This is a genomic window from Pseudomonas synxantha, assembly GCF_900105675.1.
Lineage (GTDB): Bacteria > Pseudomonadota > Gammaproteobacteria > Pseudomonadales > Pseudomonadaceae > Aquipseudomonas > Aquipseudomonas synxantha.
Map to the genome: position 1 here is coordinate 5,251,411 of NZ_LT629786.1, position 55,195 is coordinate 5,306,605.

Sequence of the window (55,195 nt, forward strand, 5' to 3'; positions counted from 1 at the left end):
CGGCGCATCACCGGGCAGGCGGTGGAAGTCGGCAAACTCGATGACTCGCGCACCGCCGCGCCCCTCGACATGTACCCGCGCCTCCAGCGCCGCCAGCGCCACGCACATGTCCGAAGGATGGGTGGCCACGCAGTGCTCGCTGGCGCCGAGGATCGCATGGATGCGATTCAAACCGCTGCGTGCCGGGCAGCCGCTGCCGGGCTCGCGCTTGTTGCACGGCACCGTCGCGTCATAGAAGTAGTAGCAACGGGTGCGCTGCAACAGGTTGCCGCCGGTACTGGCCATGTTGCGCAGCTGCGGCGAAGCTCCGGCCAGGATCGCCTGGGACAGCAACGGGTAGCGCTGTTCGATCAGCGGATGCCAGGCCAGGTCGGCATTGCTCACCAGCGCGCCGATACGCACACCGCCCTCGGCAGTTTCTTCAATCCCATGCAGTGGCAGGCCAGTGATATCGATCAGGTGCTCGGGGCGGCTGATGTTTTCTTTCATCAAGTCCAACAGGTTGGTGCCGCCGGCAATGAAGCGCGATACCGCACTGCTCAACTGCACGGCTTCGTGCACATCTGCAGGTTTGCTGTACTGGAAAGGGTTCATTGCTCACCTCCCGTGGTGCGGCACGCTGGCAGCGCCTCTTCGATGGCATCACGGATATTGGTGTAGGCGCCGCAACGGCACAGGTTGCCGCTCATCAGCTCCTGGATCTGGGCACTGTCGTGTGCGCGGCCTTCATTGGCCAGGCCCACGGCGGAACAGATCTGGCCGGGGGTGCAATAGCCGCACTGGAAGGCATCGTGCTTGATAAAGGCTTGCTGCATGGGGTGCAGCTGGTCGCCTTCGGCCAAGCCTTCGATGGTGGTCAGCTCGGCGCCATCGCACATCACGGCGAGGGTCAGGCAGGCGTTCACGCGCTTGCCATCACGCAATACCGTGCAGGCGCCACATTGGCCGTGGTCGCAGCCCTTTTTGCTGCCGACCAGGTCCAGTTGTTCGCGCAACAGGTCCAGCAAGGTGGTCCAGGGCAGCACGTCCAATTGGCGATCCTGGCCATTGAGGGTCAATCGAATCGAGTGGGCGACGAACGGTTGGGCCGCCGCGCCATTAGGGGTCGCGCTCATAAAACACCTCACGGGTTGGTGTACATCCGCGGCGTTCAGGAAAGTCGCCGTCTTAGGGGTACGACTTCCCGGGGTTTTGAGCGTTCAAGATGATTGATCAGCGGATATTGAGCTGGGCTTTCAAGGTGTTTTGCGGCGGGTTGATCGAGGTGTTGGTGAACTCGAACCAGCCCTGGGCCTGCACGTTCAGGTCGAATACATAGATGTAGCCCATCAACGTGCCCACGCCGTTGCACGCCTCACTGATGTTGCCGACCTGGCATACCGCCGTGCGTTGCCCGTTCAACTCTGCGCCGTTGAAGCGCCCTATCGGGCTGTTGCCCAGGCCGACTTCCATCACCGAGACCTTGGTGGGCCCGCGGTGCTCGCACATCTGGGTGGTGTTGACCCGTTCCGGGATCGCTTCGCTGCACTTGGCCGATTCCACCTTGAACACCCGCACCTCGCTCAAGGCCGGTGCAGCCGCGCCCCACGCCGGTGCTGCACCCAGCCACAGGCTGATACTGGCGATCAGAGCTAGACTCCACGCGTTGGCTTTTTTCATGCTGGCAATGACCCGGTATTGAACGTCGGCGCAGTATGCCTCAAGGCCATGCGCCACACAGCCTCGGCTGCTGGTATGATGCGCCGCTTTTTCCGATCCTCTCTGAAACCACAGGCGCTTGGCGCAGTTTGTGCTTTGACTTAGAGGTCAACAAATAACGACGCAAGATAGCGTCACAGGGAGCCGGCATGCTGGAAAAGCTGTTTCAACTCAAAGCACACAACACCAATGTGCGCACCGAGATTCTCGCGGGTATCACTACGTTCCTGGCCATGGCCTACATCCTGTTCGTGAACCCGAGCATCCTCGGCGAGACCGGCATGGACAAGGGCGCGGTGTTTGTCGCCACCTGCCTGGCCGCCGCCATCGGCTCCACCGTGATGGGCCTGATCGCCAACTACCCGATTGCCCTCGCACCGGGCATGGGCCTCAACGCCTTCTTTACCTACACCGTAGTCCTGCACATGGGCCATACCTGGCAGGTGGCGTTGGGTGCGGTATTCATTTCGGCGGTGCTGTTCTTCCTGCTGTCGATCTTCCGTATCCGCGAGTGGATCATCAACAGCATCCCCCTGCCCCTGCGTTCGGCAATTGCCGCCGGTATTGGCCTGTTCCTGGCGCTGATCGCCCTGCACAACGCCGGTATCGTAGTCGCCAACCCGGCCACCCTGGTGGGCCTGGGCGACCTGAAGCAACCCGCGCCGATCCTCGCCACCCTCGGTTTCGTGCTGATCGTCGCGCTGGAAGCCCTTGCGGTACGTGGCGCCGTGTTGATCGGCATCCTGGCGGTGACGATTGTCTCGATCCTGTTGGGCGTCACCCCGTTCGGCGGCGTAACTTCGATGCCACCGTCCCTGGCCCCGACCTTCCTGCAGCTGGATATCAAGGGCGCCCTGGATATCGGCCTGGTCAGCGTGATCTTCGCCTTCCTGTTCGTCGACCTGTTCGATAACTCCGGCACCCTTATCGGCGTCGCCAAGCGGGCCGGCCTGATGGGCAAGGACGGCCATATGCCGAAAATGGGCCGTGCGCTGATCGCCGACAGCACCGCCGCCATGGCCGGCTCCTTGCTCGGCACCTCGACCACCACCAGCTATATCGAATCCGCTGCGGGCGTGAGCGCTGGTGGTCGCACCGGCTTGACCGCCATCGTGGTTGCGATCCTGTTCCTGCTGGCGCTGTTCTTCTCACCTCTGGCGGCCAGCGTACCGGCCTTCGCCACCGCGCCAGCGCTGCTGTTCGTTGCAGTATTGATGACCTCTGGCCTGGCCGAAATCGACTGGGATGACATTACTGTTGCAGCGCCGGTGGTGATCACAGCCCTGGCGATGCCCTTCACTTACTCCATCGCCAACGGCATCGCCTTCGGTTTCATCGCCTGGACCGCCATCAAGCTGCTTTCGGGCCGCTACCGTGAGCTGAATCCGGCACTGGTGATCCTGTCGATTCTGTTTGTGATCAAGCTGGGCTGGTTCAACGCATGATTTTTGACGCCGCAACCTACACCGTTCAACTGCAAGACAAGGTCACGCGCCTGCGTGACCTGCTGGCACCCTTCGACGCGCCGGAGCCTCAGGTTTTCGACTCGCCCTTGCAGAACTTCCGCCTGCGCGCGGAGTTCCGCCTGTGGCGCGAAGGAGGCGAGCGCCACTACGCGATGTTTTCCCAGGACGACAAGCGCACGCCGATCCTGATCGAAGCGTTTCCTATCGCCAGCCAGCGTATCAACCAACTGATGCCGCAACTCAAGGCTGCCTGGCAAGCCAGCGCTGCCCTGAGCCACAAGCTGTTCCAGGTGGAGTTCCTTACCACCCTGGCCGGCGACGCGATGATCACCCTGTGTTATCACCGCCCCCTGGACGAACATTGGCACACCGCCGCGAACAAGCTGGCGGCGGAGCTGAACGTGAGCATCATCGGCCGCTCCAAGGGCAAGCGCGATGTGATCGGCCAGGACTACGTGGTGGAAAAACTCGATGTCGGTGGCCGCACCTTCAGCTACCGCCAACCCGAAGGCGCCTTCACCCAGCCCAACGGCACGGTGAACCAGAAGATGCTCAACTGGGCCTATGAAGCCCTGGGCGATCGCCCGGACGATCTGCTGGAGCTGTATTGCGGCAACGGCAACTTCACCCTGCCGTTGGCCACCCGCGTGCGTAACGTGCTGGCCACCGAGATCAGCAAGACCTCGGTGAATGCAGCCTTGAGCAACCTTGATGAAAACGCGGTAGGGAATGTCACGCTGGTGCGCCTCTCCGCCGAGGAACTCACCCAAGCCCTGAATGAAGTGCGTCCGTTCCGCCGCCTGCACGGCATCGACCTGAAAAGCTATGAGTTCGGTAGCGTCTTCGTCGACCCGCCCCGCGCCGGCATGGACCCGGACACCTGCGAACTGACCCGGCGCTTCGACAACATCCTGTACATCTCATGCAACCCGGAGACGTTGGCGGCGAACATCGCGCAACTGCACGACACGCACCGGATTACCCAATGTGCGATGTTTGACCAGTTCCCGTGGACGCACCATATGGAGTCGGGTGTGTTGCTGACCCGCCGATAATTGCTCAAGACACTGAGATCCAACTGTGGGAGGGGGCTTGCTCCCTCCCACATGGGTTATTCATGTGTCTGAGGTATCCGGTGTTTGCTTGCGCGGCCGCCCGCCCTTCTTGCCATTGGCGCGGGCGGCGGCGGATTTGGCCGCGCTGCTTTTGCGACCATTGCGCGATGCCACCAGGCTGGTTGCCAGTTCCATCAGCGGTTGGCTTGTGGCGATCAGGCCGGTGATCGAAACATCCAGGTCCTGAGCCTCACAGCTGATCGCTTTGCCACCGAAAGTCACCTCCAACTGCTGGAAATCTTTCTCTGAAAAGCCTTCGAACTCCGGCAGGCCAGCCACCGGCAACATGATGCGGCTGCCGTCGCTGAAGCCAATGGAGAGACAGTCGTTTTCATAACGTACGTTGCTGGCGTTGGCGTACAGGCGTTTCAACCTGCGCCCTCGGGCGATTGCCTTATCAACGTCAGCTTCAGTGAGAGGTACATAAGGTTTGACCTTAGCTTTTACGATCTTCATAAATTAATCCCCACGCAATCTGGCGCTCTTACCAGATTCAAAATTGTCCGTTGCTCGACAACGTCGTGCCGTGCGCTTGCGATGACGTAGACACCCGGTCGAATGACCAACCCTGGAACCAATTCACCTGCGTCCCAATTCCAGGAATGATTCTCCAGGCAAACCGTTTGCAGTTTTTCCCACCAGATCCTGCGTGCCCGCGCCAGGTAGTGCCGCTGCATGATCGCCCCGCGTATGTCATTCAGAACCGCTATGGGTGGCCGCCTCCGTTCAGGCTCTACATCCCACAACTCAACGTCTCCATCCAAAAAACTGAAACGAAACCGCGCATCCCACTCCTTGCCCCTGACATGTACATGGGGTGGACAATGCTCATCCCTGACAAACACCGAAATCACGTAGCCTTTGTAGGCACCTACTCTCATCGTAACCCATCCGTTAGGTTATTTTCCGCCAGGTAACAATTTCCCTCTGCCACCCGACAACCGGCTCCCTATTCCCGAAGCTGTTTCAAAGATTAGTAACCACAAAAAACCCGGCGAATGCCGGGTTGTAACCACTCATGCCGACGGCTGGAAATACCCGGCCAGCGCTCGCAAATCCTGCTCGCTCAGCAACCCCGCGTAATACTTCAACTGAATGCGCGCCAGCAGGTAGGCATGCCGCGCATTGGCCAGGTCGCGGCGGGCGGTGAAGAGTTGTTGTTCGGCATCAAGCACGTCGAGGTTGACCCGTTCGCCGCCACTGACGCTTTTCTTCGTGGCGGTCACCAGCGCTGTCGCGGAACTCACCGCCATTTCATAGGCCCGCACCTTCGCCTCGCCGCTGGTATTGAGGTTGAATTGCTTGCGCAATTCCACCAGCGTGGCGGCGGTTTGCGCGTCGAGCTCGTATTGGGCCTGGGACAGCTGGTTGGCCGCCTGGCGCGTGGAAGCCGAGACCGAGCCGCCCGCAAACAGCGGTAGGCTGACCTGGATGCCGACGCTGTTGGTGTCGTACTTCTGGTTGTAGCTGCTTTCTGAGTCGGAGCTGGTCTGGCGGCTGCTGGCGTACAGGCTGACCTTAGGCAAGTGCCCGGCGCGCTTGCGTTCCACTTCATAAGAAGCCACGTCCAGTGCGTGGTGCTGGGACTTGAGTTCAGGGTTGTTGGCCATGGCCAGTTCACGCCAGGTTTCGAAGCGATTCGGTTCCAGCGGTGCAATATCGAATTGGCGGGCCAGGGGCGCCAGCGCTTCGATCTGCAGCGGCTGGCCGACAATGGCCTCCAGCTCGCGCAAGGCGCTGTCCTGGGCATCCAGGGACTCGATTTCCTCGGCCTGGGCCAGGCTCAGGCGCGCCTGGGTTTCGAGCACATCGGTGCGCGTGCCTTCACCGCCTTTGAGCAGGCGATCATTGAGTTGCAGACGTTCGGCATAGGCGCGTTTCTGCGCTCGGCTCAACTCGATGCGCTCCTGGGCCAGCAACGCCTGGCTGTAGGCGCCCAGCACCCGCACCGCCAGTTCCTGGCTCTTGCCGCGAAAGCGCTCATCAGCCATCAGCGCCTGGGCCGTGCCTTGGCGAAAGCGTGCGTAGGCTTCGTAATCCAGCAGCGGTTGCTGCAAGGTCAGGGTCGAGGCGTAGCTGCGATAGTTACGGGCGCTGGTGACATTGCCGAGCGCGGTGCTCTGGGTCACTTCCGATTCATTGCGCGAATTGTTGTAATTCCAAGACAGGTTCGGCAGCAGGGCCGCCCGCCCGATCACGCGGTTTTCTTCACCGGCTTCACGCTCCTGGATCGCGGCCTGAAAAGTTGGATCATTGCGCAGGGCCAAGTCATAAACGTCCAACAAACCCAAGGCCTGCGCGGCCGATGTACAGCTGAAACAGAGGGTGAACAGCAACGCCTTCATTCTTCCACCAGGGCCATATGGGTGCGGTCCAGCAAGGGCTTGAACAGGTAGTTGAGCATCGAGCGCTCGCCCGTCTTGACGAAGGCTTCCACCGGCATGCCCGGGCGGATCTGCACGCCGTCCAGTTGCTGCATGCCGGCCGCACTGACCTGGGCCCGCAACGTGTAGTACGGCTCGTCGGTGCGCTCATCGACCTGACGGTCGGCGGACACCAGCGTGACTTCACCCGCCACCCGTGGCGTAGTGGACTGGTTGAACGCCGAAAACATCAATTCCACCGGCAACCCGGGGTGCACCTTGTCGATCATCTGCACCGGCACCCGTGCTTCCACCAGCAGCGGCTCGCCCTGGGGCACGATGTCCATCAGGGCCTGGCCGGGCTTGATCACGCCGCCCTCGGTGTACACCTCCAGCCCCACCACCACGCCGGATGCCGGTGCGCGTACCAGGCTGTTGGCCAGTTCAAACTCAGCCGAGGCCAGGCGATTGCGCAGGTCGTCGCTGCGAGTGCGGGTCTCGGCCAACTGGCCGCGCAAGTCTTTCTGGAAGTCTTCACCGAGCTGGCGGATGCGCAAACGCAATTCCAGCACCTGGCGCTGCATCTGGCCGATGCGTCCAGCATCCTCGGCGATAGCGCCATCGATTTGCGCGTACAACCGCTCGCTGTCAAGCAGGCGATTGCGTGGGATGTAGCCGTCGCGCGCCAACTCACGCAGGCCCTGCAGTTGTTCATTCAACGCCGCCCGCTGTTGCACTTTGCTCGCCTGGGAGTCCCGCGTACCGCGCATTTGCGCCTCAAAGCCGGCGATGGTTTCGCGCAGGCCCGCCTGTTCGGTGGCCAGTGCCTGGGCACGGCTTTCGAACAGCCGGCGTTGCAGACTCAGGGTGGAGGCGGCTTCAGGATCGGCCAGCAGCTCAGGTGCAAACTCGATCGCCGGCAAACCTTCGCTTTCTGCACTCAAGCGCGCTTCGCTGGCCAGGGACGCGAGGTATTGGCTGCGCAGCGACTGCATCTGCCCGCGCAACGGAGTTTCCTTCAAGCGCAACAACACCTGGCCGGCACTGACCCGGTCACCGTCACGCACCTCGATACGCTCGACGATCCCGCCCGCCGGGTGCTGCACCGTCTTGCGATGGCCCGAGACCATGACCTTGCCCGGCACGGCCACGCCCTTGTCCAACGGTGCCAGCGCCGCCCAGCCAAGAAAGCCGGCAAAGCCTCCAAGCACCAGCCACCAACCCAGGCGCGAATATTTTTTGTCATCCAGCGCCAGCACGTTGTGCGGCGGCTCACTGACCCATGCAGCTTTGCTCTGGCTCATGCGGGTTTTCCTTCACCGAAGCGGTAGCTCATGCTCATGCTCGACACCGGCTTGCTGACCACAGGTTTTTGCCGCGCCTCCAACACCCGCGCCGTCGGGCCGAACGCCTGCATCTGGCCGTCCTTGAGGATCAGCAACTGGTCGGTCAGGCTCAGCACGTTGGGTTTGTGGGTGATCAGAATCAGGGTGCGGCGCTGTTGCTTGAGCTGGGCGATGGCTTGCAGCAGCGCCTGCTCGCCCACTTCGTCGAGATTGGCGTTGGGCTCATCCAGCACAATCAGCGCCGGCAGGCCGTACAGCGCACGCGCCAGGGCGACGCGTTGTTTTTGCCCACCGGACAAACCCGCTCCGCCTTCGCCCAGCAGGGTGTCGTAGCCTTGGGGCAGTTGCAGGATCAGCTCATGCACGCCAGCCATTTGCGCCGCAGCGAGGACTTTGTCGGCTTCCACCGTTTCAAAGCGCGCGATGTTTTGCGCGATGCTGCCGGCGAACAACTGGATGTCCTGGGGCAAGTAACCGATATGCGGACCCAGTTGCTGCTTATCCCAGAGAACCAGGTCGGCGCCATCGAGGCGCACCTTGCCGGCCAGGGGTGCCCAGGCACCCACCAGCACCCGGGCCAGTGTCGATTTGCCGCAGCCCGACGGCCCGATAACACCGAGTACGTCACCCGCTGGCAGGCTGAAACCCAGGTTGGCCAGCGCCGGCCGGCGACTGCCAGGGGCACAGGCGCTGATCTGCTCCACGCTCACCAGACCCTTGGGCACGGGCAGGGCCATGCGTACCGGGCGCGCCGGGTTATCCTGGAGCATCAGTGACAAGCGCTCATAGGCCAGACGCGCCGAACTCCACTGCTTCCACACGCCGATCAACTGGTCGATGGGGCTGAGCACCCGGCCCATCAGGATCGACCCGGCAATCATCATCCCCGGGGTGATGTCGCCGTTGACCGCCAACCAGGCGCCCAAACCCAGTACCAGGGATTGCAGGGCCAGGCGTACGCCCTTGGACCAGGCGGTAACCACGGCAGTCTTTTCACTGGCCAGGTTCTGCTGCACCAGAAATGCCTGGTGTTGGCTGAACCAGCGCCCGCGCAAGGTCGCGAGCATGCCCATGGCTTCGATGGTGTCGGCATTGCGCAGGTTGGCCGTGGCCTGCTGGCTGGCGCTGATCGACAGTTGGCTGGCCAGGGCCATCGGCGCCTGGCTGACATGATGGTTGGCCCAGGCCAGGGCAATCAACAGCAGCGCACCGCCCAGCGCCAGCAGGCCCAGCCAGGGGTGGAACAGGAAGATCACCAACAGGTACACCGGAAACCATGGCGCATCGAAAAAGGCGAACAACGCCTGGCCGGTGGCGAACTGGCGCAAGGTGGTCAGATCGTGCAGTGCCTGGCCCGCGGCCTGGGTGCCGCCCTTGAGCTGCGCTTCATAGGCGGCGTCGAAGACACGCTGGTTCAAGCGCATGTCCATCTGCGTGCCGAGGCGAATCACCACCTGACTGCGCACCCACTCCAGCGCCCCCATCAAGCCGAACAGGCCGAGGATCATCAGCGTCAGCATCAGCAGCGTCATCTGGTTGCCCGAGGCCAATACCCGGTCATACACCTGCAACATATACAGCGCCGGAGCCAGCATCAGCAGGTTGATCACCGCCGAGAACAGGCCGATGTTGAAGAAGGCACTTTTATAGGCCGTCAGTGCAGCCAGCATCTCATTCGTGCGCTTGGCACCGGGCCGAGTCATGGTGGTTGTTCCATTGAAGAGTCGAGCAAGGGCCCGCCCGGTGCGTTGACAGCACCTGCGGCGTGCCCACTGGATTCGCAAGGCCGATGAAGGCGTGATCCTCCACCGGCTTTTATGCATCAGGCGGCCATGGCGAAGTCTTGAGGCGCGTCCTGAATGCCGACCAGACCCACATCGGCTGCGGCGAATGCAGCCGAGTCCTGATGTGCCACACCGGCCGCGGCCAGTTGATCGAAGGTGGAATTGACCGACAGGCTTGGGTCGATGCCCTTGAGCAAGGTATCGATGGCCGAAGCCAATGCCGAACTGTCACCGCTCATCAGGCCGTACACGATTTTGTGCACCTGGCCGTCACGGCCTTCGGACTGCAGGCTCGACAGGCCCAGGTTGGTGAAGCTGACTTCCTGGTTGGCGATGCTGTAGCCACCGCTGCTTGCGCCACCGGCCAGGGTGTCGCCCAGGGTCAGAGCGTCGAGCGAACCCCACAGCGTGTGAGTCGGCGGATTGAACAAGGTGTAATGCAGGCTGCCTTCGGCGACCACGGCGGCATCACTGACACTGCTCGAAACGCCGTATTGAGTGCCATCGAACGGTCCAGGATTGAAACCACCGGTGTTCACACCCTCTTTGACCGAACCTTCACGGTGGTTGAGATCACCGAAGTAGGCCGACCAATCGCTCAGATACTGGGCAACGGTGCTAGCGGCGTAGGTCGTGCTGTATGAAATAGAAATGCTCATGCAAAACTCCAAGTCATGGGGTAGTCACTCCGCAGCAAGCCAGTGCCTGCTGTGGTTTTGCCCGTCACTGGGCAAAAGCGGTCAGAACTGATATTCAACGGTGCCCTGCAAGGTGCGCCCACGCCCCAGGGTGAAGGCCAGCACATCGCCCAACGGCACCAGGTAGGCGCGGTCGGTGACGTTTTCCATGGCCAGACGCAGGGTCAACTGGTCGGTGGCGCGATAGCTGCCGTACAGGTCGTAGACGGTGTACGGCTTCCAGTCGGCGGGGTAGACGCCGGTTTGCGAAGTGGTCACCCCGGCGCCGCCTTTGACGTAATAACCGGCGCTGTAGCGGGCGCGGACGCCCACATCCAGCTTGCGTTCGAAGAACCGTGCGCCCAGGGTCGCGGTGCCGCGGTCCATGGGCATGTGTTCGGAGGAGCCCAGGATCGCGCTGCAGCCCACGCCGGCATTGGCCGCGTCGTCCGGCACCATCGCGTCCACCGGCGCACGGTTGCCCGGGCGTTTCTGGGTCTTGGTCACGCCGCCGAGCCAGGCGGTCTTGCTACAGAATTTGTTGCTGCCGAGCATGCGCGTGTAGTTGAACTGGCCGTAGGCAAACCCGGCGTCGTAATCGAGCTGGTATTCGAGACCACGAAAACGTGTGGTCTCCAGGTTGTTCACATACGCTGCACTGCCGATATTGACGTTGCCATAACCGGGCGGCTGTACGCCCAGGGCCATATAGGAAAAATCATCGACCCGGGTGTTGAAGTAGGACACCTTCATGCCCACGCGATCCTCGGCGAACAGCAGGTCTTCCCTGAGCACATTGAAGCCCACTTCCCACGCGATGGATCGCTCCGGCTTGAGGTAGGGGTTGGGCAGAATCGACTCCGAACCACCGCCATGGGGCCGGCCGCTGACCATGGTTTCGGTCACCGCCGGCGGGCGCCAGCCCTTGCCGTAGGTGGCGAACAGTTGCAGCCAATCGACACCTGGCTTGATCGACAGGCCGAAGGTCGGCGAGAAGCGACCTTCCTCGCGATCCACGTCGTAGTTCACCGGCACGCCGATCTGGCGGGTGGTGCCGATGATGAACGTGCGGGTGTTCAAGCCGGTTTCGCCGCGCAGCCGATAGCGGTCATAACGCAAGCCGGCGTTGAGGTTCAGCCAACCGTCGTAGTCGAAATCCAGGCGCCCGAACACACTGCCCATCGCACGATCACCTTTGGGCGTGATGCTTTCGGCTGCCGAGGCCTTCACCGCAGAGCCAGCTTCCACGGCCTGATTGGAATCCGGCCGTACCTTGTCGTAGAAAAACTCCAGCCCATAGTTGGCCTTGAGTGCGGCCAGTTCCGTCAGGGCAAAGGTCGAAATGTTCTGCGCCTGCAAGCCGTAGGTATTGGTTTGATAGGTGACGTCGTAAGCCTTGTTGATACCCCGGGCCAGGGTGGATTGCTCATTGCGGGTGTCTACGTAGTAGAGCTTGGCCTTGAAGTCGATCAGCGGGTTGTCCGGCGCATAGCTGTAATCCAGCGCAACGTTCTGTGCCCTGACGTCGCTGCTGCCGAGCTTTTCCCATAACTGCACCTTTTCGGCGGTCATCATGTTGACGTCGTCGTAGTCGACGTCGGTGGCCAGGTAACTCAGTTGCAAACGCTGCTCAGACGGCAGGTTCAGCCCCAGCTTGAGCAGGCGCGAACGCATCACCGAACCCGAATAGGCCACGGTGGTGTTCTTGATGCGCTCTTCACTGGCCGGCATGAACGCCGCGCCGGTACGCAACTCGCCAATGCTGCCCTTGGTGCCAGGGTTGTAATCGCCCAGGTGACGCTCACTGGCGGCCACCAGCATGTCCCACACATCGGTGCCCACGGCAAACGCCGAGCTGCCGATGAAATGGGTACCGTTGCTGCGCCCGCCCAACCCTGAGGTGAGGCGAATGCGCCCGCCGATTTCCTTGCCGCCCTTGAGCAAGTCAGCGGCCTCCACCGTACGAAAGTTGGCCACCCCGCCAATCACGCCCGCACCGCCCTGGGTGGAGGTCGCGCCCTTTTCGATCACGACTTCGGACAACAATTGCGGGTCGACATACAACGTGCCATTGCGTTGCTGGTGACCGCTCTGCTGGTAATTCTGGCGCATGCCATCGACAGACATATTGACCCGGCCATAGTCCTGGATACCGCGGATATTCACGGACAGCCCTGGGTCTTGCTGGCTGACGGCGGAGTAGACCCCAGGCGCCTCTTCAAGCATCTCGGCGGCATGCCGAGGCGGGTTGCGGTCCAACTGTTCGCGACCGACCACGCTCACCGAGCGCGGGGTTGAATACACCCAGTCCTGCTTATGCAGGCCGGTGACTGTAGTGGTCGCCAAGGCCAGGGCACCGGCCTGTTGCTCAACCCGGTTCAAGGTGACCTGGCGCTCCCCGGTAAAGCGGTATTCAACCGGCGCGGCCCCCAGCAGGCGGCCAAGCCCTTCCTGCACGCCAAAGCTACCCTTGAGCGCGGTGCTGCTCAGGCCTTGCAGGCGTTGACTGTCGAACAGCACTTGCAGCCCGGCCTGGTCGGCGAAAGCCAACACCGCACTGCCGAGCGATTGCGCAGGGATATCGAACCGCAGCACCGCGGATTGGGCGGCACCGGCCGCAGGTTCCACGGCATGGACCGGCGCGGCGACGGCCAACACCCCCAGGTGAATGGCCAGGGCCAACCGACTGCCGGTGATACGCCCCTTGGTGAGTGCTGACATGTGTGTGATCCCTGCGCTGAGCTTTTTTGTTTATGCGAATGCTTCTCACCTAGCAAGACGTGCGAGGCGCGGGAAGTCAGTAATATTTTTTTGCAGGAGCGAGCTTGCTCGCGAAAAACGTCAACGAAAACGCGCTGCCCTCGGGTTTTCGCGAGCAAGCTCGCCCCTACAAGGGCAGCGGTTTTAAAGGGGAAAGATCAGTAGATCAGGCTGAGGCCGGCCAGGTCCAAGCGTTGCACTTGGAGCTCCCGGGTCAAGGTGCCGAGGGCGGTGTCGAGCATGTCGAGGCGGAATACGCCGCTGACTTCACGCTCGCCCAACGCCGGGTTGGTCAATACCACACGCCCGGGGCGGTAACGGTTGAGTTGCTCGATAACCTTGGCCAACGGCTGCCGATCGAAGATCAACATACCGCGCCGCCAACTGGTGGCGCGATCAACATCAAGCTGATCAAGGCTGAGCACACCGTCCTGGGGGTTGTAACGCGCAGCCTGGCCTTGCTCGAGGATACGCTTGGCCGTGCCATTTTCCGGTGAAGCCTGCACTGACACCTCGACGCTGTGCTGCAACACGCCGACCCAGGCTTGACTGTCACCCTCGCGCTCGACCACAAACCGCGTGCCCAATGCCCGGATCTGGCCCGCGGCGCTGTGCACCACGAAGGGCCGGGTCTCTTCGCCCGCCATTGGCGCCACGTCAAATACCGCTGAGCCCTGAAGCAGGCTGATGCCCCGCTGTACCCCATCGTAATCCAGGCGAATAGCACTGGCGGAATCGAGCTCCACGGTACTGCCGTCGGCCAGGTGCACCGTGCGCACTTCACCTTTGCCCGTGACGTAGTCGGCCTGCATGCGCAGCAATACATCCGGCCCGCGCATCCAGCCGGCACCCGCTACCACTGCGACCAGCGCGGCGGCGGCCACACGCTGCCACGGCCTTCGGCGCCTGGAACGGCGTACGGGGGTAGCCACTGCGGCTGGGCGCGGTCGATGCACAGGCTCGCCTATGTGCACGTCTCCCAGCGCCGCCCAGGTCTGCTCGGCAAAGCGCAAGGCCGCTTCGTGACGACTGTCGCGGGCGATCCATTGGCGCAACTCGGCCTGTTCCTGTTCGCTCAAGGCACCGGCGTGCAGGCGCACCGCCCACTCGGCCGCCTCCTCGGTAATGCTGTGCTGTTGCGGACCTTGGCTATTCACGTGTGAATCTCGAATTTTCGTTATATAGACGCTGTGACGCCTGGCCTGGCATTTTTCGGTAATTCATTCGTCGGATGGCTTCACCTCGTCTTCCTGCAGGCGCTGCATCACATACGCCAGGGCCTTGGCCAGATGCTTTTGCACGGAACTGTCGCTGATGTCCAGGTGCTGGGCGACCTGGGCGTGGGTCATGCCTTCGATACGGTTCAAGCGGAAAATCTGCTGGGTGCGCTCCGGCAACTCTGCCAGTGCCTGCTTCAACGCCTGTCGCTGTTGCTGCGCCATTGCCTGAGCCTCCAACCCGGCCACGTCATCTTCAATCTCGGCCAGCGCCTCGTGGGGCACGGTGTCAGTCTTGCGCCGTGCCTCCTGGCGAATATGGTCGATCAGCAGATTGCTCGCCGTTCGATAGAGATAGCCCTGGGAGTTGTCGATGCGCTCGCCGGCCGGCTTTTGCGCCAGGCGCAGGAAACTCTCCTGCACCAGGTCGGCGGCCAATTGCGGGTCCCGTACCTTGCGGGCCAGATACCCGCGCAGCGTATCGGCATGCTTGAGAAACAAGCCCTTGAGATCCACGTCCGACAAACCGACTCCCTGGAATGTTAAGGAAACAGGCGGGCATCTTAAGCGTTGTCGAGAATGATTTTCAATTGATATCTAATCTGATTGCCATGTGCCGTAGCATTGATTAACGGTTCGATAATCGAACGGAACCGCTGCCGACAATTGACCAAATTAACCATCCAGTACATTTTGTCTCCACAACCAATAAGAAACTGTGGAGAACCCTCTATGCCGCCCATCGTGCTGGTGCTCAACGGCCCTAACCTCAATCTGCTTGGCACCCGCGAGCCCGCTACTTATGGCCACGAAACCCTGGCCGACATCGCCGCCCTGTGTGGTCGCAGCGCAGACAAGCTCGGGCTGAAAATCGAGTTTCGTCAGACCAACCATGAGGGCGAACTGCTCGACTGGATCCACGGCGCCCGCGCCCGCTGCGCTGGTATCGTGATCAACCCGGCAGCCTGGACCCACACCTCGGTCGCGATCCGCGATGCACTGGTGGCCAGTGAAGTGCCAGTGATCGAAGTGCATTTATCCAACGTGCATGCCCGCGAGGCTTTTCGTCATCACTCGTTTGTATCCCCTATCGCCCAGGCGGTGCTGGCCGGGTTTGGCAGCCACGGCTACCACCTGGCCCTGGAGCATTTCAGCCATACGCTGAAGGGACGCGCTTGATGAAATCACGCATTCTCGCCGGCCTGATCGGCGCCGGTATCCAGGCCTCCCGCACCCCGGCGCTGCATGAAGAGGAAGGCGACGCGCAGGGCTTGCGCTATCTGTATCGACTGATTGATCTTGAGCCGCTGCACCAGGACCTCAACGCCCTGCCCGATCTGCTGCGGGCCGCCGAGTTGATGCACTTCAACGGGTTGAACATTACTTACCCGTGCAAGCAGGCGATCCTGCCGTTGCTCGATGACTTATCCGACGAAGCCAGAGGCATTGGTGCAGTCAACACGGTGGTGTTCAAGAACGGTAAGCGGATCGGCCATAACACCGACTGCCTGGGGTTCGCTGAAGGGTTTCGCCGCAACTTGCATGACGTCGCCCGCCGGCACGTCGTGCAGATGGGTGCCGGCGGCGCAGGGGCGGCGGTGAGCCATGCGCTGCTGGCAGAAGGTGTTGAGCACTTGAGCATTTTCGATGTGGACGCCTCCCGTGCCCGCGACCTTGTCGATAACCTTGCGCAGCGTTTCGGGCCCGGTCGCGCCCAGGTCGGCACTCATCTGGAAAATGCGATGGCCGAGGCCGATGGGTTAGTGAATACCACGCCGATGGGCATGACCAAGCTGCCCGGCACACCGGTGCCAGCTGCGTTGTTGCGCACAGAACTGTGGGTGGCTGAGATCGTATATTTCCCACTGGAAACCGAGCTGCTGCGCGATGCCCGCGCCTTGGGCTGCCGTACCCTGGATGGCGGCAATATGGCGGTGTTTCAGGCGGTGAAGGCGTTTGAGTTGTTCTGCGGCCAAGTGCCGGACGCCGATCGAATGCTGGCGCACTTCCAGAGCATGAATGGCTGACTGCCGAAACAGAGTTCAAATGTGGGAGGGGCGGTGCGACGATTCGACTTGCTCCCGATTGCGGTGTATCAGTCAGCACATGCTTGGCTGACAGACCGCTATCGGGAGCAAGCCCCCTCCCACATTGGCCCTGCGCTGAACTCAGGCCTGCAGGTAGCGCAACACCGACTCGCAAATCATCTCCCGATGCCGCTGCTTGATCGCCTCGTCCGACAGCTCTATCTGGAAGATCTCACTGAAGGTATGCCGGTTGGATACCCGGTAAAAGCTGAACGAGTTGATCAGCAGGTGCACGTCCAACGGCTCGAGCCCTTCACGAAACAACCCCAATTCGGCGCCACGGCGCAAGGTCTCACCCAGCCCCTCAAGGATCTTGCTGTTCATCGCCTTGATGGTGTCGGTGCGTTTGACGTACTCGGCGTTGTGGATATTTTCAATGCTGACGATGCGTACGAAATCCACGTTCTGGTCGTGGTGATCAAACGTGAACTCCACCAGCCGGCGAATCGCTTCACGCGGTTCCAGGGCGGTGAGGTTCATGCGGGTCTCGGTGTTGCGAATATCGCCGTAGAGCTTCTCCAGCACCTCGACGTACAACTGCTCCTTGCTGCCGAAGTAGTAATAGATCATGCGCTTGGAGGTGTGGATGCGCTCGGCGATGGCATCCACGCGGGCACCGGCCAGGCCCTGCTGAACAAACTCGACAATAGCTTCCTGGAGAATATTCTCGCGGGTCTTTTCCGGGTTGTTCTTACGACTCTTACGCGGTGCGTCTGACACCGCGGGAAGATCGGGACTCGAGGTCATGGGGCGCTCACAGCCATTGTTGTGCAGGCGCTGATTATGGGCTGCGGCGCTCGCCGAAGGAAGCACCCGGCCGGCAGTTATAAACGCGCCTGGCGCACCGCACCGCTGCGCGACTTGGCCATCGCGGCCAAACGCACTGCCACGTTGGCTGCGCCATAGCCGGCATAGCCGTTCTTGCGCTGGATGATCTCGAAGAAAAACCGCCCTTCGAACGGCTCGGTGTACACATGAAACAACTCACCGCCCTGGGAGTCGCGATCGTACAGCACGTTGTAGTACGCCAACTCGCTGAGAAACTCATCGTCAAAATCGAAGCGTGCCGCCAAGTCGTCATAATAGTTGAGCGGAATATCCAGCAACGGCACCCCGGCCTCCTTCGCCCGACGTACTTCGGCGAAAATATCCGCGCAATCGAAGGCAATGTGATGCACCCCCGAACCACGATAGCTGGAAAGTGCGTGGGAAATCGCGGTGTTGCGGTTTTCGGAAATATTCAATGGCAGGCGGATCGAGCTGCAACGGCTGCGCAACGCACGGCTTTTCACCAGGCCGTACGGGTCGGGCAACACCACTTCGTCATCGGCTTCGAAATCCAGCAGGCTCTTGTAGAACAGCACCCAACTGTCGAGGCTGTCGGCCGGCAAGGCCATGGCCATATGGTCGATGCGCAGCAAGCCACCGCTGGCGACAGAGGCCGGTTGCAGGTTGAAGTCAGTATCGTAGAGCCCGCCTTCACTGGGGGCGACCAGGTAAATCAGGCTACCATCCGGCGCACGTACCGCGGCTAATTCCAGCTCGTTGGGGCCGACCAGGCCGCGATACGGCTGCCCTTTGAAGGCCACCGCCCGCTCCAGGGCCTTGGCGCTGTCTTTGACCCGAATCGCCGTGGCACACAAGGAAGGGCCATGGGCCTCGAAAAAGTTGTGGGCGAAGGAATAAGGCTCGCAATTGAGGATCAGGTTGATGTCGCCTTGGCGCAGCAGGCTTACATTCTTGGAGCGATGCTGGCCGGCCTTGGCGAAACCCAGGCGCTGCAGCCAATGGGTGAGCTTGGCGCCAAGGCTTTCATCCACGGCAAACTCCAGGAATTCGATGCCGTCGTATTCACTGGCCGCCGGGGTTTCAAACAGGATATCGACGGGCTGGGTGGGCTGCTCCTCGGCCAGGCGCTGACGGGTTTTCTCTTCCAGGTACAGCAGCGAACGCAAGCCATCCGCCGCATTCGCGCGGGTCGGCGCGGCGCGAAAGCCATCGTTGAAAATCTCCAGGGACAATGGCCCGGTGTAGCCGCTCTGGATAATCGGTGCCAGAAAACCGGCCAGGTCAAATTCGCCCTGGCCCGGGAAGCAACGGAAGTGCCGGCTCCACTCCAGCACATCCATGGCCAGGATCGGCGCATCAGCCATTTGCACAAAGAAGATCTTGTCGCCCGGGATCTGGGCGATGCCGCTCGGGTCGCCCTTGAGCGACAGCGTGTGAAAACTATCGAGCAACACACCAAGGTTCGGGTGGTCGACCTTGCGCACCAGGTTCCACACCTGCTGCCAGGTGTTCACATGCTTGCCCCAGGCCAACGCTTCATAACCAATGCGCAGGCCACGCTTGCCGGCATGTTCGGCCAGCAGGCCCAGGTCATCGAGTAAAATATTTTCGTCGCCCACACAATCGGCCGACGCATTGCTGCACACCAACACCAGGTCGGTGCCCAGTTCATGCATCAGGTCAAACTTGCGCTCGGCGCGCTCCAGGTTGCGCGCCAGGCGGTCGCGGCGGCAACCTTCGAAGTCGCGAAACGGTTGGAACAGGGTGATGGCGATGCCCAGGTCAGCGCACATCTGTCTAACTTCGCGGGGGCTGCCGTCGTAATACAACAAGTCGTTCTCGAATATTTCCACCCCATCAAACCCGGCGGCGGCAATAGCTTCGAGCTTTTCCGGCAAGGTGCCGCTCAACGAAACAGTGGCAATGGAACGTTGCATGGATGACTCCCGGCGATTGTTGTTTGTGACAAATTATTCGCCCCCAGCCTACATGCAGCAATTAAAATGTACGAACCGGTTAGTTTTTGGTGCGATTATCGAACACTATGCCCCTTTGGCGAATTGACGACTTTTTAACCACTGCGCACCATCGACCGGGCAACTCGTTCAAGTAACAAGACCCAGAACACACCATAAAAATTTCAAAAAACGGGTACGACCTCATGCCTCTGCAAAACCCAGCCCTGGCCGCGCGCCCGGGCAACCCGCACGCCGGCATCGGCGACAAGATCCGCGGCGCCCTGGCCGTGGGTAAAACGCGCTGGGGCATGCTGGCCCTGGTGTTCTTCGCCACCACTCTGAACTACATCGACCGCGCCGCCCTCGGCGTCATGCAGCCGATCCTCGCCAAGGAAATGAGCTGGACGGCGATGGACTACGCCAACATTAACTTCTGGTTTCAGGTCGGCTACGCCATTGGCTTTGTGCTGCAAGGCCGCTTGATCGACCGGGTGGGCGTCAAGCGCGTGTTCTTCTGCGCCGTGCTGTTGTGGAGCCTGGCCACTGGCGCCCACGGCCTGGCCACCTCGGCGGTGGGCTTTATGGTCTGCCGCTTTATCCTCGGGCTGACCGAAGCCGCCAACTATCCGGCTTGCGTCAAGACCACCCGCCTGTGGTTCCCCGCCGGTGAGCGTGCGGTCGCCACCGGTATCTTCAACGCCGGTACCAACGTCGGCGCGATGATGACGCCGATGCTGCTGCCGTTGATCCTGCACGTGTGGGGCTGGCAGGCAGCGTTCCTGTGCATGTCGGCACTCGGCGGCATCTGGCTGTTGTTCTGGGGGCTGAAGTACTACAACCCGGAAGACCATCCCACCGTCAAACAATCCGAACTGGACTACGTGCAACAGCAAGTCGAGCCGGAACAACCCCGCGTGCCATTCAGCCGCATCCTGCGCATGCGCGGCACCTGGGCCTTCGCCCTCGCCTACTCGCTGACCGCGCCGGTGTTCTGGTTCTACCTGTACTGGCTGCCGCCGTTCTTGAACCAGCAATACAACCTGGGCATCAACGTGACGCAAATGGGCATTCCGCTGATCATCATCTACCTGACCGCCGATTTCGGCAGCGTGGGGGGTGGGATCCTGTCATCGTTCCTGATCGGTCGTGGGATGAACTCGATCAAGGCCCGCTTGCTGTCGATGCTGCTGTTTGCCTGCTGCATCGTCGGTGTGATCATGGCGGCCGGTTCCAGCCAGCTGTGGGTCGCGGTGTTCGCCATCTCCCTGGCCATCGGCGCGCACCAAGCCTGGACCGCCAACATCTGGAGCCTGGTGATGGACTACACGCCCAAGCACATGATGAGCACGGTGTTCGGTTTCGGCGGGATGTGCGCGGCCATTGGCGGCATGTTCATGACTCAGGTCGTAGGTCACATCCTCACCGTGACCAATAACAACTACACCGTGCTGTTCACCCTGATCCCGGCGATGTACTTCATCGCGCTGGTATGGATGTACTTCATGGCGCCGCGCAAGATTCCGACGGTAGACGTCTAATCAACGCCGCCGCTGCTGCCAGGCAGCGGCCAACCCGCTCATGCAGATCACCCCGATGCCGACCACCGTGGTTGTATCGGGGGTATGACTGAACACCAGCCAGCCCAACAACCCCGCGAACACGATCTGGCAATAACCGAACGGCGCCAGCAAGGCCGGCGCCGCGAAGCGGAACGCCTGGGTGAGCATCAGATGCGCGGTCATCCCGCAAGTCCCCAGCGCCAGCATCAACACAGCGTGCCACAGGCTAGGCACCTGCCAGAAGAACGGCACCATGGCGCTCATCACCAAGGTATTGCATAACCCGGCGAAGAAGTTGCTGGTGGTGGGCGTATCGAACTTACTGAGGATGCGCGTAAGCAGCTGGTAGAAGCAGAAGAACGTCGCCGAACACAAGGGCAACAGTACCGCCGGCGTGAACAGTTCGCCGCCGGGATGAATGATCACCAGCACCCCGATAAAGCCGCAAATCACCGCCAGCCATTGACCGCGTGTGACGTGCTCACCCAGCAGCGGCACCGACAGCGCCGTCACCAGGATCGGCGCGAGAAAGTTGACCGCCGTGGCTTCCGCCAACGGGATGTAATGCAGCGCCGCGGTGAAAAACAAGCTGGTGCCCAACAGGCACAAGGCGCGCACCACCTGCATGCCCGGCCGCTTGCTGCGCAGCACACGCAAGCCCGATTGCGGCAGGAAGATCCCGGCCATCAGCAAGGTGTGCACCAGGTAGCGCGCCCACACCACCATCACGATGGGGTAGAACCCGGCCAGGTATTTGGACAAGGCGTCATGGCTGGAGAACAGGAACGTCGCCAGCACAATCAGCAGGATGCCTTTGAAGGGATGGTTGACGCCGGAAAGCGGGGTACTGACAGTCATGGAATTCTCTTGCGTGGCGAGTTCAACGCGGTAGCACTCAACCGAGTAATCTAGCAGCCGGGCATGGGTCTGCCCCGAGAGCATAACCAAACAGTGGGCGAACAGCGCACTAAATCACCGCAATCGAGTCCAACCCTGCACGCTCGCCCCGGCGTTGCACACTTTTTAATCAAGGCCTTGCCGCTATGAAAAAAATCCTCTTTGCTCTTTCTGCTGTCGCCCTGCTTGCCGCCTGCGATAAAGCCAAGGAAGCGCCCAAACCTGCGCCCCCCTCTGTACAGGCGGCCCTGGTGCCGGAAACGCCCCCGACCGATCAATGGGTTGGTAAGTGGATCGGCGTCGAAGGCTTGAACCTGACCATCGCCAAAGACGACAGCATTGGCCGCGGCCACTACCTTCTCACCATGCAATACGGCCTCGATGCCGATGCCTCCGGCACCTTCAAAGGTGAAGCCGCCGAAGACGGTATCGCCTTCACCCGCCCCGACGGCCCACACCTGTTGCGCGCCGGCGACGGTGTCACCACTGGCCTGAAATGGCTGGCGGATAAAAAAGACTGCCTGATCGTCGCCACCGGCGAAGGCTATTGCCGTTAATACCGACCATAATCACTCACGGTTAGCACACAGAGGATTGCTCCCATGCTATGGAAAAAAGGCCGACGCAGCGACAACGTGGTGGATGCCCGCGATGACAGTGGTGGTGGCGGTGGCGGCATGCGCTTTGGCGGCGGCAAGGGCCTGAGCCTGACGGCGATCGTGTTGATCGTGGGCATTGGCTGGTTGACCGGCCAGGACCCGATGCAGATCCTCGGCCAGTTGAGCGGCCAGATGGAGCAGGCACCGTCGGTCAGCACCCAGCCACGCCAGGCGCCGCCGGCCAACGACCAGCAGGCCGATTTCGTACGCGCCGTGCTGGGCGACACTGAAGACACCTGGGGCCAGGTGTTCCAGGAAAACGGCCTGGCCTACAAGAACCCGAAGCTGATCCTGTTCCGTGGCCGGGTGAACTCGGCCTGTGGCGGCGCCACCTCCGCCAGCGGCCCGTTCTATTGCCCGGCTGACCAACAGGTGTACCTGGACCTGGATTTCTTCCGGGAAATGTCCCAACGCTTCCAGGCATCCGGCGAATTCGCCCAGGCTTATGTGATCGCCCACGAAGTCGGACACCACGTGCAAACGCTGCTGGGCATCTCATCCAAGATCCAGGCAGCGCGCCAGCAAGGTCGGCAGATGCAAGGCGATGGCGGCCTGCTGGTACGCCAGGAACTGCAAGCCGACTGCTTTGCCGGGGTATGGGCCAACCGCGCACAGAAACGCCTGAACTGGCTGGAACCGGGTGATATCGAAGCGGCACTGAACGCGGCCAACGCCATTGGCGATGACCGTTTGCAGCAACAGGGCCAAGGGCGCGTAGTGCCGGACTCGTTTACCCATGGTACCTCGGCCCAGCGCGTGCGCTGGTTCAAGACCGGCTTCGCCCAGGGTCAGATCTCTCAATGCGATACCTTCGCGGCCAAGAGTCTCTAAATGATCAAACGATTGGGGTTGCTGCTGGGTGTGTTCGTGTCCTGCTGCACCCTGGCGGCCGAACACGGCGTTAAGGTGGTCAGCCCCGATCGCTTTCATCTGGAGGCCGGCGACCTCAGCCTCGGCGTGAGCCAGGACTGGCGCCAGCCGCTGCCCAAGGTCACGCGTGCGCTGATCATCGTGCATGGCCGCCTGCGCAATGCGCAGACCTACCTGCAAAGCGGCATCGACGCCGCCACCCATGCCGGAGTTGGCGGCACTACGCTGGTGATCGCGCCGCAGTTTCTGAATCAATCGGACGTGAAGCGTAACCATCTGGGCAATCAGGTATTGCGTTGGAAGGGCAACGACTGGATGGCTGGCGAAGCTTCCACCGCGCCTGGGCAGGTCAGTTCTTATGGCGTTCTGGACCAGATCATCAAGCACCTGGGCAACCGCAAGCTGTTCCCGGCGCTGAAAGAAATCGTGATCGCCGGGCATTCCGGTGGCGGCCAAGTCGTCCAACGCTTCGCCCTCACCGGCCATGACCACCCGTTGCTGAAAACCGAAGGCATCAGCCTGCGGTACGTGGCGGCCAACCCATCGTCCTACGCCTACTTCAGCCCGCAGCGGCCGGTGCCGTTCGATACGGCCAGTTGCCCAAGCTTCAACGACTGGAAATACGGCATGCAAAACCTGCCGGATTACGTGGGTGAGCGAGGCGCCCAGCAACTGGAACAGGCCTACGTTTCACGCGACATCACTTATCTGTTGGGCCAGCAAGACACCGACCCCAACCACCCGGCATTGGATAAAGGCTGCGAGGCCGAAACCCAGGGTGCGTATAGGCTGATTCGTGGGCACAACTACTTTGACTACCTCAAACTGCGCCATCCGCAGTTGAGTCACAAGCTGGTGGAAGTGCCGGGGGTGGGGCATGACGGGGATAAGATGTTTACTTCGCCAGAGGGAGAAAAGGTGCTGTTTGCCCAGTAGCACCTGAAGGAACCCAATCAAAATGTGGGAGGGGGCTTGCTCCCGATTGCGGTGTGCCAGCTAAACATAGGCTGGCTGACACACTGCAATCGGGAGCAAGCCCCCTCCCACATTTGATCTCTATTGTCTGGGCTAGATCATTCGGCGCAATACAGCGCAGTTTGCCGCATGCCAATCCGCCAACTCCGGCCATGGGTTCTCCGGCAGGTTCACCAACACGGTCTTCGTCCCCGCTGCCCGGCCACAGTCCAGGTCAAAACGATAATCCCCGACCATCACCATCTCACTCGGCGCTACCTTCCACGCTGTCGCCAACTTCAACAAACCACCCGGATCAGGTTTGTGCGGCGCATCATCACGCCCCAGCACATCCTCAATGGCAAAACAGTCCGCCAGGCCTATGGCTTCCAGGGTGATATGGGCCAGCTCGCGCGCATTGCGGGTCAGGATACCCAGGCGATAACCGCGCCCGGCCAATTCACGCACCAGGTCCACTGCCCCTTGTGCCGCGACCGAACCGAGTGCCAGCTCGCGTTCATGCTCCAGTAGCCAGGCATGCTTGGCTGCTGCAACGTCTGCGGGCAACGCAGCAAGATGAGTGAGAATGTCGTCCTCAGTCGGAATATCCAACGCCACGCGGATGGCGGCAAAATCATGCACGGCCACCGTGAGAGTGCCGTCCATGTCGAACACCCAATGCTTAATGTCCGACAGGCTCATGCCCAGTCCTTGCGATGGCGGATCAAACCTTCCTGGGTCACCGAGGCCACCAGTTGCCCGGAGCGGTTGTACACGCTGCCACGGGAAAAGCCCCGGGAGTTGCCGGCCCACGGGCTATCCATGGCATACAGCAACCAGTCATCGGCGCGCAGGTCAGCGTGAAACCACAGCGCGTGGTCGAGGCTGGCGACCTGCATGTCTTTCTGCCACACGGTCTTGCCATGGGGCAGCAACGAAGTCGTCAGCAGGCCGAAGTCCGAGGCGTAGGCCAGCAGGTACTTATGCAGCGCCGGCGCGTCCGCCAGGGCGCCATCGGCACGAAACCACACGTACTTGACCGGATCGGACGGTTGCGGGTTGAACGGGTCTTTTTCGGTGACCGGGCGCACTTCGATGGGCTTGGGGCACAGCAACTTGTCGCGCATGTGTTCGGGGATAAGGTGCGCACGTTGCTTGGTCAGCTCCAGCTCCGACGGCAGGTTTTCCGGGCCGACCACCACCGGCATGGTGGTCTGGTGATCGAAGCCTTGTTCGTCGTACTGGAACGAGGTGGTGCACGTAAAGATCGGGTTGCCCTTCTGGATCGCCGTTACCCGCCGAGTGCTGAAACTGCCGCCGTCGCGTACGCGGTCCACCGAATACACCACTGGCAAGGCTGCATCGCCAGGGCGCAGGAAATAACCGTGCAGGGAATGCACATGCCGCGCTTCTTCTACCGTCTGGCTGGCCGCCGACAGCGACTGGCCGAGCACTTGGCCGCCGAACAACTGGCGAAAGCCCAGGTCCTGGCTGCGGCCGCGAAAGAGGTTTTCCTCGATCGGTTCCAGGGTCAGCAAGTCCACCAGATCTTCCAATACTTGGCTCATAGAGCAACTCCTACAATCAATAGGGCATTCCGGGCTGCTTATCCATGCAGCGTGTCCAACCATTGGGCGCGGGTGATGCGGTACAAAACATGAGGGCGCAGCGGGTCACCGGCTGCGACTTTAGGGTGTTCAAAATCTGCCTGCGGATCGTAATGCATACCGATGGCCTGCATGACTTTTTGTGAGGGCAGATTGGTCTCGGTAGTGAAGGCGAGAATTTCATCCAGCTGCAGGCGATCAAAACCACAGCGCAGCGCGGTCCAGGCCGCCTCACTGGCGTAGCCCAGGCCCCAGTGTTCGCGGGCCAGGCGCCAGCCGATTTCCACTGCCGGTGTAAAACCGGCTTCGAAGCTGACATTCTGCAGCCCGGTCAGGCCGATAAATTCGCCGGTATCCTTGCGCTGCAAGGCCCAAAAACCGAAGCCGTACTCCGCGAAATGCCCGCGAATCCGGCCGATCAAAGCGGCGCTTTCCAGATGGCTCAACCTGGCCGGAAAATAGCGCATCACTTGCGGGTCGGCGCACATGCGCGCAAAGTCCGGCAGGTCGCTGTCGCGCCATTGGCGCATTAGCAGGCGTGCACTTTCCAATTCCAATATCGGCTCCATGGGTCCCCCTCCCTTGCCATGTGCGTGAGTGTACAGCGCTGTTAAGATCCTTCGCAGGTTCCCGTCAGAAAATCCCATGCCTTTGCCATTGATCTACCACGAAGACTACAGCCCCGAGTTCCCGGCGGACCACCGGTTCCCCATGGACAAGTTTCGCCTGCTGCGCGACCACTTGGTGGACACTGGCTTGACCCAAGACAGCCAATTGCTGCGCCCGCAATTGTGTCCAGCGGATATCCTGGCCCTGGCCCATGAACCTGGGTATATCGAACGCTACATGAGCGGCCAATTGTCCCGCGAAGATCAGCGCCGCCTCGGCCTGCCCTGGAGCGAAGCACTGGCGCGGCGTACCGTGCGCGCGGTAGGCGGCTCGATACTGGCGGCTGAACAAGCCCTCGAACATGGCCTGGCCTGCCATTTGGCCGGCGGCACCCATCACGCCCACTACGATTACCCTGCGGGCTTCTGCATCTTCAATGACCTGGCAGTGATCAGCCATTACCTGCTGGCCAGCGGTCGGGTCAATCGCGTGTTGATCTTCGATTGCGACGTGCACCAGGGCGATGGCACCGCACGCATCCTCCACGACACGCCGGACGCCATCACCGTGTCGCTGCACTGCGAAAAAAACTTTCCGGCGCGCAAGGCCCAGAGTGATTGGGATATCCCGCTGCCCATAGGCATGGGCGATGCCGACTACCTCAAGGTGGTGGACGACACGCTCAACTACCTGTTGCCGCTCTACCAGCCCGACCTGGTGCTGTACGACGCCGGCGTGGATGTGCACAAGGATGACGCCCTCGGTTACCTCAAGCTGACGGATGAGGGCGTCGCCGCCCGTGATGAAAGCGTGATGCGCCACTGCCTGGGTCGCGACATTCCGGTGATGGGCGTGATCGGCGGCGGCTACAGCAAGGACCGCCTGGCCCTGGCCCGCCGCCACGGCATCCTGCACCACAGCGCCCAGCGGGTATGGGCGTCATCAGGTTGTCACTGAACTGTGGGCGTTACCCACAATGCCTGTGGAACGGCCTGTGGATAACTTGAGCGTAAGCGGCTGCAAGCTAGCAGCCGTATGGTCTGTAGGAAAGTGTACGTTTTTTGATCAGGCAACCGCGCCTTCGTCGGGTAGAATGCTCGGCCTGTTCAAGCGACCGTAGCCCTGCCATGCCCAAGACCTCTTCTCATCACGTCACCATTATCGGCGGCGGCCCCGCCGGGCTGATGGCCGCTGAGGTCTTGAGCCAGGCAGGCGTGCGGGTGGACCTGTACGACGGCATGCCCTCGGTGGGGCGCAAATTCCTGCTTGCCGGTGTGGGCGGGATGAACATCACCCACTCCGAGGACTACCCTGCGTTTGTCTCCCGCTACGCCGAACGTGCGCCGCATATGGCACCGTTGCTGCGGGCGTTCGGGGCGCAAGCGTTGTGCGAATGGATTCACGGCCTGGGCATCGAAACCTTTATCGGCACCTCCGGGCGCGTATTTCCTACCGACATGAAAGCCGCTCCCCTGCTGCGAGCCTGGCTTAAGCGGCTAAGGGACCAAGGCGTGATTATCCACACTCGGCATCGCTGGCTGGGCTGGAATGCCGAAGGCGGCCTACTTATCCACAGCCCGGACGGAGACAAAGTTGTCCACAGCGATGCTGTGCTACTCGCTCTGGGTGGCGGCAGTTGGTCGCGCCTGGGTTCTGACGGGGCTTGGCTCAAGCTGCTGGAAAATAAAGGCGTGCCCTACGTGCGCTTGCAACCGAGCAACTGCGGTTTCGACGTGTCAGCCTGGAGTGAGTTGCTGGTCAGCAAATTCGCTGGGGCACCGTTGAAAAACGTCGCCATTGGCCTGGCCGATGACCTGCCTCGGCTCGGTGAATGCGTGATCACTGCCACGGGCATCGAAGGTAGTTTGATCTACGCACTGTCGGCCCCCATTCGTGAAGCGATCAACCGCGACGGTTCAGCCACGGTGCATATCGACCTGCTGCCGAGTAAATCGCTGGACAAAATACAGACGGCATTGGCCAAGTCCCGCGGCTCGCGGTCGATGAGTAAGCACCTGCACAGTCAGTTGGGCTTGGATGGGGTCAAGGCGGCGCTGTTGCGCGAGTTGGCACCGGCTGGACATTTCAATGATCCGGCGAAATTGGCTGTGGATATCAAGGCGCTGCCCCTGACACTAGTGCAAACCCGACCGCTGGATGAAGCAATCAGTACCGCAGGCGGCGTACCCTTTGAAACATTGGACGAACGACTGATGCTCAAGCAAGTGCCTGGCGTTTTTTGTGCGGGGGAAATGCTCGATTGGGAAGCGCCGACCGGTGGGTATTTGTTAACGGGGTGCTTTGCCAGTGGGTACATGAGCGGACAAGGCATACTGGCATGGCTGGAGGCGTCAGGTGACTGAACCTGTATTAACTTGAGTTGAAGGCTCGTCCTTCAGCCACCTGCCTTAATGCTTATAAAAACTGGCTTCTCAGCCCGCCATGAAGACGGCGCTGATAACTGGTCTGTCGGCTGGACAGATCATTTTCTATCGACTGCGCGGCCCGTTGCAAGGCTAGCAAGGAGGTGGTGAGTTGCTCCTCCGCTGAAAGTCGCTCTACAACTTTCTTATTTGAAACGCGGTATGAGGTATTGTCGTCCTTTGCTTTGCTGTCGAGCTCACTGGGCAACTCTCGCAGTACACCATAAGTTCTACGGGTATTCTCCAACACGTACTTTCCCCCCTGGCAAATATGTCTAAAACGCCGAAAAATCTGACAGCCTTCTATGAAAAATCTTTAATTAGTAGCTCAACCATATTTTAGAGCCGCGCAATTTACGTTGAAGCATGTCTCTATAGTTTTAATTTGCTGCACTTAAATAGCTTGGGCATCGGGGTACTTCTGCTCAAACCCTTCCAGTTCCCTTCGTAAAAAGTCGTCACCTTCTGGCAGGGCTACCGACAGTGCGTCTATGTAAGTGCGGTGCGCAGTTTCAAGCGCCACGGGTTGATCTTTCAAACTCTCCTGCTCAGCTTTGAAGCCACGACTGAGAGCTAGCCCCTTCTCTTGGCTCTTATATTCAACCTCTTTGATAAACTGATTCAGCGGCAAGGTTTCGTGAGCATTTACGCCGACATGATGCTGCAAAGAAGCCAATTCTTTATACAACCTGATTTGGTGCGCATAAGCCTCAGGTTGGGTTTTTTTAATATCGGTCAGCTCTTTCTCCAGCGCGCTGATACGCGCCTCATGACTCCTCTCTGACGCGGCAGCAGTGTCTCTATGCGTTTGCGCTGCGCGCCTCATGTACTGCCCGAATGTTTCCTCTCCCGGCTTGAAGGATAGCGATGCAAAAGAAGCCGCAAATTCCATATCAATTACCTCCACTCAAAGGCTGCTGATTAACGGTCAGTTTCCTGCCGCCTACCTGAGTGGCGATCGAGCGTTTTGAGTTCAGTTTTACCACGCGGAAAAAATTTACAAGAAGATTCCTTGCGCAGTGGACGGGATTGCCCCGCCCACTCTGTGCGCCAACCCTTATAAAACCTTTACTTCCTCTTGCGCGGCCCGGTATTGAACACTGGCACCTTGCGCACCGGTTTGATCGAGGGCTCTGCCGGCGCCACTTCACCACTGTCCACCCACTTGCCCAGGTTGCGCTTGCCGCCGCCGCCGGACGTTTTAGGTTTCTTCGGCTTTTTCGGTTTCTTCACCACCTGGCCGCTGGCATCGGTATCCGGCACACGATGCTCCGGCTCGAAATCCGGCTCCATCTTGCGGGTCAAGGTCTGGCGGGTCAGCATCTCGATGGCCGAAAGCATGTTCACCTCGTCGGCACACACCAGGGAAATCGCCTCACCGGTGTTGCCCGCACGACCGGTACGACCGATACGGTGGATGTAGTCCTCGGCCACGATTGGCAGATCAAAGTTGACCACCAGCGGCAGATCTTCGATATCCAGGCCACGGGCTGCCACGTCGGTGGCGACCAGGATCTGCACCTCGCTGGCCTTGAAGCGGTCCAGCGCGCGTTGGCGGGTGGCCTGGGGCTTGTCGCCATGGATGCCGTCGGCATTGATGCCCAGGCCCTGCAACTTGTCCACCAGTGCGTCAACGCCGTTGCGGGTCTTGGCGAACACCAGCACCTGCTTCCAGCGGCCTTTGCGCATCAGATGCACGAACAGCTCGGCCTTGCGCTTTTTGTCCACCGGCACCACCCACTGCTTGACGGTGTTGGCGGCGACGTTGCGCGGGCTCACTTCGATGCTCAGCGGGTCGTTGAGCATCTGCCCGGCGAGCAGGCGGATGTCGTCGGAAAAGGTCGCGGAAAACAGCAAGGTCTGGCGCTTTTTCGGCAGCATCCGATAGATATTCGCCAGTTCTTCGGAGAAGCCCAGGTCGAGCATGCGGTCGGCTTCGTCGAGCACCAGGGTTTGCAGCTGGTTGAGTTTCAGCGCGTTCTGGCGGAACAGGTCGATCAGGCGGCCAGGGGTGGCAACCAGGATGTCGACGCCCTTGCGCAGCTTCATCATCTGCGGGTTGATGCTCACGCCGCCGTACACCGCGTAAGTGGTCAGCGGTAGATGCTGGGCGTACTCGGCGACGCTGGCGTGAACCTGCTCAGCCAGTTCGCGGGTCGGGCACAGGATCAGCGCGCGCGCCGAGTTGGCGGCGACTTTCGGCCCTTCCATGGTCAGCAATTGCAGCAACGGCAAGGCGAAGCCTGCGGTCTTGCCGGTGCCGGTCTGGGCCGCAGCCATCAGGTCGCGACCGGCCAGCACCGCCGGAATGGCTTGCGCCTGCACCGGCGTCGGGGTCTGGTAGCCAAGCGTCTCAAGGGCGCGCAGCAAGGGTTCGATCAGGCCAAGGGTGGCGAAAGTCATGTGTTTACCGTAGGAAAAATTCAGCGCAAAGGCGTAATGCGCGGCAGTTTACCTTATTTCCGCCTTGGGCTTACGCCACTGGGGCAGGCTGATCAACAGCACGGCGCTGATGATCACCAGCATCGCCAGGGCTTCTTCCAGGCCGATGGTCTCGCCAACGAACACAATCCCCAGCAACACCGCCACCGCCGGGTTCACGTAGGCATAGCTGGTCGCCGCCGCCGGGCGCACGTGCTTGAGCAGATACATATAGGCGTTGAAGGCGATAATCGAGCCGAACACCGTCAGGTAGGCCAGGGCCAGCCAGCCTTCCAGCGGTGGCATGGCCTGCAGGTGCTCACCGGAGAGCGCGCTGACGCACAGCAGCGCCACGCCGGCCACCAGCATTTCCGCGGCACTGGCCATGGCGCCTTGGGGCAGCGGCAAGTGTCGGCTCCATACCGAACCGAAGGCCCAGGAGGCCGCCGCCGCCAGTAGCAAGACCGCACCCAATGGGCTTGATTGCAGGGTACTGCCCATATTGAGCATGGCAATGCCGATGATGCCCAGGATCACCCCGGCCCATTCCAGCCGCGTATTACGTGCGCCCCAGAAAAAACCACACAGCAGCGTGAACAGTGGCACGGTGGCCACGGCCAGTGCCGCCACGCCGGACGACACGCCCATATGTTCGGCCACGCTGACGCCGCCATTGCCCACGGTGAGCAACAAAATGCCGATCATCCCGGCCGCCTTCCACTGCGGCCACGTCGGCGCCGGCACCCCGCGCCACCGGAGGAAGCCATACATCAACACGCCTGCCGTGCAAAACCGAATGCCCGCCAGCAACAGCGGCGGCCAGTACTCCACGCCGATACGGATCACCAGGTAAGTGGAACCCCAGATCACATACAAGGCAAAAAACGCGGCGATCAACGGTAAGGGAAAACGACGTGGGCCAGGCATTGGGTGGCTCTATGGCAGGAGATGGGAGGCTTATTCTAGAAAGACAGGTGGATAAACATAAGTTACAAAACCTGTTTAAACCGCCCATACACTTTTCAAACCATGGTTATCAGGGCTATAACCCTTGCTTTCGAAAGCCACACGCCACTGGAGCCTTACCATGGACAAATACGACCGCATGCTCCTCAGCGCCCTGCTCGAAGACGGCCGTGCGTCCTACGCGCAACTGGCCCGCACGGTGAACCTCTCCGCCCCCGCCGTGGCCGAACGGGTCGCCAAACTGGAAGCCAGCGGCGTGATCACCGGCTACCAGGCCAAGGTGGATTTGTCCAAAGTCGGTTTGCCGATCCAGTGTGTGATCGAACTGAGGCTGACCAATCACGGCAGCCAGAAGGTTTACGACGCCCTGGCTGAAATTCCCGAGCTGACCGAATGCCACCGGGTCACGGGTGATCCGTGCGTGATCATGCAAGCGGCGGTGGGCACCATGCCGCAGCTGGAAGACCTGATTAATCGGGTGGCCAAGTTTGGGTTCAGCAAGACCTCGATTATTTTGTCCAGCGCCATAGAGCGGCGGGTGCCGTTGGGGCAGTTGGAAGCCAATGGGAAACATGGTGGCTGACCTATCGCCATCGGGAGCAAGCCCCCTCCCACATTTGATGTGTGAACACCTTCAAAATGTGGGAAGGGGGCTTGCTCCCGATGGGGTCAGTAGCCTCACCGAAGATTCGAACGCAGAACAATCAAATCGACTATCTGCTCAATCGTAGTGATGTGATCCCAATCCTCCTGAGGCGCTTGCAGCTTGAACTGCCACTTGATCTGCATGATAAAGCAGGTCAGGTCGTCATCAATGATGTCGAAATCATGGATGAAATCGGTTTGCTCCGTCACATCGCTTTGGTCGATAAACCCGATGATATCGACGAACAGCTGGAGCACTTTTTCGCTGATCTCGGCTCTGGTCAGGTTACCTTCCATTTCTCGCCTCATAGGCACACTTACCAATACTGACTAGATCAAAAACTGCAAGCCCGGCAGCAACGAAGGGTATGCCTCGCCCGATGATGCCAAATACCCGGACCGTGCCAAACGTTGCTTTTGCCATTCTGGCCATGGTGGGTTGCCTGATCAATGTACGAGGGAAAAAACGCATTCCGATCAGGCTAGCCAGATTCGTGGTTTTGCTGGAGCCGACGTGAACCCAAGTATCCACAGCGATTTTGCTTATCGGTATGCCCGCCGCGCCCGTATCAACTGTTGCTGCCGTGAGGCCGTAGTGTTGCTGTGTACATTTCCAGAGTTCATCAAACGTCGTATCGGGCACAGCGGGATCAGCGTGAAGGGGCTTGAGTAACTGGTAATGAGAGCCATGACTCCAAGCTGGCAAACTCGGCAACACCATGACTGCCGGGCAGCTTGTCATTGTGTTGCCCACATGAAACGCCATGCTTGAACTTGAACCCAGATCAATGCCATTTGATTCAAGTTCCAACTTGCTTCGCATGATCGCTGTATGAAGATCGCTTTCCTGCATGACTGTGATCCCTGTGCATGAGTGGCAGAAGGGATGGTAGGTCGCAGTAGTACGCGATAGGTGAGTAAAGAGGAAAACCAGAAAGGTCCTAGATCATATCCGGATTTAGCCTACCGACCATTCAGCGCTCAGGTGAAAGAGACCTCAAAACCCCGTGATTCAGTGGCCAGCAAGACCAGTCCCTTTCATTTGCGGGACGTTTCCGAGAGAATCCCACGGCCTTGTTTCCGTCGGATTCGGTAGCTAGTCTCGCCCTGTCATCGAATTTTCGGTGGCCGGACGTGCAAGTCCGATGGCAAGCAAGATCATAAATAAACCTACAGCCAATATGCATGTTATGGCGGCTGTGCGTGGGAGGCCTTCGGGCCTGCTGGGTTTGGATCCTTGCCCCGGTCTTGCACACCTACGCACAGTTGCCACCCTAATTCGCGTGCAAGCGAACGGTGTCGACTTCTTCCAGCAAGGAGTTTCACCATGGTCAAAGTCACCCCCGATCCACCCAAGTCCAAACCCGGCTTCCTCAGCGAAGACGCCCTGCTCCACCGTCGCGCCATCGATTACTACCTCAAGGCGTCCGCTCCGGATGCACCCATTTTTATCCTGAATGACAACCTGAGCTTCGAAGAGGCCTTGGCCCATGCGGCGGATTTGTTGCATTGCGCGGTGGAGACGGCTCATGCCTCGGGAGAGGTAGTGAAGGCGCCACAGCGGGCGGTGATGCATTTGGTGGAGATGGCGAAGGGAGTGGTGGACCAGGCGTTGGCGTGCACACAGCCTCGATAGGCGCTGCATAACTGAATGTGGGAGGGGGCTTGCTCCCGATGGCGGTGTATCAGCCAGCTTATTTTTAGCTGACACACTGCTATCGGGAGCAAGCCCCCTCCCACATTTGGATCTTTGGTGTGCTTGAGAGGGTGGCTGGTTTAGAACCCGCGATGCTTTTTCAGGTGCTCATTGATTTTGGCGGCAGGCACTTTCTGCAAGGTGCATAACAGGTCATGGGACAGTTCACGCAGGCCGTGGGTCTGGCGCAGTTCCTGGGCCAGGTGGGCGGTCAGGTTGGCGGCCATTTCCGCATCCGCCAGCGCCCGGTGAGCCTGGCCGGTGTGGGGCAATTTGGCGTAGGCGTTGAGGGTGCCGAGCTTGTGGTTGGGCGCAGCCGGCATGAGGCGGCGGGCCAGCAGCAGGGAGCAGGCGAATTTCTGCAGGCGGGTGCGGCGGATCAGGCCCAGCTCAAAGTCCCAGAACTTCTGGTCGAAGGCGGCGTTGTGCGCCATCAAGGGCGTGGTACCGACGAACTCGTTGACTTCGTTCATCACCCGCTCAGCCGGTGGCGCGCTGCGCAGCATGGCGTTGCTGATGCCGGTGAGTTGTTCGATAAAAGCCGGTACGCGCACGCCGGCGTTCATCAGGCTCTGGTAGCGATCCACGATTTGTCCGCGCTCGAGGATGACGACGCCAATCTCCGTAGCCCGGCAGTGGCTGCTCGGGGTGATGCCGGTGGTTTCAAAGTCGATGACCGCTATACGTTCCAAACCTGTTCCCACTCCGTCTAACAATTTATTTGAGCAGCAACGCGCCTTCGATCGGCACGTAGCGGCTGGCGGCGCGGATCAATGAATTGGCCGTCAGCCCGGGCACGCCATAAGCCACGGCTTCGACACCATGCTTGTGAATGACACGGTCAAGCAGCATGTCGAAATCACCGTCACCGGAGGCCAGCACGATTTCGTCGACATGGTCGGCGGCGTCCATGATGTCGATGGTGATGCCTACGTCCCAATCACCCTTGGCCGAACCGTCGCTGCGCTGGATATACGGTTTGAGTTTTACCGTAAAGCCCAGGTTGCGCAGGATCTGCTGGAATTGCTGCTGCTTGCTGTCGCCACGGTCGATGGCATAGGCATAGGCCTCGACGATCTGCCCGCGGGCGCTGATGTCAGCCCACAGGGCGGCGTAGTTGAAGTGGCAGCCATAGGCCTGGCGCACGGTGTAATAGAGGTTTTGTACATCGGCGAACACCGCAATTTTCTTCACCGCACTTCCCCATGGCTGCCGCTTGGACCTCGGACGCGAAGGCCCGCAAAGGCGCCAGTATGACAGCCATGGGAAGGTTTCCGCGAAAAATCAGCCCGAAGCGACGAAGCGACCCAGGCCTTGGCGTGTCAGACGAAGGAATCGTCGTCGCCAAAGGAAGAGGAATCGTCGGAATAATCGCTGTCAGCGAAGCTGTCAGCATTGTTGCTGCCCCAACTGTCATTGCCGGCAAACTTCTGGTCATCGTTGCCCCAGTCACCCTGGTCACTGGCCGGTGCCGGTTGTTCAATGATTTCTTCCACCACCTGCGGCTGCTGGTTGTGATGGAACAGGCTGCTGATGCCTTCGGCGAGCAACACACCACCGGCCACACCGGCAGCGGTCTTCATGGCGCCGCCGAGAAAACCGCTGCCCACCGGCGCGGCGGCCGGTGCTTGCGGTTGCTGGTAGTTCTGCTGCGGTGCAGGCGGGTTGAACGATGGCCGCGCCGGCTCACGCCAGCCGCCACCGGAGTTGCTCGGCGCAGGTTGCGGATCGCGGGAGCTACCGCCAAAGATGCTCGACAGAAACCCACCACCACTGGCCGGCGCCGGTTGCGTCGACTTGGCCCGCTGCAGTTCGTCCTGCAATTGCTGGATCTGTTGCGCCTGCTGCTTGTTTTGCGCATCCAGAGCCTGAAGCGCGTGTTCCTGCACCAGTAACGACTGGGTCATGTAGTACCCGGCGGCCGGTTGGCGAGTCATGTGCTCCTTGATCCGCGCTTCGGCCTGGGCGTCGCGGGGGGCTGAGTCCGTTTCGGCTTGCTGTAACCGTGAAAACAGTCCATCGATCAGGGTTTGCTCTTCGCTGTTCATGGCGACCTCGTTAGATTGCCGATAAAAAATTCTGGTCCCGCCTGTGGTCAGGCCGGGTGCCTTCCAGTTATGGGGATGTTACGAGTTGTTTCAATGGTCTTTACTCAAGGTTTACGTTTGCGCCCCTTGGACCCTGATCGGTTAAAGTGTCGCCCTCTGCTTCCAGGCCTGTGATGACCCTGATGAATCCGTTAGACGTTTTGCGCGACTCCTTGCGTTTTACCCAGCGCAACCTGGGCGCCATCGTGCAGTTGTGCCTGCCGTTGGTGATCCTCGAAGCCCTGCTGCAACAGATACTGGACCACACGCTGGGCCCGGATGCATTTCCCGGCTACAGCGTGGTCGTGGGTTTATTGGTGTACCCGCTGTACACCGGCGCCCTGATCCTGTTTCTCGACGCCCGCACCCGTGGCGAATCGCCCCGTATCAAGGACGTGTGGGCCATGGCCTTGAGCCTGTGGCCGCGCTTTGCCCTGCTGACGGCCCTGAGCACGTTGTTGATCTTGCTCGGCCTGTCGCTGTATTTCCTGCCGGGCTTGTGGCTGATGGTGGTGCTGGCGTTTGCCGAATACCTGCTGGTGCTGCGCGGCATGCCGGCCCTGGAGGCGATGAAGGAGAGTTTTCGCCTGACCCGCGGGCATTTCTGGCGCATCCTGGTGTGCCTGCTGTGCGTGATGACCCCGTTGTGGCTGCTCAAGGGCGCCAGCGTGGCGGCCTACCCTGAGCCCGCGCCGTGGCTGGGGTTGCTGATGGACAGTGCCCACAGCTTCCTGCAATTGTTCACCAGCGTGGTGCTGTTCCGTTTATTCATGTTGATCGGTGGCGACGCCGACGCGCGGTGATATGCTCCGTGCCTCTTCTGACACGCAAATAAGCCGAGCCGATGACCCGTTTATTGCGCATCACCCTGTTGAGCCTGTTGATCATCGCCGGCCTGCTGGCGGCGCTGATCCACAGCTTGACCTGGCGCCCCGCCGACAAAGAGACCTTGCCCGTCAGTTGCGTGGCGCCCCGCGCCCCGACCCTGCTGCCGGGGCAGGCGCTCAAGGTGATGACCTGGAACGTGCAATACCTGGCCGGCAAGAACTACGTGTTCTGGTACGACACCCCCGACGGCAGCGGCCCGGATGACCGCCCCACCATTGAAGACATGGCATTCAGCCTCGACGAAGTGGCACGGGTGATCCGCGACGAACAGCCCGATATCCTGTTGCTGCAAGAGATTGACGAGGGCGCCAAACCCTCTCACTACCAGGACCAGCTGGCGCTGTTGCAGGAGCGCCTGGTCGACCTCTACCCCTGCAGCGCCCAGGCGTTCGACTGGAAAGCCGACTTTGTACCCAACCTGCACATTTTCGGCAGCGTCGGCCGCAAGCTGGCGACACTGAGCCGCTACCAGATCGAACATGCTGAGCGCCTGCAATTGCCGGCCGCCGACGCCAACTTCATCAGCCGCCAGTTCCAGCCCAAGCCCGCCTTGCTGTTGACCTACCTGCCGCTGAGCGACGGTGGCCAGCTGGCGGTGCTCAATACGCGGCTAGAGGCCGGCATACCCGGACGCGGTGCCATGCAAGAGCAAGTCGAGGCCACGGTGAAGCTGCTGGACAAGTTCGAAGGCCGCGGCACGCCATGGCTGATCGGGGGAGATTTCAACTTATTGCCACTGGGGCAGTTCCTGCGTTTGGATGCGCAAAAACGCGGGCAGTACTCGCCGGACAGTGAGCTGCACCTGCTGTGGGACAAATACCCGATGATCCCGAGTAACAATGAATCCAGCGGAATAAACCGTGAGCAATGGTTGAGCTATTACCCTAATGATCCGAGCCTGGACGGCCCGGACCGCACCTTGGATTACCTGTTCTTCAGCCCAAGGATCAAGCGGGTGGAGGCGAAAGTACGGCAGGAAGATACATTGCGTATTTCCAACCATATGCCAGTGATCGCTCGTTTTCTCCTGCCCGCTACGTTTTAAACGCTGAACTCAATCTGAAAGTCGACTTCCCGAGAGTTGTTGTGCACTGCCAAAGAAGGTGGTCCTGGACAGACTGATCAGCGCCGCTCGCTTGTGTGGGAAGTCAAACTCCTTGAGTTTCTCGAAGCCGAGCATTTCGCTGCAACGCAACAAACGTTCATTGTCTGCGCGGGGCTCAGCCATAACGCGTTGGGTGCGAACGTCATCAAGAAACATGTAGTGGAGCAAGGACGGGTACCAGGCCTCCAACCATTGGCGACCCCTGAAGGCCTCTTCGCCCACCAGCAGGTGGAAGCCACGGTCAAAGTCCGTCGCCTGGCAAAACGGCGCGAGCCTGTCCTCCTTGGCCCAATACACCTCAAAATAGCCAAATGGCTGCGCATCAAAAAAGCCGATGAGAGGAATAACCCGCGAGTCGGCAAGCTGCGTCTCAAGGAACGCCCGGTGATAGTCCAGGTTCCCCTCTTCCTCCCAGAAAAATGAAACCCGGGGGTCATTCATCCAGCGATTGAACTGGACTAGGTCCCTGTCAATATCAGCCACTTTGAAAGTCAGGGTTTTACCGAGCCAGGGAATATACCTGGCGTAAACGTCACCGGTAGGCTGCTGAGGGCGAACCGGGATGTTGGACTCTCCCGACTCGGCATAACAAAGTGGATAACTGTTGATCATGCCCTTCGAGCACCATGGCAATGACAACTGCCAAAACATCTCAGCCGTTACCAAACACTTTTCATTCTGAAAGACGGCGATGCCCAATTCGCACAGTTGGGCACTCAATGGATCAGGCAACAGCACCTCGACCCTGTCGCGCAGAGGGTTATCAGCAAACCATGCCTCGAGCGCCGCGAGCACGTGACTGAGAGAGGTTGATGTCTCAATGGCCATGTTGCTGGCTGAGCAAGAGGGGTCAATAATTTTAAAATCGCCGTGCGCGCTCTGTAATTCGAAACAGGCGGTCCCGGACTCAAGATGCACGGCGATTTCTGAGCGATCAACGATGACATGGGCTGCTGCCCCGGTAATCTGGCCAACCCTTATGATTCGCTTTGTATGTTCGTTCGTAAGCATCACAGTCTCTCTCTTAACCCAGCCCCATAAGGTCAAGACGTGGTGCGCCCACATAAATTTAAGTGGGCCTTATACAGTGAGCGCGAATAAGCGCCGTTGGCTGCTCATGGCTTCCTGGGCTTCGCCCTGGCCGTCGCTTCGGCCACCAAGGGATCTTCGGGCCAATAGTGTTTTGGGTACCTGCCTTTAAGGTCTTTCTTTACTTCGGCATAGGTACTGCGCCAGAAATTGGCGAGATCCTGGGTCACCTGCACCGGCCTGCGGGCCGGTGACAGCAAGTGCAAGGTCAGTGGCTGTTTTCCCTGGGCAATTGTCGGTGTTTCTGACAGCCCAAAAAGCTCCTGCAGCCGCACTGCAAGCACTGGAGGGTGTTGCGAGTAGTCAATGCGAATGCTCGAGCCCGAGGGCACCTGGATGGACTGGGGCGCTTGAGCGTCCAATGTCTGCGCAAGCGGCCAGGGCAGCAGATTCCTGACGATCGAAGACAAGTCCAACTGACTGAAGTGACTGAGCCGGGTGATCTTGCCCAGATAGGGCGTGAGCCACTCTTGGAGCGTATCCAGCAGATTGGCATCGCTGAGGTCGGGCCATTGACTGGTGCCCTGGCCATTCTGGATATCGAACTGACGCAACAACTCGACTCGAGCCTGCCACTGACGCAACTCAGGGTTCCAGGGCAGCAGTTCAATGCCCTTGCGCCTCACGAGGTTGACCAGCGCGAGCGAACGGGCGTGCTCGTCGAGGTTGGGCAGCGGCGTCGTGGAAAGCACCAACTGCCCCACCCTCAATTGCCGCTCGGCCTTGAGCACCCCTTCCCTATCATCCCAATCGATCTCATCGACTGACCTTACCAGGTCGCTTAGCTGATCCTCGAACAGTGCCGGGTCCAGGTCGCTCGCCAGGTAAATCCGTTCTTCACGCTGGCCCTGCCGACTGCCCAGGTCTGCCACTACCAGCCACTCATGCTTGGTGAGCGCATCGGGTTCGGCGAAGACTGCCGCGCGCCCGTTGGAAAGACGATACTCCGCTGCGCTTGCACGCCGTTGCTGGCCAATTCGATCAGGGTAGGCAAACGCCAGCAGGCAACCGACCCAGCGTGGATGATCAGGCGCGCTGACCGGGCTGGAGGCACATCCTCGCAGCAAGGATCGATACTGCCGGGCAGACTGCTTAACGCGTTGGACGGCGCCGCTGCCACGGCGTGCGTTCTGCTCGCCCGATAATGCACTGAGCCGGGTATGAAGATCAGCACCTGCGCCACGTAGAATGTCCTTCTCCCCCAGCAGGGCTGCGATGTTGCAGGCCAGGTCATCCAGGCCCATGGCGTGGCCCTTGATGAGCAGATGAGCGATGCGCGGATGCGCCGGCAGCTCGCTCATGGCCGACCCGTGAGGTGTGAGCTGACCCTTATCATCCAGCGCGCCCAGGCGCTTGAGCAGGTCCCTGGCCTGGGCAAAAGGCGCCGAGGGGGGTTGGTCGAGCCAGGTCATTTCATCTGGCTTCATCCCCCACCGGGCCAACTGCAGCGCGAGGCCAGCCAGATCGGCTTGTAGAATTTCGGGGGTGCTGTAACCCGCCATTTGCTCGTGTTGCGACTCTGACCATAGTCGGTAGCAGACACCCGGTTCCAGGCGCCCGGCTCGCCCCATCCGCTGAGTCGCACTGGCCCTGGAGATACGCTGGGTATCAAGCCGGGTCATGCCACTACGCGGATCAAACTTCGGCACCCGTTCAAGACCGCTGTCCACCACCACCCTGACCCCTTGGATGGTCAAGCTGGTCTCGGCAATGTTGGTTGCCAGCACGATCTTGCGCGAGCCTGCGGGTGCCGGGTCAATGGCAGCACGTTGTGCGTTCAGATCGAGGTCACCGTACAGCGGGCAGAGCATGACGTCTGGACGACTGCCCAGTTGGTCCTTCAGGGACTCGGCCACGCGCCTAATCTCTGCCTGGCCCGGAAGGAACACCAGGATACTTCCCGGCTGCTCATGGAGGGCGGCCAGGCAGGTGTCAGTGACCCGCGTGTCGAGAGGCTGGCCTGGCTGATAAGGGCTTCCCCAGAGGGTGGAGACCGGATACATCCGCCCTTCACTGGTGATCACCGGCGCGTCATTCAAAACCTTCGAGAGCCGAGCGCCTTCCAATGTTGCAGACATCAGCAGCAGCTTGAGTGGCGGCTCATCACGCAGCAGTTCACGCGCACTCACGCACAGGGCCAGTGCAAGATCAGAGTCCAGGTTGCGCAGGTGATACTCATCGAAGATGACCAGCCCCACTCCGTCCAACGCCGGATCGGCCTGAAGGCGGCGCGCCAGGATCCCTTCGGTGACCACTTCGATCCGGGTGCGAGGGCCTACTCTACTCTCGAGGCGGATGCGGTAGCCGACGGTATCACCAACCTTTTCGCCCAGCTCGCTGGCCAGCCGCTCAGCAGCGGCCCGCGCGGCCAGGCGCCGGGGTTCGAGCATCAGGATGGTCTGCCCGGCGAGCCAGGGCTCGTTCAATACGGCCAAGGGCACACGGGTGGTTTTACCGGCGCCGGGTGGCGCTTCCAGCACCACTTCATGGCGATGCGCCAAGGCGTCACGCAGGGCGGGTAAAACATCATCGATCGGCAACGAATTCATACTGGCTCCAAAGCAGAGCGGCGAGTATAACGGCGAACTGCTGAAAGCCGGCTGTGGTCTCAACAACACCTGCCCCTCCCACATTCGATCATCGGCGCCCGGCAGATCTGGCTTATAGTCACCCATAAACATGTTCAGGAGACTTTTCATGCGTATCGCTTCCCGTGTCATCGGCGCTGCATTAGCCGTCACCCTGCTGAGCCAACTCACCGCCTGCGGGTCGATTTTCTATCCCGACCGCCGTGGCCAGATCGACGGCAAGATCGACCCGGCCATTGCCGTACTCGATGCCGTCGGCCTGCTGTTCTACGTCATCCCCGGCTTGATCGCGTTTGGGGTCGACTTCGCCACGGGTGCGATCTACTACGAACCCGGCAAGACCGCTCAGGTCGCCCCCGAGAAACTGCACCAGGCCATCGGCGCCGACGGCCAGGTGGACAACGCCAAGCTGCAGAGCATCATCCAGAAGGAAACCGGCCGTACCTTGCCGCTGGACGACCCACGGCTGATCCAGTTCAAGGGCAGCGTGCAGCAACTGGCGTCCCTGGGCCTGCAACCCGCCGCGTAAGGACAGCCCATGACCAGCAGCCCCGAACACGCCAGGCTCCTGCGCCTGGCCACTCGCGCCTCGGTGGGCGTGGCCTGTGTGCTGATTATCACCAAGGCCATTGCCTGGTGGCTCAGCGGCTCGGTGAGCATGCTCGCCGGGTTGACCGACTCGCTGCTCGATGGTGTGACCTCGCTGTTGAACCTGCTGGCGGTGCATTACGCCCTGCGCCCGGCCGATGACGATCACCGTTATGGGCATGGCAAGGCGGAATCGCTGGCGGGTATGGCCCAAGCGTTGTTTATCGCTGGCAGTGCGGTGCTGATTGCGCTCCAGGCGTTTGAACGGCTCAAGCATCCCGAGCCCGTGGGCGCGCCATGGCTGAGCATTGGTGTAATTGTCTTGTCCCTGGCGCTGACCGTGGCCCTGCTGATGCTGCAACACCGTGTGGTGCGCGAGACCGGTTCGAACGCGGTGCGCGCCGACTCGCTGCACTACCGCTCGGACTTGCTGCTCAATGGCAGCATCCTCATCGCACTGGTGTTGGCGGGCTTCGGCTTTCATCAGGTCGATGCATGGTTTGGCCTGGGCATCGCCGCCTACATCCTGTGGAGTGCGATCCAGATCGCCCGGGAAAGCTTCGCGGTGTTGATGGATGAAGAGCTACCACCGGACGTCAGCCAGCACATGCTGGAACTGGCCCGTGGCGTGCCCGGGGTCCTGGGCGCCCACGATTTGCGCACGCGTATCTCCGGCAGCCACTGGTTTGTGCAGTTGCACCTGGAACTGCCGGGGGAACTGACGTTATCGGTGGCCCATGGCATCAGCGACCAGGCCGCCGACGCCATTCACCAGGCCTACCCGCGTGCCGAAGTGCTGGTGCACGCCGACCCGCTGGAAGTGGTCACCGGCAACAAGACCTAGTACTGCACCTGATACCCGCGACTGCCCAGGCAGTTGCCCTGGGCCTGGCGGTAGGTTTGCACCACCGCCGGGTCGGGGGCATAAGTGACGGTGCGCGGGTCGAAGCCACTTTGTTGCACGGCCCAGCGATAACAGTCGTAGCCGTCCTGCTGCACCTGGGCCGGGGACTGGCCGTTGGCGGGATAGGCAACCACGTCATAACCATTGCCTTGCGGCGCCGGCTGGGGTGATGGCACTTGCGCTGGCGGTTGCACCACCACGTATTGCTGGGTGCTTTGCTCATAGGCGTAGTAGGCGCCAGCGGCAAGGAACAAGAGTGAGCCACCTACCCACACTTCACGCGCGTAGTCCGGCAGGTACTGCACACGAATGCCATATGGCGGCGTCACCACCACGTAGCGCGGCCCTTGGGGACGATACCAGTAGCCGCCGGAAAAGAAGTAGTCCTGGCCACGGTAAGGCACGCGGTAATTACGGTCAGGGAAGCGATCCACCACGTAACCGGGACGGTGCTGCGGGCCTGGGCCCCAGCCATTGCCGTGCCCGTCGGGGCGGCCAGGCCAGCGGTTATCACCGGGACGATCATAACCAGGCCGCGAACCTGGGCCGCCAGCCTCCCAATGCCGGTTGTCGTCGTTGCGTCGGGGGATATCACGGTAATAACCCTGGCGCGGCTCCTGGGTCTGACGCACGGTATCGGGCCGGCCCTGGATCGGCAGGTTATTGGAGGGTTGCGGCTGCGGTGCCGGTCGCCCTGGCTCATTACCTTGAGGGCGGCCTTGCCATTGCCCCTCGTGCTGGCCGCCGCGATCAAAATGCGGGTTTTGTGGGCGTGGTTGATTGTTTTCAGGCCGTTGCGCCGGGCCCGGTGAGTTATCGCGCTCGTCGGCCATTACCTGCGTGCCGACGCTGACCACCAGCAAACCAACACCTGCCATACGCCAGATGCGCTTCATGCTATTCCTCACTGCGGATTAGGGCCTTACAGATGAGACTGAAAAAGCCCCACCCGGTTCTCAGGCAGGTTATCAGTCGCGGGCAGTATTTTCTCAAGGCAAAAGAAAAGGGGTGACCCGTCGGCCACCCCTTGAGAACTTCGTCCATGCACAACGCTTTTGACGTTGGCTCACCTCACGCCGTCTTGTGGACAGTGTGCAGCCTGGAGGCCGGCTCAACCCTGCTGGGGCGGCGGCCGCAGCGGGCCTGATTGGGCGCGCTGCTGTGGACTGTTGTCCAGGCGGTGATTCTGTTGATAAAGATACCCGCCAACGCCCGACGGATGATTGCGAAGATTGCGTCAATAAACAGTGCTTGCGCAATTTTTAACCCTTCATGGATAATTCAACGCAATAGTTACGACAAAGGCCAACCCAATGAGCAAGCTTGACCGATACGACCTGAGTATTTTGGCGGAATTGCAGCGCGACGCGAGGATCTCCAACCAGGAGCTGGCCGAGCGTATCGGCCTGTCGCCTTCGCCCTGCTCGCGCCGGGTCAAGCAGCTGGAAGACGACGGCTACATTGCGCGCCAGGTTGCCTTGCTGGATCGCAAGATGCTCGGTCTGAGCCTGACGGCCTACGTATTGATCGGTATGGACCGGCACACGCCGGAGCGCTTCGAGAACTTCGAGGCGGCAATCCGTACCTTGCCCCAGGTGCTGGAATGCAGCCTGGTGACAGGCATGGATGCGGACTATCAGCTAAAGGTCGTGGTGCCGGATATGGATCACTATCAAAAACTGCTGCTGGGCCATCTGACCCGCATCGAAGGCGTGACCAGCGTGCGTTCCAGCTTTGTTCTCAACCAGGTGCTCAACAGCACCGAACTGCCCCTGACCCACCTGCGCACTTAAGGTCGGTGAAGGCCAAATGTGGGAGGGGGCTTGCTCCCGATAGCGGTGGGTCAGTTGATAAATAACTCACTGACACTCAGTCATCGGGAGCAAGCCCCCCCACATTTTGACCGCGTACGACTCAAGTCAATGTTGCGTCTGTGACGCTGCCGTATACTGCTCGCTTGTCTTGCTGGAAGAGCCCCATGAACAACATCGACCCCGCCCTGTTTGAAGAATGGATGATGACCGGCCTGGTCACCATCCTCATTATTTTCATGGGCTTCATCGTCTGGGACCTGGCAAAGAAATCCAAGGCCGGGCGCTTTGGTTCGTTCATCCTGTTCTTCGTGCTGGGCCTGGGCGTAGCCGCGTTCATCATCAAGAGCGTGGTGATCGGCCTGATCGAGTCCGGTGCTCTATAAACGCGCCGGTACCGCCTTCCATTGGCCTTGATCCAGGCCGTCGATAGACCAGTCACCAATGCGCACGCGCACCAGTCGTAACGTCGGCAGGCCCACCGCCGCGGTCATGCGCCGGACCTGGCGGTTACGCCCTTCGCGAATGACCAGCTCCAGCCAGTGAGTCGGCACGCTTTTGCGAAAGCGTACCGGCGGGTTGCGCGGCCATAACGCGGGTTCATCCAGTAGCCGCGCCTCGGCAGGCAAGGTCATGCCGTCATTGAGTTCCACGCCATCGCGCAGGCGTTGCAGCTGTTCTTGTGTCGGCTCGCCTTCCACCTGCACCCAATAGGTTTTCGCCAGCTTGTGCTTGGGGTCGGCAATACGTGCCTGCAACTGACCGTCATTGGTCAGCAACAGCAGGCCTTCGCTGTCACGGTCCAGGCGCCCCGCCGGGTAGATGCCGGGAATGTCGATAAAGTCCTTGAGGGTCGCACGCCCGCCTTCGTCGCTGAACTGGGTCAGCACGTCGAACGGTTTATTGAACAGGATCAGCTTCGGCTCGGCCGGTGGCGCCTTGGCGACACGACGGGCAGCGGCATGCGGAGGTTTCACGCCAGGGCGGCGCGAATCGGGACGGGTAGGACGGGACATGGCAAAAGGAACATCTAGCGGTCAGGACCCACAATGCTAGTGGTCTGACCGCCAAATGACCATCCCAACCGCTTAGCGGAACGGCGGCTCGTCGAAGCTGCGCAATTTACGCGAGTGCAACGAATTGAGTTCGGTGCGCAACAGATCGACCGCCTCGATGCCGATTTTCAGGTGCTGGCTGACCGCACGCTCATAAAACGCGTTGGCCGACCCCGGCAGCTTGATCTCGCTGTGCAAGGGTTTGTCCGAGACGCATAACAAAGTGCCATAGGGCACGCGCAGACGGTAACCCTGGGCAGCGATGGTGCCGCTTTCCATGTCCACGGCCACGGCGCGGGACAGGTTGATCAACGGACGTTCCTGGGCCCAGCGCAGTTCCCAGTTGCGGTCGTCGTAGGTCAGCACGGTGCCGGTGCGCAGGCGTTTTTTCAGTTCTTCACCTTTTTCGCCAGTAACATTCGCCGCGGCTTGCTGAAGGGCCAACTGCACCTCGGCCAGGGCCGGGATCGGGATGTTCGGCGGCACCACACGATCAAGAATGCCGTCACGACGCATATAGGCGTGAGCCAGTACGTAGTCACCGATGGTCTGGGATTGGCGCAGGCCGCCGCAGTGGCCGATCATCAGCCAGCAATGCGGGCGCAGCACCGCCAGGTGGTCGGTGATGTTCTTGGCGTTGGATGGGCCGACGCCGATATTCACCAGGGTCACGCCGTGACCATCGCTGGCTTGCAGGTGATAGGCCGGCATCTGGTAGCGGTGCCAGACCACGCCTGCGGCAATCGCCGAGGCCTCGCCGTGGTCCATGCTTTTGTCGATCACCACGTTGCCCGGCAACACCATGCGGATAAACCTTGGGTCGCTGCGCAGTTGTTCCAGGCCGTGCAGGATGAACTGGTCAACGTAGCGGTGGTAGTTCGTCAGCAGGATCCACGGCTGTACATGGCGCCAGTCGCTGCCGGTGTAGTGAACCAGGCGGCGCAGGGAAAAATCCACGCGGGCCGCATCGAACAGTGCCAAGGGCAACGGGTCGGTGTTTTCCCAATCGTAGAGGCCGTCGGCGATGCCATCCGTGGCGGCGGACAGGTCGGTACTGGGGAAGACCCGGGCCAGGGTCGCGGCGGTCACGCCGGAGCCGGCCAGTTCGTCGCCCTGCTCCACCACGTAGGGGTAAGGGATGTTCTGCTGGCTGACGCCCACTTCCACCGTCACAGTGAAATCGTGCATCAGCGGCACCAATTGTTCGAGCAAGTACTTACGGAACGCGGCCGGGTGGGTCACGGTGACGCTGTAGGTGCCGGGTAACTGGACCTTGGCATACGCCCGGGTGGTCTGTGGGACTTCGCCATGGCAGTGGTAGGTCAGGCGCAGTTCCGGGTAGCGAAACAGCGCGCGTTGTGCGGCGTCGGGTTCGATGCGGTCCTTGAGGTATTGCTTGAGGGCTTGATTGAGCGCACCGGTAGCACGCTCATGCAGGGCCGCCAGCCGGTCCACGGCCTCTTCGGCGGTTTTAACGACAACAAAAGCTTCGGTCACGGTAAGCATCCTGTGTTCTGGACTTGCAGGTCTTTATCTTGCCTGTATCCAGGCTTCACCGAAACACCAGGATTGGATTGCATTTAAAATGTGGGAGGGGGCTTGCCCCCGATAGCTGAGTGTCAGTCAGTATATTATCAACTGACACGCCGCTATCGGGGGCAAGCCCCCTCCCACATTTGACTGTGTTTATTCAGGAGAATGGGGGTGTAGATCGCTGGACGATCGCCTCCACATCCACCCCACGCGGCAAGGTGCCGTACACCCGACCGGACGATTCGCCCAGGCGGCTGGCGATAAACCCATCGCTGACGGCTGCATTCCCGGCCTCCAACAACAACTTGGCCTGCAATGCCACGGCGATATCCTCGGTCAACTGCCGTGCGCGGTACTGAATGTCCTGGGTGTCCATAAAAGCCGACTTCAGTTGCTCGATATGCCGCGTCAACAGCCGGTCGCCGTGCCCATCGCCCAGTTCGACAAACAGCGCCTCCAGCACACCCGGTTCTTTCGACAGTGCGCGCAGCACGTCCAGGCATTGCACGTTACCCGAGCCTTCCCACGTCGAGTTCACCGGCGCCTCACGGTACAGGCGCGGCAGGATGCTGTCCTCCACATACCCGGCACCGCCCATGCATTCGGCGGCTTCGTTGATCATCGCGGGCGCACGCTTGCAGATCCAATACTTGCCCACCGCCGTGACCAGCCGGGCGAACTTGGCTTCCTGCTCATTATCAAGATGATCCAGCGCGCGGCCCATGCGCAGGCTCAAGGCCAGGGCCGCTTCGCTTTCCAGGGCCAGGTCGGCCAAGACGTTTTGCATCAGCGGTTGTTCGCTGAGTAGGCGGCCGCCGACCAAGCGATGGGCACAGTGATGGCTGGCCTGGGTCAGCGCCTGGCGCATCAAGGCGCTGGAGCCGACCATGCAATCGAAACGGGTCATGGCAACCATTTCGATGATGGTCGGTACGCCACGGCCTTCTTCGCCGACCATCCAGGCCAGGGCGCCGCGAAACTCCACTTCGCTGGAGGCATTGGAGCAGTTGCCAAGTTTGTTTTTCAAACGCTGGATATAGAACTGGTTGCGCGTGTCATCCGGGCGCTGTCGGGGCAGTAGGAAACAGGTCAGGCCCTTGTCGGTCTGGGCCAGGGTCAGGAAGGCATCGCACATCGGCGCCGAGCAGAACCACTTGTGGCCCACCAGTTCGTAGGCCTGGCCGGGACCGCCTGCGCCAACAGGATAGGCGCGAGTGGTGTTGGCGCGCACGTCGGTGCCGCCCTGCTTCTCGGTCATGGCCATGCCGATGGTGGCGCCGGCCTTGTGGGCGATACCGACGTTGCGTGGGTCGTATTGGGTATTGAGGATCTTCGGCAGCCAGAGGTCCGCCAGGTCCGGTTGCAGGCGTAGCGCCGGGACGCAGGCGAAGGTCATGGTCAACGGGCAACCGGTGCCGGCTTCGGCCTGGCTGTGCAGATAGGTCATCGCCGCACGCGCCACATGGGCGCCGGATTGCGGATGAGCCCAGGGCAGCGACGGCAGGCCATGCTCAACGGCGGTACGCATCAGTTCGTGATAGGCCGGGTGAAATTCCACCAGGTCAATGCGGTGGCCGTAACGGTCATGACTGCTGAACACCGGTTTGTTCTGGTTCGCCAGGAACCCGGCCTCCATCAACGGCCCGCCGGCCAGCGCACCGTAGGCATCGATACGCGATTGCGCCCAGCCGGCGCCAAAGCGGCGCGACCATTCTTGCAGGGGCAGATCGATGCGGTACAGGTTGGTGCCGTCCAGGGACGGTGGCTGGTTAGTGACGTCGTGGGTTTCAGCAAACTGATGCAGGTTCATGACGGGCCTCCTGGAAAAAGGCCACATCGATTTCAGGCTGTCTGTAGGAGCGAGCTTGCTCGCGCCTACACAAGGCACCGTTCGATTGAGGCCGGTTATTTCAGTTAAGCACCGACCTTACGCTCAAAAAAGTGGCATACCCGCCGAATGTTCGGCGCTTTCGCCCTCTGTCGTGCACAGCACATGGCGCTCCAGCACGGCCTGCAAGGCGTCGAAACGCAGGGGTTTGGCCAGGCGATCGGTCATGCCGATGCCGTGGCAACGCTCACGTTCCGGCCCATCGGGCGAGCTACTCAGGGCGATCACCGGCAACTCACCGCAGCCGGGCAAAGCACGAATCTGACAGCACAACGAGAAACCACCTTCAGGTATGTCCAGCAGCACTGCATCAAAACGCTCACCCTGCAGTTCTACCAGTGCGGCCGGGCCGTTATCCACGGTTTTGACCCGGTAGCCCAGTTTGAGCAGCATGCCACGCACCGCCAACTGGCCTACGCTGTTGTCGTCCACCAGCAGCACCTTGCATTCATGGGGCGAACGTTGGGCGTGGTGCACCGGCGCGCTCTGCCTGAGTTGCCCAGGCGCAAGGCCGACGTCCAATTCCAACTGAAAGCGGCTGCCTTTGCGCGGCTCCGAATGATGGGTCAAACGCCCGCCCTGCAGTTCAATCAACTGCCGGCAAATCGCCAAGCCAATGCCCAGGCCACCGTATTCACGGGTCGTCGAGCCGTCGAGTTGGAAGAAGCGCTGATACAGCGTGGCCTCGTCTAGAAAGGCAAAACCGATACCGGTGTCGGTCACGATAAAGCTCAGGTGCAGTCCGCCATCCGCTTGGGGCACACCGACCACACGCAAGCGCACAACACCTATATGGGTAAATTTGAACGCATTGTCCAACAGGCAATCCAGGCATTGGAGCAGCTTGCCCGCATCGCCGATAACGCGGTCCGGCAGTTCATCCGCGACGTCGATGGAAAACTCCAGGCCCTTGGCTTGGGCACTGGCGGTAAACTGCTGGCGCAAAGTATCAAGCTCCCCCCGCAGGCTGAACACTTGGGGCTGTGCCACCAGGCGGCCGGCCTGCAGTTCGGTCAGGGTGAGGATGCCGTTGACCATGCGCATCATGTCCCGTGCCGAGCCGGCGGCGGTTTGTTGGTACTGCGCCAGATCATCGGCCAGGGGGACGGTCTGCATCAGCTCCAGAGAACCGATCACACCGTTCATCGGCGTACGCAGTTCGTGGGTCAGGGTGGCGAGGAATTCATCTTTGAGGCGATTACTGCGGGCCAGTTGCTGGTTGAGCGCCTCGAGCTTCTGGCTGGCGTCGAAGAGGATTTGCGCCTGCTGCTCACGCATGCCGTTGATGCGGTCGGCCAAGGCCAGGGACAGCAGCGCCACTTCAATGGCCGAGCCGATCTGGCTGGCATACATGGTCAGGAACACGTTAGGCAGGTAGCCCAGAACCATCAGGGTGTTGACCACCCCGCCAAGCAGGAACGCCGACCAGGCGATGATGAAGTAGCGCGCCATACGCTGCCCGCAGTACCAAGCCTTGATGGCGGCGACAAAGATGGTCACGGTAAATACCAGCGCCAGGCCCGTGGCCAATCGCAGGGCCACGGCGTAGCTGGTCAGCAGCGCCAGCGCCATCACCAACCCACCACAGGCTGCCAGCGCCAGCAGCATCCGGTTGAGCCAGCGACTGTGCTGCGCGGTGTGCAGGAAGCTGCGGGCGAACAGACTGCCGAACAACGCCGCCGAACCGATCAGGAACGGCACCGCCGCATTCGCCCACCATGGGTTGTTCGGCCAGAAGTACTGCACCGCGACGCCATTGACCGAGAGCTGGTACAAACCGAACGACGCAATATAGAGGATGTAATAAAGGTAGCTGGTGTCGCGCACGCTCAGGTAGATGAACAGGTTGTAGATCAACATGCCCAGCAACACACCGTAAATCGCCCCGAGCACATACAGGCGCAGCGGCTGTTCTTCCAGGTATGCCGTACCCGCCCATAACGTCAACGGCGCCTGGATCGAGCCTTGGCTTTGCAAGCGTAGGTAGAGCGTCTGTTGCTGGTCGGGCAGGAAGTTGAGCTTGAACAGGTAGTTGCTCTGGCTCACTTCACGGCTGGAAAACGGCAATGCGCTGCCGGTCCGGGCGGTCAGGCGGTAGCGACCGGTGTCGTCGCTCTGGTACAGGTCCAGGCGATTGAGCGGCGGATAGGCCAGCTCCAGAAACCAGGCGCGTGGTGCACGAGGGTCCTTGGCGGTGTAATGCAGGTTGACCTTGAGCCAGAACACCGAGCGCGAATAACCGGCGTTGAGGGTGGCTTTGTCATGGGTCTTGAACTGGGCGGCGTAGGCGGGGGAGCTGACATCGGCGATGGTGAGGGTATCGGTGGGGTCTTCCAGCACTTGCATGACCCGGCCCAGCGGCAGGCTTCGCGTGTCCGGGTGGAACTCGACGGCGCTGGCGAGCATCGGCAGCCCGCACAAGATAAAGATCAGCAAATAGCGCATAAAGCCCCAGCGTGGCCTGCCCGGCTGTGTCAAAAGCCCCCCATTCCTTTTGAGAAGACGTACACCGGCGATACAGTAAGTTGTTTGGGTGCACTTTAGCATAGCCATTAAAGGCCATTGGACAGCATTGAAATATTTTTTTGAAAGGCTCTAGATCAAGGCTTTCAGCATTTAAACTGCAGCTTCGAGCCGCAGAAAAACGTCGTAACTGCGGGCAGACTTCAACCATCGCCAGACGGCCACGCAAAAAGCGTTTGGTGGTAAGCTCGCGCACCATGAATATCTACAGCTCTCGCCCCGTTGTCCTCTGTCTCTCCGGCCACGACCCCAGTGGTGGCGCCGGCCTGCAGGCAGATATCGAAGCCCTGCTCGCCCAGGGCTGCCACGCCGCTGCGGCCGTCACCGCCCTGACCGTGCAGAATACGGTCAATGTCAGTGACTTCCGCGTGCTTGATCGCGAGTGGGTCATGGCCCAGGCCAATGCCGTGCTCAGCGACTCCGAAGTGGCGGCAGTCAAGCTGGGCATGCTCGGCTCCACCGCGATGGTCGACACCGTGGTCGAACTGCTGCAGGCGCACCCGCATCTGCCGGTGGTCTGCGATCCGGTGCTGCGCGCCGGCGGCGGCGGTAGCCTGGGCAAGGATGAAGTCGGCTACGCAATGCGCGAACGGCTGTTGCCACTGTCGTTGATCGCCACGCCCAACCTGCCGGAAGCCCGCATCCTGGCCGAGTTGCCCGACGGCAGCGCGGACGAGTGCGCCGAGAAGCTGTTGCCGTACATCAAGCACCTGCTGATCACCGGTGGCCATGGCGACGAGCATGAAGTGCACAACCGCCTGTACAGCCGCGACGGCACGCGCCGCACCTTTACCTGCCAGCGCTTGCCAGGCAGCTATCACGGTTCGGGCTGCACCTTGGCCAGTGCATTGGCCGGTCGCATCGCCCAGGGCGAAGGCTTGGCCAGCGCCGTGCAATCGGCCCTCAACTACACCTGGCGCACCCTGCGTGACGCCGAGCGACTCGGCCAGGGCCAGTACGTGCCGCGTCGGTTGCCGCTGGATTTCTGCTCGTAACCTATCGCCTGTCACAACAAGGGGCTTGCCCGATGAAACTACGTGGCCTTTACGCCATTACCGACAGCCAGCTCTTGGCCGGCAAGTTCCTCGCCTACGTCGAAGCAGCGCTGGACGGCGGCGTGACCTTGTTGCAGTACCGTGACAAAAGCAGCGACGAAGCGCGGCGCCTGCGTGAAGCGGAAAAACTGCACGAATTGTGTTCCCGCTATAAGACCCAACTGATCATCAACGACGACGCCGAGCTGGCGGCGCGCCTGGGCGTTGGTGTGCACTTGGGCCAGACCGACGGCCCACTGACCCCGGCCCGTGCACTGCTGGGCTCCAAGGCGATCATCGGCGCCACCTGTCACGACCAGATCGAACTGGCCGAACAGGCAGCCAGGGAAGGCGCCAGCTATGTCGCCTTCGGTCGCTTCTTCAATTCAACGACCAAACCCGGCGCACCTGCCGCCACCGTTGAAATGCTGGCCCAGGCCCGCGCGCGCTTGCAGCTGCCGATCTGCGTGATCGGCGGCGTCACCCTGGACAACGCCGAACCGCTGGTGGCCCACGGGGCCGACCTGCTGGCGGTGGTGCACGGCCTGTTCGGTGCCGACAGTACCCAGGAAGTCACGCGCCGCGCCCGCGCCTTCAACGACCTTCTTAAATATTCAGCTTAGAGAGCCCGATCATGTCCCGTTCCGAAACCCTGTTTGCCAATGCCCAGAAACACATCCCCGGCGGTGTGAACTCCCCCGTACGTGCGTTCAAGAGCGTGGGCGGCACGCCGTTGTTCTTCAAGCATGCCGAAGGCGCCTATGTCACCGACGAAGATGACAAGCGCTATGTCGACTATGTCGGCTCCTGGGGCCCGATGATCCTCGGCCACAGTCACCCGGACGTACTGGATGCGGTGCGCCAGCAGCTGCAACACGGCCTTTCCTACGGCGCGCCGACCGCCATGGAAACCGAGATGGCCGACCTGGTCTGCGCGATCGTGCCGTCGATGGAAATGGTGCGCATGGTCAGCTCCGGCACCGAGGCCACCATGAGCGCCATCCGCCTGGCCCGGGGTTTCACCGGCCGCGATAACATCATCAAGTTCGAAGGCTGCTACCACGGCCATTCCGACAGCCTGCTGGTGAAAGCCGGCTCCGGCGCGCTGACCCAGGGCGTGCCGAACTCTGCCGGTGTGCCGGCAGCCTTCGCCAAGCACACCCTGACCCTGCCGTTCAACGACATCGCCGCCGTCGAGCAGATGCTCAGCGAAGTCGGCCAGGACGTGGCGTGCATCATCGTCGAGCCGGTTGCCGGCAATATGAACTGCGTACCGCCGGCCCCGGGCTTCCTCGAGGGCCTGCGCGAGCAGTGCGACAAGCACGGCGTGGTGCTGATCTTCGACGAAGTGATGACCGGTTTCCGTGTCGCCCTCGGCGGCGCCCAGGCGCACTACGGCGTTACGCCGGACCTGAGCACCTTCGGCAAGATCATCGGTGGCGGCATGCCAGTAGGCTGCTTCGGCGGCAAGCGCGAGATCATGCAGCACATCGCTCCCCTGGGCCCGGTGTACCAGGCCGGCACCTTGTCGGGTAA

The 55,195-nt window shown here is 60.9% G+C and carries 54 protein-coding genes (2 of these 54 running past the window's edge); 21 read left to right on the forward strand and 33 right to left on the reverse strand.

The genetic code is table 11. From position 1 onward, the window contains the following. The 3 genes from BLU48_RS24260 to BLU48_RS24270 all read right to left on the reverse strand — a co-directional run. Window positions 1-594 carry the 5' portion of an FAD binding domain-containing protein gene (locus tag BLU48_RS24260; protein WP_057024503.1) on the reverse strand. Its footprint begins 396 nt before the window's first position, so the window shows 594 of its 990 coding nt (coding positions 1-594); the start codon lies at window positions 592-594; its stop codon lies off the left edge, out of view. Further along, complete coding sequence (locus tag BLU48_RS24265; protein ID WP_043048475.1) at window positions 591-1,115, reverse strand: (2Fe-2S)-binding protein; 525 nt, start codon at window positions 1,113-1,115, stop codon at window positions 591-593. Before BLU48_RS24265 ends, BLU48_RS24260 begins: the two co-directional genes overlap by 4 nt. 97 nt (window positions 1,116-1,212) lie before the next feature. Further along, a complete protein-coding gene (locus tag BLU48_RS24270) occupies window positions 1,213-1,659 on the reverse strand; it encodes a DUF4879 domain-containing protein (protein ID WP_057024549.1) in 447 nt (148 codons plus the stop codon). 188 nt (window positions 1,660-1,847) lie between these two features. Here BLU48_RS24270 and BLU48_RS24275 point away from each other — a divergent pair, with 188 nt between their 5' ends. Next, on the forward strand, window positions 1,848-3,143 hold the full coding sequence (locus tag BLU48_RS24275) for an NCS2 family permease (protein ID WP_034117796.1): 1,296 nt from the start codon (window positions 1,848-1,850) through the stop codon (window positions 3,141-3,143). Next, on the forward strand, window positions 3,140-4,219 hold the full coding sequence (gene trmA, locus BLU48_RS24280) for a tRNA (uridine(54)-C5)-methyltransferase TrmA (RefSeq protein WP_057024502.1): 1,080 nt from the start codon (window positions 3,140-3,142) through the stop codon (window positions 4,217-4,219). The genes BLU48_RS24275 and trmA overlap by 4 nt, the downstream gene beginning before the upstream one ends. A 60-nt stretch (window positions 4,220-4,279) precedes the next feature. Here trmA and BLU48_RS24285 read toward each other — a convergent pair whose 3' ends face one another. The 9 genes from BLU48_RS24285 to BLU48_RS24325 form a co-directional block, all read right to left on the reverse strand. Then, window positions 4,280-4,735 (reverse strand): DUF2442 domain-containing protein, encoded by a 456-nt coding sequence (locus tag BLU48_RS24285; RefSeq protein ID WP_057024501.1) that lies wholly within the window; start codon window positions 4,733-4,735, stop codon window positions 4,280-4,282. Further along, the gene (locus BLU48_RS24290) at window positions 4,732-5,160 is read right to left on the reverse strand and encodes a DUF4160 domain-containing protein (protein ID WP_057024500.1); all 429 of its coding nucleotides are present in this window, start codon (window positions 5,158-5,160) and stop codon (window positions 4,732-4,734) included. The genes BLU48_RS24285 and BLU48_RS24290 overlap by 4 nt, the downstream gene beginning before the upstream one ends. 135 nt (window positions 5,161-5,295) lie before the next feature. Further along, window positions 5,296-6,624 (reverse strand): TolC family outer membrane protein, encoded by a 1,329-nt coding sequence (locus BLU48_RS24295; RefSeq protein WP_057024499.1) that lies wholly within the window; start codon window positions 6,622-6,624, stop codon window positions 5,296-5,298. Further along, window positions 6,621-7,946, reverse strand: a complete 1,326-nt coding sequence (locus BLU48_RS24300) for an HlyD family type I secretion periplasmic adaptor subunit (RefSeq protein WP_057024498.1) — start codon at window positions 7,944-7,946, stop codon at window positions 6,621-6,623. Before BLU48_RS24300 ends, BLU48_RS24295 begins: the two co-directional genes overlap by 4 nt. Continuing rightward, window positions 7,943-9,691 carry a type I secretion system permease/ATPase gene (locus BLU48_RS24305; protein ID WP_057024497.1) on the reverse strand — a complete coding sequence of 583 codons (1,749 nt, stop codon included), beginning with the start codon at window positions 9,689-9,691 and terminating at the stop codon, window positions 7,943-7,945. The genes BLU48_RS24300 and BLU48_RS24305 overlap by 4 nt, the downstream gene beginning before the upstream one ends. 119 nt (window positions 9,692-9,810) lie before the next feature. Further along, on the reverse strand, window positions 9,811-10,431 hold the full coding sequence (locus tag BLU48_RS24310; RefSeq protein WP_043048484.1) for a heme acquisition protein HasA: 621 nt from the start codon (window positions 10,429-10,431) through the stop codon (window positions 9,811-9,813). Between the two features lie 81 nt (window positions 10,432-10,512). Continuing rightward, a complete protein-coding gene (locus tag BLU48_RS24315) occupies window positions 10,513-13,170 on the reverse strand; it encodes a TonB-dependent receptor (RefSeq protein WP_057024496.1) in 2,658 nt (885 codons plus the stop codon). Window positions 13,171-13,367: 197 nt separating this feature from the next. Next, the gene (locus BLU48_RS24320; RefSeq protein ID WP_057024495.1) at window positions 13,368-14,366 is read right to left on the reverse strand and encodes a FecR family protein; all 999 of its coding nucleotides are present in this window, start codon (window positions 14,364-14,366) and stop codon (window positions 13,368-13,370) included. Window positions 14,367-14,429: 63 nt separating this feature from the next. Further along, a complete protein-coding gene (locus tag BLU48_RS24325; RefSeq protein ID WP_057024494.1) occupies window positions 14,430-14,951 on the reverse strand; it encodes an RNA polymerase sigma factor in 522 nt (173 codons plus the stop codon). A 207-nt stretch (window positions 14,952-15,158) separates the two neighbouring features. Between BLU48_RS24325 and aroQ the strand changes: the two genes are divergently transcribed. Together aroQ and BLU48_RS24335 are read left to right on the forward strand one after the other, a co-directional pair. After that, entirely contained in the window at window positions 15,159-15,605 is a 447-nt protein-coding gene (gene aroQ, locus BLU48_RS24330) for a type II 3-dehydroquinate dehydratase (RefSeq protein WP_043048490.1), read from the forward strand. Next, window positions 15,605-16,453: a shikimate dehydrogenase gene (locus BLU48_RS24335; protein ID WP_057024493.1), complete on the forward strand. Its 849-nt coding sequence runs from the start codon at window positions 15,605-15,607 to the stop codon at window positions 16,451-16,453. Before aroQ ends, BLU48_RS24335 begins: the two co-directional genes overlap by 1 nt. A 141-nt stretch (window positions 16,454-16,594) precedes the next feature. Here the strand turns inward: BLU48_RS24335 and BLU48_RS24340 are convergent, their stop codons facing one another. After that, window positions 16,595-17,260, reverse strand: coding sequence for a TetR/AcrR family transcriptional regulator (locus BLU48_RS24340; protein WP_057012831.1), 666 nt, complete (start codon window positions 17,258-17,260; stop codon window positions 16,595-16,597). 77 nt (window positions 17,261-17,337) lie between these two features. After that, the gene (gene quiC / locus BLU48_RS24345; protein WP_057024492.1) at window positions 17,338-19,239 is read right to left on the reverse strand and encodes a 3-dehydroshikimate dehydratase QuiC; all 1,902 of its coding nucleotides are present in this window, start codon (window positions 19,237-19,239) and stop codon (window positions 17,338-17,340) included. Between the two features lie 224 nt (window positions 19,240-19,463). Between quiC and BLU48_RS24350 the strand changes: the two genes are divergently transcribed. Further along, window positions 19,464-20,798 (forward strand): MFS transporter, encoded by a 1,335-nt coding sequence (locus BLU48_RS24350; protein ID WP_057024491.1) that lies wholly within the window; start codon window positions 19,464-19,466, stop codon window positions 20,796-20,798. Here BLU48_RS24350 and BLU48_RS24355 read toward each other — a convergent pair whose 3' ends face one another. After that, window positions 20,799-21,677 (reverse strand): DMT family transporter, encoded by an 879-nt coding sequence (locus BLU48_RS24355; protein ID WP_057012834.1) that lies wholly within the window; start codon window positions 21,675-21,677, stop codon window positions 20,799-20,801. Between the two features lie 185 nt (window positions 21,678-21,862). Between BLU48_RS24355 and BLU48_RS24360 the strand changes: the two genes are divergently transcribed. Genes BLU48_RS24360 through BLU48_RS24370 form a run of 3 tightly spaced genes read left to right on the forward strand, consistent with a single transcriptional unit; the run spans window position 21,863 to window position 24,181 of the window. Further along, window positions 21,863-22,273 (forward strand): lipoprotein, encoded by a 411-nt coding sequence (locus BLU48_RS24360; protein WP_057024490.1) that lies wholly within the window; start codon window positions 21,863-21,865, stop codon window positions 22,271-22,273. Window positions 22,274-22,318: 45 nt separating this feature from the next. Further along, window positions 22,319-23,206 (forward strand): KPN_02809 family neutral zinc metallopeptidase, encoded by an 888-nt coding sequence (ypfJ, locus tag BLU48_RS24365; RefSeq protein WP_057024489.1) that lies wholly within the window; start codon window positions 22,319-22,321, stop codon window positions 23,204-23,206. Then, a complete protein-coding gene (locus BLU48_RS24370) occupies window positions 23,207-24,181 on the forward strand; it encodes a hypothetical protein (protein ID WP_057024488.1) in 975 nt (324 codons plus the stop codon). A 132-nt stretch (window positions 24,182-24,313) separates the two neighbouring features. On the opposite strand, the gene BLU48_RS24375 is transcribed toward BLU48_RS24370, so the two are convergent. From BLU48_RS24375 to BLU48_RS24385, 3 genes are read right to left on the reverse strand one after another with little or no spacing between them, the layout of a single operon-like run. After that, window positions 24,314-24,901, reverse strand: coding sequence for an HAD family hydrolase (locus tag BLU48_RS24375; protein ID WP_057024487.1), 588 nt, complete (start codon window positions 24,899-24,901; stop codon window positions 24,314-24,316). After that, window positions 24,898-25,767 (reverse strand): acyl-CoA thioesterase II, encoded by an 870-nt coding sequence (gene tesB, locus BLU48_RS24380; RefSeq protein WP_057024486.1) that lies wholly within the window; start codon window positions 25,765-25,767, stop codon window positions 24,898-24,900. The genes BLU48_RS24375 and tesB overlap by 4 nt, the downstream gene beginning before the upstream one ends. A gap of 38 nt (window positions 25,768-25,805) precedes the next feature. Continuing rightward, window positions 25,806-26,375, reverse strand: a complete 570-nt coding sequence (locus BLU48_RS24385) for a GNAT family N-acetyltransferase (protein ID WP_057024485.1) — start codon at window positions 26,373-26,375, stop codon at window positions 25,806-25,808. 76 nt (window positions 26,376-26,451) lie between these two features. On the opposite strand from BLU48_RS24385, the gene BLU48_RS24390 reads away from it, so the two are divergent. Further along, entirely contained in the window at window positions 26,452-27,372 is a 921-nt protein-coding gene (locus BLU48_RS24390) for a histone deacetylase family protein (RefSeq protein ID WP_057024484.1), read from the forward strand. Between the two features lie 170 nt (window positions 27,373-27,542). Beyond that, on the forward strand, window positions 27,543-28,778 hold the full coding sequence (locus BLU48_RS24395; protein ID WP_057024483.1) for a TIGR03862 family flavoprotein: 1,236 nt from the start codon (window positions 27,543-27,545) through the stop codon (window positions 28,776-28,778). 454 nt (window positions 28,779-29,232) lie between these two features. Here BLU48_RS24395 and BLU48_RS24400 read toward each other — a convergent pair whose 3' ends face one another. From BLU48_RS24400 to yedA, 3 genes are all read right to left on the reverse strand, one after another. After that, window positions 29,233-29,730 carry a hypothetical protein gene (locus tag BLU48_RS24400; RefSeq protein ID WP_057024482.1) on the reverse strand — a complete coding sequence of 166 codons (498 nt, stop codon included), beginning with the start codon at window positions 29,728-29,730 and terminating at the stop codon, window positions 29,233-29,235. 176 nt (window positions 29,731-29,906) lie between these two features. After that, a complete protein-coding gene (locus tag BLU48_RS24405; RefSeq protein WP_057024481.1) occupies window positions 29,907-31,241 on the reverse strand; it encodes a DEAD/DEAH box helicase in 1,335 nt (444 codons plus the stop codon). Between the two features lie 48 nt (window positions 31,242-31,289). Beyond that, window positions 31,290-32,186, reverse strand: coding sequence for a drug/metabolite exporter YedA (gene yedA, locus BLU48_RS24410; protein WP_057024480.1), 897 nt, complete (start codon window positions 32,184-32,186; stop codon window positions 31,290-31,292). A 160-nt stretch (window positions 32,187-32,346) separates the two neighbouring features. Between yedA and BLU48_RS24415 the strand changes: the two genes are divergently transcribed. Then, entirely contained in the window at window positions 32,347-32,808 is a 462-nt protein-coding gene (locus BLU48_RS24415) for an Lrp/AsnC family transcriptional regulator (RefSeq protein WP_057024479.1), read from the forward strand. A gap of 95 nt (window positions 32,809-32,903) precedes the next feature. On the opposite strand, the gene BLU48_RS24420 is transcribed toward BLU48_RS24415, so the two are convergent. Continuing rightward, window positions 32,904-33,167 carry an acyl carrier protein gene (locus BLU48_RS24420; protein WP_057024478.1) on the reverse strand — a complete coding sequence of 88 codons (264 nt, stop codon included), beginning with the start codon at window positions 33,165-33,167 and terminating at the stop codon, window positions 32,904-32,906. Next, a complete protein-coding gene (locus BLU48_RS24425) occupies window positions 33,157-33,723 on the reverse strand; it encodes a hypothetical protein (protein WP_057024477.1) in 567 nt (188 codons plus the stop codon). Before BLU48_RS24425 ends, BLU48_RS24420 begins: the two co-directional genes overlap by 11 nt. A gap of 474 nt (window positions 33,724-34,197) precedes the next feature. Between BLU48_RS24425 and BLU48_RS24430 the strand changes: the two genes are divergently transcribed. Beyond that, window positions 34,198-34,506, forward strand: a complete 309-nt coding sequence (locus tag BLU48_RS24430) for a DUF6124 family protein (RefSeq protein ID WP_057024476.1) — start codon at window positions 34,198-34,200, stop codon at window positions 34,504-34,506. A 140-nt stretch (window positions 34,507-34,646) separates the two neighbouring features. Here the strand turns inward: BLU48_RS24430 and BLU48_RS24435 are convergent, their stop codons facing one another. The 3 genes from BLU48_RS24435 to BLU48_RS24445 form a co-directional block, all read right to left on the reverse strand. Further along, window positions 34,647-35,258 carry a 3'-5' exonuclease gene (locus BLU48_RS24435; RefSeq protein ID WP_054896175.1) on the reverse strand — a complete coding sequence of 204 codons (612 nt, stop codon included), beginning with the start codon at window positions 35,256-35,258 and terminating at the stop codon, window positions 34,647-34,649. Window positions 35,259-35,283: 25 nt separating this feature from the next. Beyond that, entirely contained in the window at window positions 35,284-35,760 is a 477-nt protein-coding gene (locus BLU48_RS24440) for a LabA-like NYN domain-containing protein (RefSeq protein WP_057024475.1), read from the reverse strand. Between the two features lie 128 nt (window positions 35,761-35,888). Then, a complete protein-coding gene (locus BLU48_RS24445; RefSeq protein ID WP_043050664.1) occupies window positions 35,889-36,614 on the reverse strand; it encodes a DUF2076 domain-containing protein in 726 nt (241 codons plus the stop codon). 182 nt (window positions 36,615-36,796) lie between these two features. On the opposite strand from BLU48_RS24445, the gene BLU48_RS24450 reads away from it, so the two are divergent. Together BLU48_RS24450 and BLU48_RS24455 are read left to right on the forward strand one after the other, a co-directional pair. Further along, window positions 36,797-37,456, forward strand: coding sequence for a YciC family protein (locus BLU48_RS24450; RefSeq protein ID WP_057024548.1), 660 nt, complete (start codon window positions 36,797-36,799; stop codon window positions 37,454-37,456). A 41-nt stretch (window positions 37,457-37,497) separates the two neighbouring features. After that, the gene (locus tag BLU48_RS24455; RefSeq protein ID WP_057024474.1) at window positions 37,498-38,586 is read left to right on the forward strand and encodes an endonuclease/exonuclease/phosphatase family protein; all 1,089 of its coding nucleotides are present in this window, start codon (window positions 37,498-37,500) and stop codon (window positions 38,584-38,586) included. A gap of 9 nt (window positions 38,587-38,595) precedes the next feature. Here the strand turns inward: BLU48_RS24455 and BLU48_RS24460 are convergent, their stop codons facing one another. Further along, window positions 38,596-39,657, reverse strand: coding sequence for a GNAT family N-acetyltransferase (locus BLU48_RS24460; RefSeq protein ID WP_164484839.1), 1,062 nt, complete (start codon window positions 39,655-39,657; stop codon window positions 38,596-38,598). A gap of 104 nt (window positions 39,658-39,761) precedes the next feature. After that, window positions 39,762-42,284: an ATP-dependent helicase HrpB gene (gene hrpB, locus BLU48_RS24465; protein WP_057024547.1), complete on the reverse strand. Its 2,523-nt coding sequence runs from the start codon at window positions 42,282-42,284 to the stop codon at window positions 39,762-39,764. A gap of 148 nt (window positions 42,285-42,432) precedes the next feature. On the opposite strand from hrpB, the gene BLU48_RS24470 reads away from it, so the two are divergent. Then, on the forward strand, window positions 42,433-42,852 hold the full coding sequence (locus tag BLU48_RS24470) for a hypothetical protein (protein WP_057012850.1): 420 nt from the start codon (window positions 42,433-42,435) through the stop codon (window positions 42,850-42,852). 9 nt (window positions 42,853-42,861) lie between these two features. Next, window positions 42,862-43,755, forward strand: coding sequence for a cation diffusion facilitator family transporter (locus BLU48_RS24475; RefSeq protein ID WP_057012851.1), 894 nt, complete (start codon window positions 42,862-42,864; stop codon window positions 43,753-43,755). On the opposite strand, the gene BLU48_RS24480 is transcribed toward BLU48_RS24475, so the two are convergent. Beyond that, window positions 43,752-44,711 (reverse strand): DUF6515 family protein, encoded by a 960-nt coding sequence (locus tag BLU48_RS24480; RefSeq protein WP_057024472.1) that lies wholly within the window; start codon window positions 44,709-44,711, stop codon window positions 43,752-43,754. The genes BLU48_RS24475 and BLU48_RS24480 overlap by 4 nt on opposite strands. Before the next feature lie 417 nt (window positions 44,712-45,128). Here BLU48_RS24480 and BLU48_RS24485 point away from each other — a divergent pair, with 417 nt between their 5' ends. Both BLU48_RS24485 and BLU48_RS24490 read left to right on the forward strand, forming a co-directional pair. Next, complete coding sequence (locus BLU48_RS24485) at window positions 45,129-45,608, forward strand: Lrp/AsnC family transcriptional regulator (RefSeq protein WP_003194418.1); 480 nt, start codon at window positions 45,129-45,131, stop codon at window positions 45,606-45,608. Window positions 45,609-45,802: 194 nt separating this feature from the next. Then, a complete protein-coding gene (locus BLU48_RS24490) occupies window positions 45,803-46,012 on the forward strand; it encodes a DUF2788 domain-containing protein (RefSeq protein ID WP_025999909.1) in 210 nt (69 codons plus the stop codon). Here the strand turns inward: BLU48_RS24490 and BLU48_RS24495 are convergent. The 4 genes from BLU48_RS24495 to BLU48_RS24510 all read right to left on the reverse strand — a co-directional run bounded on the left by BLU48_RS24495 (window position 46,007) and on the right by BLU48_RS24510 (window position 52,547). Beyond that, window positions 46,007-46,642, reverse strand: a complete 636-nt coding sequence (locus BLU48_RS24495) for a pseudouridine synthase (RefSeq protein WP_057024471.1) — start codon at window positions 46,640-46,642, stop codon at window positions 46,007-46,009. The two genes, BLU48_RS24490 and BLU48_RS24495, sit on opposite strands and share 6 nt — an antisense overlap. 72 nt (window positions 46,643-46,714) lie before the next feature. Then, window positions 46,715-48,187 carry an AMP nucleosidase gene (amn, locus tag BLU48_RS24500; RefSeq protein WP_161796505.1) on the reverse strand — a complete coding sequence of 491 codons (1,473 nt, stop codon included), beginning with the start codon at window positions 48,185-48,187 and terminating at the stop codon, window positions 46,715-46,717. A 184-nt stretch (window positions 48,188-48,371) separates the two neighbouring features. Beyond that, window positions 48,372-50,024: an acyl-CoA dehydrogenase family protein gene (locus BLU48_RS24505; protein WP_057024470.1), complete on the reverse strand. Its 1,653-nt coding sequence runs from the start codon at window positions 50,022-50,024 to the stop codon at window positions 48,372-48,374. A 123-nt stretch (window positions 50,025-50,147) separates the two neighbouring features. Further along, window positions 50,148-52,547, reverse strand: coding sequence for a hybrid sensor histidine kinase/response regulator (locus BLU48_RS24510; protein ID WP_057024469.1), 2,400 nt, complete (start codon window positions 52,545-52,547; stop codon window positions 50,148-50,150). A gap of 275 nt (window positions 52,548-52,822) precedes the next feature. On the opposite strand from BLU48_RS24510, the gene BLU48_RS24515 reads away from it, so the two are divergent. The 3 genes in view from BLU48_RS24515 to hemL are tightly spaced (at most 32 nt apart) and all read left to right on the forward strand, a layout consistent with a single transcriptional unit that may run on beyond the window. Further along, window positions 52,823-53,620: a hydroxymethylpyrimidine/phosphomethylpyrimidine kinase gene (locus tag BLU48_RS24515; protein ID WP_057024468.1), complete on the forward strand. Its 798-nt coding sequence runs from the start codon at window positions 52,823-52,825 to the stop codon at window positions 53,618-53,620. Between the two features lie 32 nt (window positions 53,621-53,652). Continuing rightward, entirely contained in the window at window positions 53,653-54,282 is a 630-nt protein-coding gene (thiE, locus tag BLU48_RS24520; protein ID WP_057024467.1) for a thiamine phosphate synthase, read from the forward strand. 11 nt (window positions 54,283-54,293) lie between these two features. Continuing rightward, window positions 54,294-55,195: the 5' portion of a glutamate-1-semialdehyde 2,1-aminomutase gene (gene hemL, locus BLU48_RS24525; protein ID WP_057024466.1), read on the forward strand. The gene runs 382 nt beyond the window's last position; 902 of the gene's 1,284 nt are visible here — the first part of the coding sequence; the start codon lies at window positions 54,294-54,296; the stop codon falls past the right edge of the window.

What these genes read in the sequence shown, in the direction of transcription:
- BLU48_RS24265 (WP_043048475.1), bottom strand. Translation starts at nt 1,115, where the DNA reads ATGAGCGCGACCCCTAATGGCGCGGCGGCCCAACCGTTCGTCGCCCAC.
- BLU48_RS24270 (WP_057024549.1), bottom strand. Translation starts at nt 1,659, where the DNA reads ATGAAAAAAGCCAACGCGTGGAGTCTAGCTCTGATCGCCAGTATCAGC.
- BLU48_RS24275 (WP_034117796.1), top strand. Translation starts at nt 1,848, where the DNA reads ATGCTGGAAAAGCTGTTTCAACTCAAAGCACACAACACCAATGTGCGC.
- trmA (WP_057024502.1), top strand. Translation starts at nt 3,140, where the DNA reads ATGATTTTTGACGCCGCAACCTACACCGTTCAACTGCAAGACAAGGTC.
- BLU48_RS24285 (WP_057024501.1), bottom strand. Translation starts at nt 4,735, where the DNA reads ATGAAGATCGTAAAAGCTAAGGTCAAACCTTATGTACCTCTCACTGAA.
- BLU48_RS24290 (WP_057024500.1), bottom strand. Translation starts at nt 5,160, where the DNA reads ATGAGAGTAGGTGCCTACAAAGGCTACGTGATTTCGGTGTTTGTCAGG.
- BLU48_RS24295 (WP_057024499.1), bottom strand. Translation starts at nt 6,624, where the DNA reads ATGAAGGCGTTGCTGTTCACCCTCTGTTTCAGCTGTACATCGGCCGCG.
- BLU48_RS24300 (WP_057024498.1), bottom strand. Translation starts at nt 7,946, where the DNA reads ATGAGCCAGAGCAAAGCTGCATGGGTCAGTGAGCCGCCGCACAACGTG.
- BLU48_RS24305 (WP_057024497.1), bottom strand. Translation starts at nt 9,691, where the DNA reads ATGACTCGGCCCGGTGCCAAGCGCACGAATGAGATGCTGGCTGCACTG.
- BLU48_RS24310 (WP_043048484.1), bottom strand. Translation starts at nt 10,431, where the DNA reads ATGAGCATTTCTATTTCATACAGCACGACCTACGCCGCTAGCACCGTT.
- BLU48_RS24315 (WP_057024496.1), bottom strand. Translation starts at nt 13,170, where the DNA reads ATGTCAGCACTCACCAAGGGGCGTATCACCGGCAGTCGGTTGGCCCTG.
- aroQ (WP_043048490.1), top strand. Translation starts at nt 15,159, where the DNA reads ATGCCGCCCATCGTGCTGGTGCTCAACGGCCCTAACCTCAATCTGCTT.
- BLU48_RS24335 (WP_057024493.1), top strand. Translation starts at nt 15,605, where the DNA reads ATGAAATCACGCATTCTCGCCGGCCTGATCGGCGCCGGTATCCAGGCC.
- BLU48_RS24340 (WP_057012831.1), bottom strand. Translation starts at nt 17,260, where the DNA reads ATGACCTCGAGTCCCGATCTTCCCGCGGTGTCAGACGCACCGCGTAAG.
- quiC (WP_057024492.1), bottom strand. Translation starts at nt 19,239, where the DNA reads ATGCAACGTTCCATTGCCACTGTTTCGTTGAGCGGCACCTTGCCGGAA.
- BLU48_RS24350 (WP_057024491.1), top strand. Translation starts at nt 19,464, where the DNA reads ATGCCTCTGCAAAACCCAGCCCTGGCCGCGCGCCCGGGCAACCCGCAC.
- BLU48_RS24355 (WP_057012834.1), bottom strand. Translation starts at nt 21,677, where the DNA reads ATGACTGTCAGTACCCCGCTTTCCGGCGTCAACCATCCCTTCAAAGGC.
- BLU48_RS24360 (WP_057024490.1), top strand. Translation starts at nt 21,863, where the DNA reads ATGAAAAAAATCCTCTTTGCTCTTTCTGCTGTCGCCCTGCTTGCCGCC.
- ypfJ (WP_057024489.1), top strand. Translation starts at nt 22,319, where the DNA reads ATGCTATGGAAAAAAGGCCGACGCAGCGACAACGTGGTGGATGCCCGC.
- BLU48_RS24370 (WP_057024488.1), top strand. Translation starts at nt 23,207, where the DNA reads ATGATCAAACGATTGGGGTTGCTGCTGGGTGTGTTCGTGTCCTGCTGC.
- BLU48_RS24375 (WP_057024487.1), bottom strand. Translation starts at nt 24,901, where the DNA reads ATGAGCCTGTCGGACATTAAGCATTGGGTGTTCGACATGGACGGCACT.
- tesB (WP_057024486.1), bottom strand. Translation starts at nt 25,767, where the DNA reads ATGAGCCAAGTATTGGAAGATCTGGTGGACTTGCTGACCCTGGAACCG.
- BLU48_RS24385 (WP_057024485.1), bottom strand. Translation starts at nt 26,375, where the DNA reads ATGGAGCCGATATTGGAATTGGAAAGTGCACGCCTGCTAATGCGCCAA.
- BLU48_RS24390 (WP_057024484.1), top strand. Translation starts at nt 26,452, where the DNA reads ATGCCTTTGCCATTGATCTACCACGAAGACTACAGCCCCGAGTTCCCG.
- BLU48_RS24395 (WP_057024483.1), top strand. Translation starts at nt 27,543, where the DNA reads ATGCCCAAGACCTCTTCTCATCACGTCACCATTATCGGCGGCGGCCCC.
- BLU48_RS24400 (WP_057024482.1), bottom strand. Translation starts at nt 29,730, where the DNA reads ATGGAATTTGCGGCTTCTTTTGCATCGCTATCCTTCAAGCCGGGAGAG.
- BLU48_RS24405 (WP_057024481.1), bottom strand. Translation starts at nt 31,241, where the DNA reads ATGACTTTCGCCACCCTTGGCCTGATCGAACCCTTGCTGCGCGCCCTT.
- yedA (WP_057024480.1), bottom strand. Translation starts at nt 32,186, where the DNA reads ATGCCTGGCCCACGTCGTTTTCCCTTACCGTTGATCGCCGCGTTTTTT.
- BLU48_RS24415 (WP_057024479.1), top strand. Translation starts at nt 32,347, where the DNA reads ATGGACAAATACGACCGCATGCTCCTCAGCGCCCTGCTCGAAGACGGC.
- BLU48_RS24420 (WP_057024478.1), bottom strand. Translation starts at nt 33,167, where the DNA reads ATGGAAGGTAACCTGACCAGAGCCGAGATCAGCGAAAAAGTGCTCCAG.
- BLU48_RS24425 (WP_057024477.1), bottom strand. Translation starts at nt 33,723, where the DNA reads ATGCAGGAAAGCGATCTTCATACAGCGATCATGCGAAGCAAGTTGGAA.
- BLU48_RS24430 (WP_057024476.1), top strand. Translation starts at nt 34,198, where the DNA reads ATGGTCAAAGTCACCCCCGATCCACCCAAGTCCAAACCCGGCTTCCTC.
- BLU48_RS24445 (WP_043050664.1), bottom strand. Translation starts at nt 36,614, where the DNA reads ATGAACAGCGAAGAGCAAACCCTGATCGATGGACTGTTTTCACGGTTA.
- BLU48_RS24450 (WP_057024548.1), top strand. Translation starts at nt 36,797, where the DNA reads ATGAATCCGTTAGACGTTTTGCGCGACTCCTTGCGTTTTACCCAGCGC.
- BLU48_RS24455 (WP_057024474.1), top strand. Translation starts at nt 37,498, where the DNA reads ATGACCCGTTTATTGCGCATCACCCTGTTGAGCCTGTTGATCATCGCC.
- BLU48_RS24460 (WP_164484839.1), bottom strand. Translation starts at nt 39,657, where the DNA reads ATGCTTACGAACGAACATACAAAGCGAATCATAAGGGTTGGCCAGATT.
- hrpB (WP_057024547.1), bottom strand. Translation starts at nt 42,284, where the DNA reads ATGAATTCGTTGCCGATCGATGATGTTTTACCCGCCCTGCGTGACGCC.
- BLU48_RS24470 (WP_057012850.1), top strand. Translation starts at nt 42,433, where the DNA reads ATGCGTATCGCTTCCCGTGTCATCGGCGCTGCATTAGCCGTCACCCTG.
- BLU48_RS24475 (WP_057012851.1), top strand. Translation starts at nt 42,862, where the DNA reads ATGACCAGCAGCCCCGAACACGCCAGGCTCCTGCGCCTGGCCACTCGC.
- BLU48_RS24480 (WP_057024472.1), bottom strand. Translation starts at nt 44,711, where the DNA reads ATGAAGCGCATCTGGCGTATGGCAGGTGTTGGTTTGCTGGTGGTCAGC.
- BLU48_RS24485 (WP_003194418.1), top strand. Translation starts at nt 45,129, where the DNA reads ATGAGCAAGCTTGACCGATACGACCTGAGTATTTTGGCGGAATTGCAG.
- BLU48_RS24495 (WP_057024471.1), bottom strand. Translation starts at nt 46,642, where the DNA reads ATGTCCCGTCCTACCCGTCCCGATTCGCGCCGCCCTGGCGTGAAACCT.
- amn (WP_161796505.1), bottom strand. Translation starts at nt 48,187, where the DNA reads ATGCTTACCGTGACCGAAGCTTTTGTTGTCGTTAAAACCGCCGAAGAG.
- BLU48_RS24505 (WP_057024470.1), bottom strand. Translation starts at nt 50,024, where the DNA reads ATGAACCTGCATCAGTTTGCTGAAACCCACGACGTCACTAACCAGCCA.
- BLU48_RS24510 (WP_057024469.1), bottom strand. Translation starts at nt 52,547, where the DNA reads ATGCGCTATTTGCTGATCTTTATCTTGTGCGGGCTGCCGATGCTCGCC.
- BLU48_RS24515 (WP_057024468.1), top strand. Translation starts at nt 52,823, where the DNA reads ATGAATATCTACAGCTCTCGCCCCGTTGTCCTCTGTCTCTCCGGCCAC.
- thiE (WP_057024467.1), top strand. Translation starts at nt 53,653, where the DNA reads ATGAAACTACGTGGCCTTTACGCCATTACCGACAGCCAGCTCTTGGCC.